Here is a 54,591-nt window from a genome sequence, read left to right as displayed (position 1 = left end):
TTTACTCATGTCGCTCTCTCGGTGCTGTGTACTAGTTATTCGCAGCTTACACCGAGTGAGCTTTTTTACTACCCAACCCACTTTTCAAACACCCTCTTAGAGCAAAATGAGGATGAAGCGCACACTTGAGTTGATAATCACCTGTAAAAAACTGACAATTCGGACAGGGAATTTGATGCATTCGCTTGACGTACCTAATACCATCGCGTGCGGTTATGCAAATAGTTACTAAAAACAGCACGACACTTGAGTAGGCGATTAAGGAAAAAATAGGTACTGAAACAAGTTCTAAAACGTGCATGATAAATCGATCGTACATTTCCTTAATCAACCATAAAGATTTTTTGTTTGCACAAAGCTTGTAATAATCTGATTGCTAGATTACTGTTGTAACCTGCTAGATGCAGCCATCAAATCGCACATGTATTTTGCGAGCAAATCGAGTCTGTTTGTTAATCAAATACTGATGAATAGTAGAGACGTTGTATATAACATCTCTACTTCTGTTAAGCTAACGAATAGAATTAGCGAATCAGATGAAGTACGTTGCGCAGTACGCTATAGCCAGCTAGATCCCATAGTAAATAAGCAAGGAATCCAATCATTGCTAAACGTCCGTTCCAGAGTTCAGCTTGTGGATTCCAACCAAAAAGGAAGCTATTGCGGTCTACACCGTTATAAGCTTTAGCAACTTGTGGTAAATCAGTAGCAGGACGTGATTCCATTGTCAACCTCTCTAAATAATTTTCAACGTTGCAGTTACAGTTTGATAGTAACTAGCGATCGCTAACCCCTTGCCCTACCTAGAGGCTTAAACTAAGTGCAATCCAAAAGTAGAATCTTCTTGTCAGAGAGATGTATAGTCAAACACAATAAATTTTTGAGAAATGAAATTTTTGAGAAATGAAATTTCTAGGAATAGATTTGGGTTGGAGTTCTGGTGCAAGCGGGTTGTGCTGTTTAGAATTGATAAACGGGCAATTACAACTGTTGGATTTAGATCGCAAAGAGCCTATTGCTGATATTCATGATTGGATAGAAACTTGGGTACAACCGCAAGAACCTGCAATTATCGCCGTAGACGCACCGACTCTGATCCCCAATGCTATGGGGATGCGCCTACCCGACAAACTCACCCACAAATATTTTGGTAAATATCATGCTGGTTGCTATCCAGCTAATCTCAGCCTACCTTTTGCCCAACGAACTGTAGATTTTGGTTTGGCTTTGGAAGCTAGGGGATTTAACCACGCGCCAGAAATTACTCCTCAAATGCCAGGACGCTACCAAATTGAGGTGTTTCCGCATCCGGCGATCGTGCATTTGTTTCAGTTAGATCGGATTCTCAAATATAAAAAAGGAAAGCTGGCGGAACGTTACTTAGAACTGCTCAAACTCCACCAGCACATCGTCGAGATTTTGTCAACTATAGAACCTGCTCTGATTCTGAGCCAGGAGAGTCACCAATCCTCGGAGATCCCCCCAACCCCCCTTAAAAAGGGGGGCAAAATTCCCTTCATCACGAGTCACAAGAGAATACAATCGGTTTTAAACGATCGCCACGCACCACTTACTCTTGCTGCCCTCAAAGCCGTGGAAGACCAGCTAGATAGTCTGATCTGTGCTTATGTAGCAGCGCATTGGTGGTACTGGGGTTTAGAGCGGAACTGGGTATTAGGCGATCGCACCAGCGGGTACATTGTTGTCCCTGCTCCCTTGCCCGTCCAAGCTGCTAACCTTGACGGCGCTGGAGTCCTCCGCCCAGAGAATTAGTCGCGTCTCGTAAGGATTGGACAGATATTTGTGTTTTGGCAATACCCGTAATGACAATCCTTGTAAGCCAGAAGTGGTGTAGTTAATTTCAACCGTATAGATACTCATTCCCTGTGGATCTGTACCTTGAAACTGCATCGTAATTGGTACGCCGTTGACAATTTCCCCACTAGCATCAACGTTACCTTTATACAGTTCTACCTGCACGCTATCAGGGGACAATGTGGCAAGATCGATTCTAGCTTTGACAGCAATATTTTGATTGACTTGAATTTCTGCTGGTTCGGCAATATCGATCTCGACAACTTTAATGTAGTTCCAGTGTTCGGTTAAATCGGCTTTCCAACGAGCCAATTCTTTCGCTGGGACAAATTTATCGGCAGTTAAGGTAGAGTAGCGATCGCTAGCTGGGAAATAACCCCGTAAGGCGTACTCGCCCACCATCCGGGAAGTATTGAAAAACGGACAGTTAATCCGAATTGCATCCTTCATTTTGGCAATCCAGTGGCGGGGCAGATTGTCAGTATCGCGATCGTAGAATAGTCGGGCAACTTCCTGCTCGATTAAATCGTACAAGGCATTTGCTTCAACTTCATCTTGGAAATTGGGATCGTCGTAAATTTCTCCATGTCCAATTGCCCAACCAGTGCGGACGTAATCGGCTTCATCCCACCATCCATCTAAAACACTCAAGTTGAGTAGTCCATTCATCGCCGCTTTCATCCCACTCGTACCACTCGCCTCGCGGGGACGGCGGGGATTGTTGAGCCAAACGTCGCAGCCAGCAACTAACAACCGCGAAATATGCATATCGTAGTTGGGAACGAAGACGACTTGCTTCTCTAGGCCGTGTTCGCGAATAAAGCGGTTGATTTCGCGAATCAGTTCTTTGCCGGGAATATCTTTAGGGTGTGCCTTACCTGCAAAGACAAATTGTACTTTCCGATCTTTGTTGCTGAGAATTTTTTCGATCCGCTTAAAGTCGTGCATCCATAAAGTTGCCCGCTTGTAGGTAGCAAAGCGCCGTGCAAAGCCGATGGTTAAAGCATAGGGGTCTAGAACTTCTTGAGCTTCGGCAATTTCAGCAGGAGAAGCGCCGCGATCGCGCAAATGCTTGACTAAATGCTCCCGCACGTACACGATCATGTCTAAACGACAGCGTTCGTGGTTGCGCCACAACTCTTCATCGGGAATTGCATCCATCCGTTCCCATAACTGATTTTCGCTGGGGGCTGAAGACCAATTCGGACCCAAGTAGCGATCGTATAATTCCTGAGTGGACTTAGCAACGCAACTACGGGCGTGAACCCCGTTAGTAATGGCTGTAATTGGCACTTCTTCTTCTGGGACACCGTGCCACAATCCTTGAAACATCTCGCGCGAGACGACACCGTGTAACTGAGCTACGCCGTTAGCAAAAGTTGCCATTTTCAGCGCTAACACTGCCATACTAAAAGGCGCACTCAAATCTCCAGTATTTTCGCGTCCCAAGCCCAAAAACTCATCGCGTCCCAACCCGAACGCATCGGCATAATGTCCCAGGTAATACAACATTTTGTCTGCGGGAAACAAATCGATTCCTGCGGGAACCGGGGTATGGGTGGTAAATAGGTTACTCGCCGCTACGACCTGTCTGGCTTCAGTAAAACTCAAACCTTCACCCTGCATCAACATGCGGATGCGTTCTAGCGCCAAGAATGCCGAGTGTCCTTCATTCATGTGGTATGCCGTGACGTTATATCCTAACGCCTTTAGCATCCGCACGCCACCAATTCCCAACATAATTTCTTGGTGGATGCGCATATCGAGGTCGCCGCCGTAGAGTTGGTCGGTGATGTTATGGTCGTATGCGCCATTCGGTTCGATATTGGTATCGAGCATGTACAGCGGCACCATCCCCACCTGGACGCGCCAGACTCTTGCATAGACGGTTCTTCCAGGGTAGTCTACTGCAACGCGGATCTCAGAGCCGTCAGGATTGCGCTCTAAGTGCAGTGGCATATTATAAAAGTCATTTATTGGGTAGCGTTCTTGTTGCCAACCATCAGCGTTGAGATATTGGGCAAAATAGCCTTGCTGATAGAGTAAGCCCACACCCACCAAAGGTAAACCCAAGTCACTCGCAGATTTGAGATGATCTCCTGCTAGTACCCCTAAGCCACCGGAGTAGATGGGCAAACAATCTACTAAACCAAATTCTGCCGAAAAATAAGCGTAACACTCTTTGGCATAGCGCGTAGATTCGTGGAGCGCGTGCTGCGTCGCAAGGCTACCGTCTCCCGTCTTCTGTCCCCGTTGTTTATCATACCAGGTGCGTTCTTGCAAGTAGTCATCTAGCTGACGGGCTGCTCTGTCCATTTGCGCCAAGAAGCCTTCATCTTCCTCCACTTCTTGCAACCGCGCTTGACTGATGTTACCCAACATTAACACGGGGTTATGGTGGCTCGATTCCCACAAATCGGGGTCTAAGCGCCGAAATAAATCTTTGCTTTCAACGTTCCAATCCCAATGCAAGTTGTAAGCCAGCCGCCGGAGAGGTTCGAGGCGCGGCGATAGGCGAGGAGAGACATTAAACGTGCGAATTGGTTGCATATAGCAGGGTGTAATTCTTTCTTGCTTCAGTTATCAGTTATCAGTTATCAGTTATCAGATATCAGTCTAGCCAACTACCAACTACCAATTACTCATTACCCATTACCAATTTAGCTATAGGGGGTAGCAGTTTCTACTTTAGCCTCTTCGGTACGAGTAAAAAACTTTTGGCTGATGGTGCTAGTGAGGATGTGGGAGAGTAAGCCTAAAGGACCTGCAAACAAACACAAGGCTAAAGAGTGGATTGTCCAAACTCCGGTGCGCTGTCCTTCCCAGTAAATCCAACGTCCGACAAATAAATCCATGACGAGATAATGAGTCCATCCCGTCGCCATGACTTTTGGATCGGCAAAGATTTGAGCCAGATCTGCTAGTTTTAATTGAGGATTGGATAAAGCTTGGGCGTTTTCAGCGGTGAGACTGTTAACGAAGAAAAAGCCATATAACGCTGCTAGGGCGACAAATGGTAAGTAAGATTCCATGATTTTTCTGGTTACGACCCAATTCGGCAGCAGAATTATTAATACCCAAAAGGGTACAACGAAGATATTTGCACCATTGAATAGTTGTTCGATTGTCATGACTGTGCTGCAAAGTAGGGGTAAAACAATAGCACTACTACAGCACTACTACAGGGGGCGATCGCTATCTGTCAAGTTACTATCGATCGCGCGATCGCTACACCAATACCAGAAAAGTTCGTAGGGTGCGTTATCCAACGCACCCTACGAGGATGTACTTAAATCTAGTACAAACGACGACGAAACGCGATCGCCTGTTGGGGATTGGGAATTTTTTCGGCTAAAGTTTCTACTAGCATATGAGCCGATATACTAGGATTTTGAGTTAAAGTTTCTCGAATTAGAAAACTCGCAATTGGTCCCACAAAATTAGTTAGTTCTTGATGGCAAAGTTTCACGAATTCAGGATGCAGTGAGGAACGTTGCTCGATTGGAGGAGGAGTGACTTGTGGTGGTTGTGATGGAATACCTGTAGTCTGCGGATAAAAAGAAGCCTGTTGTTGGCTGGGAAATACAGGTGTTTGTGGCGATTGCGGTAGAAATCCCGTCCCTGGTGGATTAATTACAGTAGGCTGCGATCGCGCTCCACCCATTACTGAAAGTACCTCCATTGCCGATTGATAGCGCTCTCGCGGTCTGTCGGCAAGCATTTTATTCAGAATTTGAGTCAAGCCGTGACTGACGGGTTTATAATCTTGCCAGAGCCACTCTAAAGAATAGCGATCGAGTAATTCATGGGGTGCTTTACCTGTTAATAAAACAATTGCAGTCACGCCCAAAGCATAGAGGTCGCTACTAGGAGAACAGTGTCCCATGCGAATCTGTTCGTGTGGTGCGTAACCAACTTTACCCACCATAGATTTATAGTTAATATAGGCTTGCTCGGAGTTATTAGCAGCCATATTACCAGCTGCTTCTACTCCCTGCTTACCTACGCCGAAATCAATTAATACGGGTAAATTCTTCTCCCCATCAAAGATGATATTATCGGGAGAAATATCGCGGTGAATAATTCCGTGTTGATGAATATAATCTAATACAGGTAATAAATGCTGAAGCCATTGCACTATTTCTGCTTCAGAAAAGGCTTGTCCAGTTTTTAGTAAACGGTCTCGTAAAATATGAGAATAATTTTTCCCATCAACATATTCTTGGACTAAAAATAATCGTCCGTTATCTTCAAAACACGCTAAAAATTTAGGAATTTGATAATGAGAAATTTGATATAATATTCTTGCTTCTCGCTCAAACAAATCGCGAGATTTTTGCAAACAATGTGTCGCAATTGAATCTGGTAAAAATTCTTTTAAAACACAAAACTTATTAAAGCAATGTTGGTCGTAGGCTAGGTATGTCCGTCCAAACCCTCCTTGTCCTAAAACTCGATGTAGCAAATAACGATTAGCGATTAACATTCCCGTTGCCGTATTTGCGGTTGGAGTTTTAACTTCAGGCAAGGCAATTTCTTCAATCGGCACTTCTGAATAGAGCTTGAGTGGCACTAACTCAGTTTGACCGTTGGTTGTGACTTTGGTATAAACGATTTTTAAAAAATTGGCGTTATTATTGTTACCGTCAGCCATAGCGATCCTTTCCTCGGACAAAAGGGAGGGAGAGGTGGGTATAAAGTTATCATCCTATCTACTCTTATTATTAGTTAGGAGCGAAGTAGAATGGTTATGCAAGACCAAATCTAAAATAGGGTAAGCATTGCTTACCCTATAACTTAATTATTCACAAATAAATCAGAGGTTTTTGAAAAAGCTTAACGAACGGTAATAATGAGCGTTTGTCTTAATTTACCGTTGCCACTGACTTGCTGTGATATTTGTGTCCCTGGTCCAGAAAGTTTAATCGCCACTTTAGAGGAAACTGGTCGATACTCGCCAACAATTTCAACTTTGTTGTCTCCCTTTGTTAAATAAGGCACTAAATTGAAGCTTGTTTGACTTGCGTGTAATTTTTTCACTTCTACCCCATCTACCATGACTTTTCCGGTTAGACGAGTATCTCCGGCGATCGCAACTGATAAAATGTGAGGCGATCGCAGTGCGGTTGCATTCAAACTGATTCCAGTTGTTTGTTGCTGCGATGACTGCGTAGATGACTGAGTAGATGATTGACTAGAAGATTGACTATAAGTACTAGCAACAGTATGAGAATACGAATAGCTGCTTGAATAATTCATAGGTTTAATTGTTTGGCTATTTGATGGTAAAGATAAATTATTTTGATAATAATTTAATGGCGAACTTAGTCCTAAAACAGCAATTACGAATCCGATTAACATTTTTAAGCGAGGAGTGAAAAATGGGGTGTGGGGTGTAGGGTGTAGGTGTGGGGTGCGGGGTGTGGAAGAGATTGTAATTACATTCTTCTGACTCTTGTACGGGCGAGTTCACCCGAAATCTTCGTCGAAGTCAGAGAGATTTGGTGAACCCGCCCCTACGACTCCTTCTGATAACTGATAACTGAAACACCCCTTTGTATAAATTAAGTGTACAAAAGGGTGAGAGGATTTGTGGAATTAACTTCAAAAAAATTGAAATATCTTATAAAGAAGAACCAGGAATCAACTATTCAGATATTAAGATGATTTGCATTCTAGCAGTCTTGTTTGATGCATAGAATTTAAGTACTAGGTGGGCAACGCCCACCCTACTGATAACTGATAACTGATAACTGACAACTGATTTAACGGCGTTCCAAAGCTCCTTCTGGAGTAGGTACATTCACGCGAACATCGACAGGAGTATAAATATTTGGAGTATCTATCCCCATTTCGCGCAATTTGTTGTCGCCTTCACGACCACCTAGTTTATGTTCGCTGCGGCGATTTTGTCTGACGCGATCGCCTTGACCGACTTGAGTAGACGTGTGAGTGCTATTGTTGTTGTAGCAATTTTCGTCAAACTCGGCGCTAGCTTCGTTGTTTTGCTCGGCTGGCTCTCTAGATACGCCAACTTGCACGTTCACGTCAGTTGCAGTACATACAGCTTGGGCGGGTTTAATTGTTGTCGTACCTAAAGCCAATACAGTAGAAAGGGAAAATAAACCAAGGGACAAAAATTTAAATTTCATAAATCTCACTTTTTCTCCTAGTGTGGAATGTCGATTTGTAGTGTTATTCGCACGTTGTTGATGAAGAACTGTAGGTGCGAGAAACGCCACCAGAAGAAACAGTGGTCTGCGATCGCTGGTGGCTATAATTACCTTTGTTACAATCAGTTCGAGTTTTTAGAACTTGAGAATTATCAATTGCACGAGGTTGCTCGATCGCGCAAGCAGCCATAGACAAAGTGGTAACGCCGAGTAAGCCGAGTAACCAAAATTTGAACCGCACTTTTAGCTCCTATTTACCGAAGAAAGGCAAACATTTAAGGAATTGCTCGGCTATCTGCAAGAGGTCGTGGAAGAAGTTTGAGTGCGGCTGACTCCACTACCAGAAGAAGTTGTCGTGGAAGAACTTTGGTGACTGTAAGTACTCCCGCCTCTACAGCTGGTTTGCGTCCGCCGGACTTGGGGGCTGACACTCCACGGGCTGCGTCTGGTACGAGTATTGTAGATCCGCCGCCAGCGATTGCTACTTCTCACGGCTGGGCGATTGCGTTGAATTGTAACTTGAGAGTTGCCATTGGTAACGCGGATTTTGTCACCCCGAACGACCGTTGACCCTCCGTTGCTCGACCGAATTTCTACGTTGCCTGCTTTTGCCATTTCCATTGGTAACACTAGGAAAATAGAGGCAACCAAGACTGAAATCGACTTTTTGTTCATCATGAGCAGATACCTGCACTAATAATTGCGGTTGAGAGATGACGGCTAGCCGTCATCTCTCAACCATTAACTACCACTTAACGACGATGGAATACATCGCGATCGCGGCGAATCCGAGCATCTTGAGTGTTTTGGTTGACAGAAGTGTTACCGCTACCAAATTGATCGGTCAATTGATCGGAGGTTTGATTGATAACATCTCTCGAACGCTCTGCACCACCACGCCGTCCAAATCTTCTTTCAGATTTATCAATTTCAGCGTTTTGAGTGCTTTGGTTAACCGAAGTGTTGTTATTTCCTTCTTGTATGGTGGTTTGGACTGAATCTTGGTTAATCTCGTCTGCTTTAGCAGGCAGAGCCAGCAATCCAAAGCCAGCAGCAGCAATAATTCCAACTAGACCAGCTTTAACAGTAGATTTGATGGTTGTCATAATTTTTCCTTCTTTTTGCACTTAGTTGTTGGTTGTTGGTTGACAGTTGACGGTTAACGGTTAACTGTCAACTCCTTACGGATTTTTATCTTCGTCGAATGAATTGGTCGATCTTGTGCTGGATGCGGTTATCGGTTCCGTTCGTCACAGCATCGCTTTGAGCGTTTTGTCTGGTGGTACTGTTCGTGCTGTCACCACGTCGATCTTGGTCGCTGTATTGGTCGATTTGTTGATCTATGCGGTTGTTTTCACCGCTTGCAGAGCCACTGACACGGGAATTTTGAGTTGATGTATGATTTCCCGAACCGTCACTTTGAATGATATTTGTTTGCCGAGTGGTTTGGTTGACGCTGCCACCATCGCTCGCTGTTGCACTGTTAGAAGAACTGCTACGACTGGTGACATCGGCACGCGCGGGAAGGGAATTCAATCCAATGCTGGTAGCAGCAACTAGACCGAGCAAACAAGTTGAGAAAATTCTCTTCACTTCTGTATGTGAAGTGGTGTATAGCATGTGCGTGACTTCCTTCGACTAAGATCGGTTTGTGAGATGAGTTCTGTAGTTGAGGGTCGTCAAATCCGATCGCGTTACAGGTGTGTGTGAGGAGCATTGCCCAACCTATTGCAGGATGGGGATAGGGTTAGCGATCGCGAACCTCGAAGCGGTCGCGGCGAATCCGAGCATCCTGAGTGTTTTGGTTGACAGAAGTATTCCCATCACCATATTGATCGGTGAGTTGGTCGTTGCCTTGGTTGATGGAGTTGCGATCGGGACGACCTTCTCTACGATCTGGACGACCAAATCTGGTTTCAGTTTCCTCAATTTCACCCGTTTGAGTATTTTGGTTGACAGAAGTATTTCTGTAGCCTTCCTGTCCGGTGGTTTGCGTGTTACCTTGGTTAATCTCGTCAGCTTTGACGGGCAGAGCAATTAGACCAAAGCCAGCAGCAGCTATTAATCCAACTAAACCTGTTTTGAGTCCGGCGTTAAGATTGGTTCTGAGATTTTTGTTTGTCATTTTTGTTACTTCACTTGCACTTGGTTGTTGTCCTCAGAAGGACGATAGCCTTCATGTCGGAGGTTTTTAGAGATTTGTTCCACAGATGAGCAAGTGTTTTTGGTTACTTGCTGCATCACTATTACAGTTAATCAGAAAAGTTGTGCCTCATTTCGGAAAGAAAGCAAAATTTTTTTGACACCAGAGAGAAAAAGAAGAGGCGATCGCAATGTACGCTTACATTTGACGCGATCGCGCCAAAGCATTGAAAATTGGCTGTAGCTATTAGCGATCGGAAATGAGTCACCTAAAAGCTCGAATGAAAATCCCCCCAGATACTAGCGGGGGTAAATCATAATGTCGCGATCGACCGCAGGATTTTTCTTGCCGTTCCGATGAATCGATTGGTTATTTCCTCGATTCAGCTTGTCTTGACGAGAAGTCTCGGAGGAATCTTGCAAATAGTCATAGTCACCGGAGCGATCGAGTTTCGTTTTAATCCCCTTTTTGTCAATTTCGGCTGTTTGAGAGGATTGTTGTACCGAAGTGTTGCTATTACCATCTTGTCCGGTAATTTGCGTGTTAATTTGAATAATCTTATCGGCTTGGGCAGGCAGACAAAGCCATCCGAAACTAGCAGCTAAAATTAAACCGCTGCAACCAGTTTTGAGGATGCGATCGATTTTCATAGTCATTCCTTCCTTTGCACTTAGCTGTCAGTCAGTTGTCAGTTGTCAGTTATCAGTTATCAGTGTTGCGTGGTGCGATCGATGCGGGTGTGGGGTGTAGGGTGTAGGGAAATTTTGAATTTTGAATTTTGAATTGCTCCCTCAGCTCCCGATCGCTCCCTCAGCTCTCTTCTCTCCCTCAGCTCCCTCAGCTCTCCCTTGTCTCCGTACTCCCTTCCAAAAAGACATTGACTGAGTTGTATAAGTTCCTAATAGTTAAGGAGATAATTTTGATGAAGTGGTGGCAACGTTCGTTCGCGCCAGGATTTATCGCTGGTAATCTGGTCGCCATGTTCGGCAGTCTGGCGATCGCGCAGTCAGATTTGTTAACTCAAGCAGAAATTTATAAATTAGTCAATCGAGTCCAATTATGGCTGAAAAACCAACCGCCGCGATCGGCTCAAGTTGCAGACATGGTTCAGCCTCTCGATGCTGTCAAAACTGCTCCCCTCGCTAGAGCAGATTTAGTTTTTAATGAAGGTTCGCTGGTGCGGTTAGGGGGAAATGCTATTTTTCGCTTTGTACCTGGTAGCCGTAGTTTTCAGTTGCGTAACGGTACTGGCTTGTTTATTTTTCCACCTGGAGATGAGAGCGGTACTGTCGTGACACCAGAAGCTGTAGTCACAGCGCCGGGAACAGCCGTATGGGTGCAGCATAATTCAGATAAACATACGACATCGATTGGAGTTTTAACCGAAAACCCCCAAGTCCCCGTGACTGTTGCCACTTCTGGGGGTGAAGGGGTAGTGGTTTTAGATGCGGGACAGCGCACGGCTGTGAAACAAGGAGAATTGACAGCCGTAAAAGATATGAGCTTGAGGCGATTTTACAAAGCCTGCAATCTAGCGGCTGACTTAGGCACGGCGGAAGAAACACCGAGCGATAGCCTCCCGCCACAAGCACAAAATACGATTTTAACAGTCCGAAATCAGGCGATCGCAGCTTTAGAAGATCAATTCCGCGAAGAAGCAGAACCCCCACCCGGTTTCGAGCAGATCGTACCGTGTACCGTTCAAGAAGAACCGAAAGATATTACAACAAATCCTCAGAATGTATTTCAGGGTTTTCCATCTGTGCCGAGTCGGAGATGATGGGTTAGATCGCTTTTATATCCCTTTCATCGCCCGATCCCAACTAGCAGAGGAAGCGTAAATCTGTCCGCAATCTGTCCGCGATCGCGTTGTATACAAGGTATCTAATTTCTCAGACTTCAGCACGGGTTAATAGCTCGTCCTGCGCCAACACCAGATGCATCCACAATAGTCCTGGGACAGTGTTAGCAATTATCTTTCGCATCCATAACCCAATCTGTGCCATTGCTTATTTCGTCATTAGTCATTGGTTATTGGTCATTGGTCAGCTAGTTCCCGACTCCCGACTCCCGCCGTTTAACAATAAACTGTAACATCTTCACCACACTCGTCTGCTAGGAAGCACAGGCACTTGAAGCGGAGGTAAACGATCTGTTCGTAGAAAGGATTTAACTTACATAGTGGTGGAATGTGAACCAGCGTGCGCCCAAAGCAGGTAATTGTCCGTTCAAAAGGACACCGTGCGGGAATTAACTGACAAAACAGATGAGCGAATTTGGGATTGTGAATTTCTAGGCTTTCTAACCATTGGCAGATATTACTTTTGAGTACGATTGGTGCGAACATAGGGATCTCTCCTTTTGTAATACTGAAATTAGGTTGAACTGGTGGGTTTTATTTATATAGGTGGTTAAGTACCTTCATTTATTTGATAGGTTTACCTCTGCTGTGTTATGCAACTAACGTGAGCGATTGATTCATGCGTCCCCGTCAAGGCATTATCGAAATCTTTTCGACCTTTCTGCAATTTGACGCAGACCGCTTCCGAGCTTGGGTCAGCGATCCGCACTTGCGGCGGAGTATGCAAGCTAGGCTGGCACAATCTCCGCAAATGGAGGCGGCGGAAAACTATTGGGTTCTTTACTGGTATAAATTGTGGCAAACTCAGCCTGAGAGTTTGGCTAAGGCACACCTTACTGCTTACTTGCAGGAAGTGTGCTACTGGACGGCGCATAAAACTAGCGCTAGCTTTACTTCGTCCCAATACACCTTGTCCGATTGCTTTCAAATGGCGATCGCCCGTTTTGATAAGGTACTAAAAGGCTTTAATCCCCAATTGGGTTACGGATTTAAAAGCTATGCCAGTGCCATTTTTAGTAGTGTCCTGAAAGATTTGCTGCGCCAACAGCAGGAAGTTGATATTTCGACAAATTGGTCGCTGCTGCGTCGTTTGAGTCAAAAAAGACTGGTAGAGTCTTTACAAAATACCGGACTAGGTGTAGAAGTGATTAACCGTTACGTCCTTGCCTGGAACTGCTTCAAAACACTTTACGTCCCGACTCACCCCACGGGAACCCGCCAGTTGCCTAAACCAGAATCTGAGACTTGGGAGGCGATCGCTAAACTTTACAATCAAGAGCGCATTACCCAACTCCACCCATCAGGAGCAGAATGTAACGCTCAGACGTTAGAAAAATGGCTGGTTGCCTGTGCCAAAGCCGCACGGTCTTACCTTTATCCCTCACTCGTATCGATCGATGCTCCAAAACCAGGGCAAGAATCAGGAGCATTTCTCGACGATCTAGGTAGTTTCGAGCAAGATAATTATCTCAATGAAATGATTGCTGTTGAAGAACAGAAAACACAGCAATCGCGACAAACTCAAATGCAAGCAGCTTTAGCAGAAGCGATCGCCAAATTGGACTCGCAAGCGCAGACAATTATGCAAATGTACTACGGACAAGGACTCACCCAACAGGAAATTGCTAAGGCGATCGACACCAAACAATATACAGTTTCTCGCCGCCTCACTAGAGCTAGGGAAAGCATGTTATTGGCTTTGGCAAAATGGAGTCAAGAGACATTGCATATTACTCTGACATCAGAGGTACTCAATAATATCAACACAGTTTTAGAGGAATGGTTGCAGGTACATTACCGCCGTCCCTCCTCGCTCATGGAGTCTACCTCATGACCTTCGATCCTAACTCGCTAACTTTGACCGATCCGACACAGGTGTGGCTGGAAGTGTCCGATTTGGTGCGATCGCAGGCATGGCAGCGCAGCCAAGCTTGTTCTCATCCCAGCAGTCGTTGGAACGCCTATCTCAATCAAGTTTGCCTCCAGACTATATTACCCTGGTTGCGGGAAGAACACGCTGGAAAAGCTCTAGCTGTACCGAGTTTCACCGCTCTACCTAGCATCTGGGAATTCGTCAATGGAACGGGCGTAGCTTGGGACAGAATGCGGATAGTCTTAGTCCCTACCGAGACAATTGACTTAAGCGAACTGCGCGTGCCTCAAGAATGGGTAGACATTCCCGACTGGGTTGCCGATTATTACTTTGGCGTACAAGTAGACCCCGATTGTGCATCTATTAGAATTTGGGGTTACGCTACTCACGAACAACTCAAACAAAACGGCAGCTACGACTCCCAAGACCGCAGCTATTGCCTGGATGAAGCCCATGTGATTCAAAACATGAGCGTGTTGTGGGTAGGCAGACAACTCGGTATTACTGAAACGACGCGCCGGACAGTGGCAACGTTACCCGCCATTCCCTTAGCACAGGCAGAAAATTTAATTCCCCGCCTGGGCAACTCAGAAGTTGTGAATCCGCGCTTAGCAGTACCGTTTCAATTGTGGGGCGCGTTGATCTCGCATGGCGGTTGGCGACAAAAACTTTACCATCACCGTTTGGGACATCCCGAACAGTGGTCAGTTTTAGAATGGCTGCAAACCGGAGTATCGGACGCAGCAAGACAGATGGGGTGGGGACAAAGCACCTGGCAACCAGCGGTCGTCGCGGCAGCAAGAGGGACGACACAATTCTTTCCAGAAGTTTTGCTGACTCGCCACATGATTATTGCCCAGCAGCAGTATGAATTACGAGTCATGCCTCGCACAGGGGGAGTCTGGCGATTTGAGTTACGTCATGCTATGGGCGATTCCATTCCCGCCGGATTTACACTACGCTTGCTGACCGAAGACTTACAAGCATTTGAGGGCAACGAAGATACAGCTAGTAAACCTGTAGAATGTTTATTTGTCGAAGTCTCCCTTGCTCCAGGCGAAGGCTTAGTTTGGGAAATCGAACCCACACCAATCAATTACGATCGCGAGATTTTGCGGTTTTGAGAAATCAGTTATCAGTTGTCAGTGACTAGTGGCTGGTGACTAGTGGCTGGTGGCTAGCTACTTGCAAATGACTAATGACCGATACTTACTGAGCTAATTCTAGTATTCTCTGGGCGATCGCATCGGTAACGGGCATTACTGATAATCGATTGCCTTGTCTGACTACGCCTAGTTCTTCTGGGCTAAATTTTTGTTTCAACGTAGGTAGGGAAATAAATTGAGGAAAAACCTTGACAAATTCCACTTTAACTGTGTGCCAGCGCGGAGAATGAGCATCTGATTTTGGATCGTAGTAGGGACTACTAGAGTCAAACTGTGTCGGATCGATAACTTCAGGTGTGACAACTCGCATCAAACCCACAATTCCCGGGGGCGTAGTATTAGAGTGGTAGAAAAAAGCTAAATCTCCTACTTGCATTTGACGCAAATAGTTGCGAGCTTGATAGTTGCGTACCCCATCCCAAATCGTAGTGCGATCGCGATCGAGGTCTGAAATGCCGTAAGTCTCTGGTTCTGACTTCATTAGCCAATAATTCATTTTAAGTCGTAAGTCGTAAGTCGTAAGTCGTAAGTAAGAATTGAGTGGTAACTGGTAACTGGTCACTGGTCACTGCTCCCTGCTCCCTGCTCCCTGCTCCCTAATAACTGATAGCCGCTCGTTTCCAAAAATCATGAATTTACGTAAAATAATATGAAGTATTGATAAAAATAGTAGCATCGGAGATTAACTTGCTCATGGCTGAAGCATCAGATCGGCAACGGCAGATTATGGAACATTTATCTCGCAGTACGGGAGATTTTATTAAACCATCCCTTAATTCAGAAGACCGCAAGAAGCGAATTATGGAGCATATTCGCTTGACGAAAGGTTGAGGCGATCGCAAAGTGCAAGGTTATTTCGGCTCGATATCCTTGACACTCAGAACTTGAAAATGCCATATTCCCGGTTGACACTCTCGCGATCGCTGGAGTGAAGTCAATGTATATTCACATTTTCCGAGCCGAATGCTACACCGATTAACATTATTGATTACTGGATCGATCTTGGTAGGCTTGAGTAACGATGCCGCGATCGCTCAAGAAACACCTCAAGTAGCATTTAGCAATATTAACCCTGGTACTGTCGAGCCAATGTTGGGGAATATGAAAATCTTGCAGTCAACTGCACCAGCAACTTTGAGCGTTAACGTACCATCAGAGCTAGCGGCTCAGGTTAGTATTTTATCTCCGAGCTTGGTAGAAGGAGCGTCAGACGATCCAGAGGGTACGACGCAGGTAGGTTATTTGAACTTTGGGGGAAATAGCCTGAGTAGCGACGGTCAAAACAATACTGCTAACTTACCCACAGGTAACACGGATTTAGAAGTGCGGATGCGGGTAGAGCGTCCTGTTGCCTTTACGCCGGGGAATTATAACTATCGCCTGACTCTCAGCGTCACTGTCACGCCACCTTAGTGACTCACCTGAGTTACTGCGGTACGGTTAAGCTAACGCTAAAGGGAGTATGGTTTTTCTTGTCCTCACCCCATTTCAACTCGCCAGAGAGTTGATATTCTCCTGGTGCTAACTTAGTTTGCTGTGAATGAGGAGAAATTAATAGATAGCGTTCTCCTTGGGCGATCGCGGTAGTATCGTTAATTTTACCTGTAGAAATCTCTTGCTTGCCTTGTTTCAACGTCCAATTTCCCGCAACAACGGCGGAAGCTTTGCCTGTATTTTGCACGAGTAATTGCACTTGATTCAATCTTGGATTAAATTTGGCGCTACTAGCAACGAGATTTGGTGACACATCTCCTTTACGGACGTAGACCGTGACACCGATGCGCGGCACAACAGAAGTGATGAACGTGACTTTATTTGCCTGGTTAGCTTGCGTAACTTTGGTTGCTTGAAGATTTTCTGTAAAAATCATGGTGCGATATTCACCATCCGGTAAGTTAGGCGGAAAACGTACGATGAAACGAATTTTCCGCTTACCAGAGCTAGGAACGACTAACTCTGTAGGAGAGAATTGCAGATAGGGACTCAGATCGTTGGGGCTAGATTTCAAAGCCTGAAACCCTTGTTCTTTATCATAGGTAAAGGGAGCGGTGTAAACGCGGGCGCGAAAAGCTTCTGGTGCTTGATTGTAAACAGTCATCGTCCCTTGTGCTTGACCCCGTTTGGCTTCTGTTTCCACAACCATAGGAGTAATCGCAATATCTGCACGGGCAACACTGCCCCACAATAAAAAGCTAGATAGTAAACAACTACCTAGATGCAACGAACAGCGATTGATGGCAGCAACATTCATCAATGGTTTTACCAAAATAACTATTACCGTTGTTAGTTACGCACGCGCAACTTTATTTAGCAACAAAACTTGGTTTTTTCAAACCAAGTTCGTTGCTTCTCAATTGCTTTTAAATAAGCAAATCAGTCATAACACATTAGTTGGGGGTTGCAGTCAAAGTCACTGTATATTCATAAGTTCCGCTAGGAACATCAGAAGTAAAGCTTCTCGTACCAGCAACCATACCAACTTGGAGTGGAACATCAACACCCATAGGAATTGCTATGGGAGTCGTAGGCTTGTTCCACGCACCACTATCAAAAGTACTACCACCCGAATAAGCGGTAGTATAGTTTATCCCATCGTAAACAAGAGATTGTAACTTCTGTGGATTAAAACTAGCAGGTACGCTAACTGCTACTGGAACAGAAGTACTTAGTTGAGCGGGAGAATTACAGTTAATCATTGTTTGACCAGCAGGGAGATTAGCTGCCATGCCAGGAATACCTCCACTAGCTTCAACCCAGCCATATTTGGGCATCACCTGACCGAGAGTACCACCGACAGTTCCAGAAAATACACAGCTTCCCGCAACAGTACCGTTAAATGGAATGTCTTGGGTTGTTGGTGCTGCATTTGCCACGGGCATCAAAGATGCAGTACTTAAAACAGCAAGACTACCAGCTAAAGCTAAACGCCAATTCATAGGCTACTCCTTTTGTCAGTTCTTTTTGAATTTTTCAACTAGGACACAGCAAAGTACTGCTTAGAAATAAACTTGCCTTAGTTTATGCATTCTAAGTACAGATAGCTTTTCCTAATAAAAAACTACTTGACAGCTCTAAAAAATCACTTTAGTTAAATTAATCAACAAGAGATTTTTTAACTCATGTCATTCAATTTCAGGTTCAACTATTGCTGTGACCGATTACTAAGAATAAGCAAGTATCTCTCAAAACTCTCTGAGAGAAACTACGTAAATTTAGCCGCAAAAAACGACAAAAACAGCGATTTACTTTAATAATTTATTTATTTTCGGCTTTTCGGGCGATATTCGTACGCTAATTCAGAAATATCGTGGATTCTACGGATGTGACGTTAGTAATTGTCGAGCTATATTAATCCGCTGTTCGCTCAAAATAACTTTATTTGCATTACCAAAATCGGCTGGTAATGTATTGCTGCTTTTGTGGAGCAAATATCTGTATAGGAATTTTTGTAGAATCAAAATTTTACAAAATTTGTGAGTTACTAGCCGACCGCTTGTTTATAAGTTAATTCAATTTAACTAACCTGGACGGATTGATTTTCAATATATGAAAACAAAATATCTGCTGACTTTATCGCTTCTCGCATCTGTGCTAGGAACTTTTGAGACAGCGATCGCTCAAGTAACATCAAATGAAAGCTCTATAAAAAAAAATTGGCCAGATTTATTAAATTCTGAACTCATGCATTCTGCTGCGCCAGCAAGTGCTAAAACTCCAGACAACTCATTAACGCCTAAGACTGAGTTTAGCGTCTTTCCTGTAGGCATAAATATCGGCGATCGCAATGTCAAATCTGGTGCACTAGTCCGAGGAGGAGAAGACGGCAGACAAGCACTTAATTTTGCCGCTTGGCAATTATCTTACGATGATGTCATTCAAGTCTTAAAATTTAACGTTACCACTTTAGCGGACGGACAAATAGAAGTCCGTTCGGCGGGAATTGTGACTCGTCTCAATCCCAAAAAACTACGTACCGATCCTGAATTAGGCTTAGTATTTTCAATTCAAGATTTACAAACATTATTTGGAGTAAAAGCGAAATTCGACCTGAATGAATATGCAATTATTTTAGAAGTACCTTGGTTGACTCAGCCTGCAACAAATACATTTGAAGAAACCGAAACTCCCGTTGTCTTAAATGGCTTACAACGCCTCTACCCTGGCAGATTAAATATTGCTGGGATGGAACAAAGGGTCAATGCTACGGGAACGGGAGACACCACACCCACTTACACGGGAGATACGCTTGCTGTTGGTAGTGCTTTTGGTGGTTCTTGGTTCGTCCGTACGACTCAATCCCAATTGCAAGATTTCTCAACTTGGAAACTTACCGAAGCCCAGTTTCTGCGCCAAACCGATTTTACCGACTATTTTGTAGGTTCTCAACCGACGTTTTGGCATCAGGGGACAAAAAATTATTGGGGCTTAACCTTAGTTCAAAGACAAGGCTTTTCTCCGCCTCAGAGTCTATCTGCTGGGAGTTCCGATCCGCGTCAACGCTTGCAAGCTGCTGTCGCGGGACGCACGATCGCCGGTAAAGCCGAACCAGGAACCTTGGTTAGATTAGTCCGAGGATTTGGCAGCCGGGCGATCGCGGAAGTTTTAGTCGATTCCTCTGGGATCTATCGCTTTGAAAATATTAAATCCGATCGGGCTTATGATAGCAACTACCGGGTTTTTCTCTATCCCCAAGGAAGGCTAACTGCACCACCAGAAATTCGGGAAGCGAGTTTTTCTACCGTACCAGGACAAATTCCCGCAGGTGCTTCGGCTTTCGTTGTGTCTGGCGGTTGGCAAAGCGATACGGACACGCAAATCCCTTCCATGCAGGAGTTTCGCGGCGGAGTTGCTGGACGCTGGGGTTTATCACCAACGCTGACTGTAACGTGAGTTCGACGGGGTTAAAAGACAGCAGGAGGAAGAGCAGGTAAGCCTTTGGGTTCTAAATCGAGAGAAGGTTTTCGGGGCAAATAAGTATAAGCTGTTAATCCAGCTAACAAGTTGACCAGGAAATTCCAGATGCTTCTATGTCGGGAATGCTCGATTTGAGAAATGTTCTTCAGTTGGTCATAAACTGTTTCAATTAAGGCTCGCTTACGTAAGAGAATTTTGTCGATCAACTTGACCAACTGTTGCTTCATCTTCTTCTTACGCCGTGTAATTAACTCCAAGCCTTGCTGATAGAGTTGCTCAAACAATTCCTGAGATATATAACCACGATCGCCAAATAGCTTACCAATTAGGTCTTGGGTTAAGTCCGGCACAGGCTTGCGGTCATCTACATTGCCAGGGGTCAGCTTAAAAGCTAGCAACTCGCCTCGGTCATTGATAATTAGGTGCAGCTTAAACCCATAGTGCCACCCGACCGAATTTTTGCTCCAACCCACCATGCCTTCAAACACACGATGGCTTCTAGAACGTTTTGGATGACACACCTCAATCGGAGTTGAATCAATGAATGAAATGCCAGTGACTTCTCCCTTACGGGTCTGTACAAAGCAGCATAACAGCATCAACGACCAAGGCATCAATTCGACAAAACGAGTATAGCTGACTAGATGAGGAAAAGCTTGACGCCAGCCTGGTAGGACTTGTAGCGTGTAGAATTCTTTAAAAGTACGATATCCCGAGCCATGAAAAGCAATTACTATCGTCATCACCTCACTCAGACTTAAACGAGAGCGACACAAGCGTTCTCCACAACTTGCCGTCAATAGCATCTGTTGCTGCCAATGTCGTTCAAAGGTTTGATAGAAGTCGTCTACCTCACAAAAAATTTGCGTCACATCTAGGCGAGATACAATGGTGCTATTCATAACTGAGGCCGAGCGCTGTGTATTTTGAGCATAGGTCTCTTTTTTCTTTTTGGCTCATCTCCCACCGTCGAACTCACGTCCAACGCTGACTGTAGGCTTAGGTGGGGTCTACGACGACTCTTTACAAGCCCTAGCAGAGGTCTTCTGGCGACCCGATAACTTGCCTTTACAGGTAGCAGTCTCGGCGCTGGCGGGTTCTGAGTTGGAGGCGATCGCGGATATTCAATTTACTCCCTCGCCTAATTTTAGTGCGTTGCTATCGAGTGATAGATATTCCAGTCGTTTGAATCTCAATTGGCAGTTATCGCGTAGTTTCAGCTTATATGCCTCAGCTAACAGTCGCGATGCCACATCTGGAGGAGTGCAGTTTAGTTTTAGCAGAAAAAATTTCTTCACCTTTACCCGTGTAGGTTTAGATACCAAAAATCGCCTGCGTTGGTACTTACTCCAGGGTTTGGGCAGATTGGAACTGAACTTGCAAGGTAACGAAGTGGGTACGAATTCGGCACTGACGTACAACTTATCTCAAGATCGATTTGGTAATACCGGACACTCGTTGCTATTAAATTATGAAACGCGCAGTCAAGGTCGGAGCGATCGCTTACTGACTCTTGGCTGGCAATATCGTTCTCCACAACGGACAAGCGATGGTAGCTATTTATGGGAAGCCCAACTCGGTTACGGAATAAATTCTGGAGGTAACGGTCTATTTGCCTCGCTAGGAACGGCAGTGCTACCAGGCGTGATGTTGCGCGGACGCTACCAAGGAGTATCTCTCACCTCTGATGAATCGAGTTTCAGCATCGAGTTAGTTTCTAGCTTAGGCTTGCAGGCGGGTATTAGCCCAGGTGACAGGCATACGAGCGAGTTCCGTACCCAAGGTGGTTTATTAATTCAACCGTTTTTCGACCGCAATAATAACCACAAACGCGATCCAAGTGAAGAGATTTACACCGAAAATTGCGATCTGTTGCTATTGCTGAACAATCAACCACTAAACGCTTGGCGACCGAAAATTCAACACAACCGCATTCTCCTGCGCCTACCACCCAATACCTACCGTTTAGATTTCGATCCGGCGGGATTCCCTCCCGATTGGCAAGCACAACTAGACGCTTTGGCTGTGGTTGTCAGTGCTGGCAGCTACACCCCTGTTTTGATACCTCTAATTCCCGCCTATACCCGCACTGGGGTTGTCACTGATACGCAGGATAAACCGATTGCTGGTGCAACAGTCGAAGCGATAGGGAAATCCGGTCAGCGCAAATTTTCCGTGACCAACAGTGCCGGAGTTTACTATTTAGAAGGATTATCCCAGGGAGAGTATACGTTGACAGTCAATGGTAACTCCCATCTGCGCTTAAAATTAAATGCATCTACCAAACCGTTTCAAGAACTAAACTTGAAAACCAAGGTTTAATATCCAGCCGCTTTATCTACAATGTTGCGCAAAGGTTTCCCAGCTTGATAAAGTGCTAAATTTTCTAGAAATAACCCTATTACCCGTTGTTGCATCTGTTGAGATATGCCGCTACAATGCGGTGTAATAAAGACGTTGGGTAGCGATCGCAACTGACTATCTGCTGGGAGTGGTTCTATAGGAAAAGCATCTAAAGCCGCGCCTGCAATCCAGCCGTTTTGAAGAGCATGAATCAAAGCATTCTCATCGATAATTCCACCACGGGCAATATTAATTAAATAAGCACTTGCCTGCATGGATTTTAGGACATTGGCATCAATTAAATGTTTAGTTTGAGCCGTTAAAGGCGTAGCAAGGACGAGATAATCTACCTCTGGTAAAAGTTTACGCCATTCCTCAGCTCCAACGACTAAATCGAAACCAGGTAGCGATCGCGGATGCAAGCAACTCCCCCAGACACGCATTCCAAAGGCTTGAGCGCGAGTAGCAATTGCCTGTCCGATACCACCAGCACCGATAATTAATACAGTTGCGCCCATCAATTCTTGCAAGCCTAAAGTTTCCACTTCTGGATATGACAGCCAACGATTTTGCTGTTGGGCAAGTCTAAATTTAGATAAGCATTTAGCGCGATCGAGCATATATGCTAAGACAAATTCAGCAATGGGAATGGCATGAACTCCAGCGCTATTTGTCATTATCAAATCGCGAGATAATAAGGTTGGTATTAGTAAATGGTCGATTCCCGCACTTTCAGTATGCAACCAGCGTAGATTAGGTAATTGTGATAATACAGGCTCGAAAAAAGCATTATAAGACCATTCATGAAAATACACCTCAGCATCATTTGGATCTCCGTCTAAATTGCCTTGAAGATCGAGACGGACAATGCGATCGCCTTTAGCTAAATGAGGCTCGATCTGTGTTGCTAAATTACTTGGTAAAACCAGTTTCATAAATTACCCTTTCACGCCGCTACCTGCTGCTGTGGGTACGATGTAACGTTGCACGAATAGGAATAAAATTAAAATTGGCGCAATTGAAATTATCGAACCAGCCGCAATTAATCGCCAATCTAAAGAGAAGGTTCCTGCTAACATTGCCACCCCTAAAGGTAAAGTGTAAAGTTCGGGGCGATCGATTACAATCAGGGGCCAAAGAAAATCACTCCAAGCACCGATAAAAACAAAAATTGCCAGCGTGACGAGAGCGGGACGAATCGCTGGTAACATGACATGCCACCATATACCTAATTCCGAACAACCATCAATGCGGGCTGCTTCTTCTAATTCTTTCGGAACCCCTTGAAAAGCTTGCCGTAATAGAAATATTCCAAAAGCAGAAGCGATCGCCGGAAAAATAATTCCTAAATAAGTATTTTTCATCCCTAACTGTACCGTCAAAATATACAGCGGAATCATCACGATTTGAAACGGAATCATAATTGTGGTGACAATTGCTGTAAAGATAACTTCTCGACCGCGAAATTCTAAACGGGCAAGGGGATAAGCTGCTAAAGCACAGAATAATAAATTCAACCCCACTGTTAGCAGTGCCACCAATGTGCTGTTAAATAAATACCTACCGAAAGGATTTGTCTGCCAAACGCGAGTAAAGTTATTCAATGTCGGCTGACTGGGTAAAAATTGGGGTGGAAACTGAAAAATGTTTTCTGTGGGAGATTTCAACGACGTACTTAGCAACCACAACAGGGGAAATAGCATTAAAATTGCGATCGCGCCTAGCAAACCGTACGTCCAGATCGTTCGCCAAGTTCGATTTCGTACTTGTTTATCCTGATTCATACATTCCTCGCCGCGATCGAATTACCTATTTACCATAAATTACGAATTACGAATTACGAACCGTTCGTTCCAAGGGAGCAAGGAATCAAAGTTTCTTCTATACACCCCTGCTCCCAGCTCGTCCCTGCTCCCTGCTCCCTATTTCGGTCAAAATTTGCAGGCATTTGCTAGCAACTGGATGCAAAGGTTCGAGTTGTTGGGCTTGTTCCCAAGCAACGATCGCCTGCTGAACATCTCCCTGAAGCGCTCGCAGTTGCCCTGCAAAGGCGTGAAAGTCAGCATGATGAGAGTGTAGGGCGATCGCGCGGTCGTTGTGCGCCTGTGCCGCTAGATAATCTCCTGTGGTAAAAAGCTGTAGGGCTTGCCGATAATGCCAGACAGCGCGATCGTGAATTTGAATCAGGGAAGACAGATCGGTTTTGCAACGTTGACAGAAGGAGGTTTCATTAGGGCGATAAGTAGCGCGACAAACGGGGCATTTCATTGCTAATTTCAATTCGTGTTTTATGGTGCCTCTACATTGGCGTAGTAGAGAAAGTCTTCCAGTTCTGCTTGGAGTTCTGCTAACTCGGCATCATCCTCGCTAGCTGCGGCTTCGATCTGGTCTAATAAATCCTGCAATTGTGCGGCGCGATCGTCGTCTAGCTGTTCTAAAGCTACCTGCGCCCGTTCTATCAATGCTGTTAGTTCTGGATTGAAGACTACAGCAGATGAATCGGTAGCCTTTACTTCAATAATTTCATCATCCTCAAACAACTCTTCCAAATCTAACCGTGCTTGGTGGAGTTCGTGGCTAGAGAGGCGATGCACCCCAGTATTGTTCACGACTAGCGTTCCTTGCTGTCCCTGCCCCTTCTCGGTTGCCGTTACCGTGAGGATACCGCTCAAGTCAAAGTCAAAGTGAACTTCTACCTGGACGCTACCAGCCGATTTAAGCGGCAAGTTTTCCACTTTGAAGGAACCGAGGGGGACATTTTCTTCAGCAGCAGGATTCTCGCCCTGAAACACCTCAATTTCAACTGCTTCCTGATTGTCTCTCATGGTCGAGTAAACTTCGGAACGGGAAACAGGAATGACGCTGTTGCGGGGAATAATCACGCTGAAGAATCCCGGCATAATTCCCATTGGGGTATCGATCGCCGCCGAAATTCCCAACGAATGAGGCGTAACATCGACCAGAATCGCATCGACGGCTTCGCCTACTAGCACTCCCGCTTGGAGCGATGCCCCTAATGCCACGCAAAGATCTGGCTCAATGCCATCAGTAGGAGACTGTCCCAAGTGTGCTTCGATCGCGTGTTGGATCAGGGGTATGCGCGTGGAACCGCCCACTAAAATGATCCGATCGAGGTCTTTAGGTTCTAACTCGGCATCTTCTAAAGCGCGATCGATCGCTTCTAGGGTTTCTTCTACGAGCGGACGGATCGACTGCTCGAAGTCAGTCCGAGCGATCTCGGCTTCTAGGTGCAATGCTGTCTTGCCCTTGCTACCCAAAAAGGCTTCTCGCACAGTGGTAAAGCCATGAGAGCTAAGTTGAATCTTGGCGCTTTCTGCGGCTTGGAGCAAACGGGCATCGGTGGCGGGATCGTCTGGTACGTCTACCCCGTGCTGCTGGCGAAATAGTTGCTTCAGATGGAGTTGCAGGCGGCGATCGAAGTCATCTCCACCCAGGCGGTTGTTGCCGTGACTTGCCAGTACCTCCGTGACTTCTCCAGAAATTTCTACCACCGAGACATCAAAAGTCCCGCCGCCTAGATCGTAAACTAGGACTCGTTCCGTCTCCTCAGAACGCAAGTCGTAAGCTAGGGCTGCGGCTGTTGGCTCGTTGATAATTTGCAACACCTCAAATCCGGCAATTTCCCCAGCAGTTTTGGTGGCTTGCCGCTGGGCATCGGTAAAGTAGGCAGGAACGGTGATGACTGCTTGAGTCACGGGTTCGCCCAGAGCCTTCTCTGCTCTTTGTTTTAGCGCCCGCAGGATCGTGGCAGAAATTTCCTGGGGCGAATATTCGCGATCGCCCAACTTTGTCTGATGGTCTGTCCCCATCCAGCGTTTAATCGATTTCACCGTCCGCTCTGGAGCTGCGGCATACTGACGTAGGGCTTCCCGTCCGACGAGTAGCTTGCCCGTTTCGCTAAACCCGACACAAGAGGGCAAGATCGGGTCGCCATCTTCTCCCGCTAACACCCGCGCTTGTCCGTTTTCGACGATCGCCACTTCAGAGTTAGTCGTACCTAAGTCGATGCCTACTGCTCTACCCATAATTAATAAATGATTAATTAATCTGACGTTGTGAGTTTTGAGCTATTGATGCCGATCTTAAGAATTTTACAGGAGATACGCACTTAAAATTGAATATCTCGATCCCCCCTAGCCCCCCTTAAAAAGGGGGGAAATCTCGCCCCATCTTTAAGAAATTATCTAGCATCTTTGCCAACCACAATCCAGTCCTTAAAAAGGAAGAAACTCTCGCCCCCAATTCATCGGGGGTTGAGGGATCTTCAAGGGCTATGCTCCTCAGCGAGACGTGTGGTTGCCAGCCGAGACGATCGCCTGTGTCTCCCGCAATATCCGATCGCGCCATAAATAACCCCGCACGACTTCTTGAATCACCGTATTTTCTGGCTCGTCGCTTTCCTGCCGACCGATCGCGTACATTCGTTGCGGATCGAAGGGTTGTCCTTGCGCCACAATCGGCACTACCTGCTGTTGTTTCAGGATGTCTAGCAGCGTCCGGCGAATTAATTCTACTCCTTGGCGATCGCTTTCAACCGTTTCCATTAAAGCAGTCGGGGCAGAATTTGCCGGATCGGACGATAACTTCTGACCGAAGCGACTCAGCCAACGTCCTAGCTTTCCTCGCCAGCTCTGAGGCGGAGACGATAGGGGCATCTCAGATGACTCTGAAGATTCCTGCCAGTGGGCGCAAGCGCGATCGAGGGCATCCAGCACCCCCAAAATTGCTTTTAAAAAGTTTTCTTGCTCCTTCTCAAACCGTTTTTCCTGCGCGGCGAATTCGTTGGCATATTGTACCGATACTTGTTGCTGGCTAGTTTCCCAACGCTGTTGCAGCTCATCGTTCTGCGATCGCGCTACCTCTAGTTCCCGCTGCAATCGCTCTTGAGCCGTCTGAAGTAGCTTCCCCTGTTGTTTCATCTCCTGCCGCAGTGCAATCCATTCACTCACCATCTGGTAGGGGTCGAACGCTGGTGCAGATTTAGGTGGTTCGCCAAAATACTCCGGTGGCGACGGCGGTGACTGGAGATAGTCTAAAAGTTTGTCGAAAAGTGCTTGGCGGTCATTGGTCATTGGTCATTGGTCATTTGGTAATGGGTAGTTGGTAGTTGGTAATGGGTAGTTGGTAGTTGGTAATGGGTAGTTGGTAGTTGGTGGTTGGTCATTGGTCACTCCTCACTCCTCGCTCCTCACTCCTCACTCCTCGCTCCTCACTAAAAAGTTTCTCGAATCAACTCGTCCAAACTCACCTCTAGTTTTGCCATTGCTTGCTCTCGTAACTGCTGCATTAATTCTGGGTCGAGGGTTGCTTCTAGGGGTCGCACTTTCAAGAAATCGTCATCTGCTTTTGCTGCCTCTGGGTTGCGAATCGCTTCATAGGCAGCCCGAATCGCTTTAAATTCTTCAGGATGGGTATGAGCGGGAAATTCTCGTAATTTTTGATGATATGCCGCTTTGATTTGGGCAGCTGTGGCATTAGGAGAGATGTCGAGGCGATCGTAGGCAGAAGTCATAGTCATAATCATTTACCGACCGAAGCCGCGTTTGGGTGGTTTGGGTTTCCCGAAACCAAAGGGAGGAACGAAATCAAAATCATCATCCTCATCATCCTCAAAATCGGGCATAGTATTCAGTAATTGGCGTTTTAATTCGGGCAGCATTCGCTCTAGCTCTGCTTTCGGAATTTTCTGCCCGAACATTTTCCGAATCATTGCTTCTACAACATCCGACATGTCATCTTCATCAAAGTCATCGAAGTCATCTGGATCGGGTAGGACTGCCTGCGTCTGTCGCAAGGCAACGAATGCCTGTTCTTCACGAAAAGCTTGCAGGGCTTTGGCATCTTGAAGCCGACGGGCAATTTCAAAACCCTGTTGCTTTAGCTCCTCGTACTCAGGCATGGTGATGGGATATGTGGTAGCTCTTGCCAACAATAGGAGAGGATTTTGCGGTTCTCGCTTCAGGGCTGCTTCGAGCGCCGGAATTAGGTTTCTCGACCAACCAAAACGGCATACGTGAAGCTGGATTTGTGCTAGAGCGTTGCCTGGTTGGGGCGTAGTGTCGAGATAAGAGCGGATGGGAGCTTCCAATTTTTTAGGATTGGTTTCTTTAACTGCGAGAACGATTAAATGGGCTTCTCTAGCTTCGGGATATGCGCTGCCAAGCTCGGCAAGTCTGGCAACATATGGATTAATTAGTGCCGCGATCCCCTTTTCTCGCTTGGCAAACAGTTGAACCGATAGAGCGATCGCCTGTAAGGTTTGAATCTGCTGCTCGTCAGATATTTCCTCTAGTAGTGCATCCCACTGCTGCTTTGCTTGTTCCTGGTTCAGGGAAACTCGTCCGCCTGAGTTGGGTGGACTTTGCACGGCTGCGACAAAAATCTGGCAGGCACGCAAGGGAGGATCGGATTTCTTTTCTGTTTGGACGAGACGCTGAAAAAAACTATAGTTTTGAGTGTATAAAGCATCGAGCCAGGGCGCAAACTCCACCTCTGCTTCTGGGTTGAGATCGCCAAAGTGCTTGCCAAAACGACGACGGGCTTCTAGTTGCGCCTGCGGGTTGTCGAGTTTCTCCCAGCAGCGCAGCAGCATGGCATAAACCTCCTCATACCGACAGCCTTGCTCCAATGCTTGCGAGAGGAGTTTGACTGCTTCCTCGTATTTGTCCTCCGTAAATGCCACCAGCCCTTTACGCCCAATGACTTCTGGAGCCGTGGGATAAATGCGTTCTGCCTGTTGGAGGGAACCCAGTGCCGCGCGAGAGCGCCCCATCGCCATCCAGGTATCTGCCAACCGACAGTGCAAGTTTGCTAGGGTTAAATTTAGGCGATCGCCAGTCCAATTTTGCGGGTTTTGCTTTCCATCCTTTTCCACCCATTTCAACAATTGGGTAATTAGGCGTTGCTGCTCGCGATACGATTCGTTTGCATCCATCGCTGCAATCAGATTCACTGCCAGTTGAGGATTAAAGCCTTGTTCTACCAACACTGGTTTCCAGAAAATTTCCGTACAATCCGTTTCCCCTTGCATCAATGCTTGTTGCCCTGCTAGCGTCAACAGGGTGGGGCGGAGAGCTTTCAGTTGGGGCAGTTGAATCGGGCGATGCCCGAGATTGAGGAGTGCATGAGCAGCCTCATGGTAGTCGCCGCGATCGCTCATTTGTAAAATTGCTAGTGCCGTCACTGCTTCCTGAGATTCCGAATCTCCCGATTGCACGGACGGATCTAGGGGCGGTTCCCCCGTCTTCGCTTGCTGGAGAGTTGCTAATCTTTGCAAAATCGGCTGCTGCAAAAATTTTGGTTTGCCTAAAGGAAATCCCCACATAGAGGAAACCTGCAATCCTAGAATAGAACTCGCTGCCTGCCAATTTTCCACAGCCTGCTGAGTGTAGGCAACCCAAGCATCGGGAACGTCTCCAGGTGTCAGCGGACGCTTAATTTTGGTAAATGCGGTCAGGGCAGCATGAGGCTGCTGTGCTTTCAGGGCTAAAACTCCCTTCGCCCAGTGGAGTTGAGCGGCGCTAAATCGTTTTGCTTGTTTGTCAATCAGTTGCTCGACTGTGGCGGTATCTCCCTTGAGCAACAGCAGTTTCAGATAACAAATTGCATAATCTTTGGGTAAACTCTCTTGCTCGAAGGCATTCTGAATCAACTCAAGCGCAGCGTCCAGACGGTTTTGCAATAATAAACAACGGCTAACCCAGTAATGCGCCTCTCCACTTAACCCTAGTTCTAACGCCCGTCGCGAGAATGTTTCGGCTTGCTTGAAATCACTTTTTTGAAATTCTTGCTGCCCTCGTAGCAACCAGATTTCGGCTTCTGAAGGTGTAAATTCAATTTCTGGATTTGTCCGTCGGATTTTTTTTATTTCTTCCAATGCCTGACGATATTTTTGCTGCTTGAGCAACCCTTGAAGTTGCATTTGAAAGGGATTTTGAATGGGCGATCGCTCTTTGCTGGCTGCACCTTGTACTTCTTTCTGATTAAGCCGACGCTTGTTCACGATCGTACTCCTGATGGATTTGGCAAAGATCTCTCTATAGCAAAACTTATACTAAAGCGAGGCAGGAGGAGCCGGAAGAATAGTCTTTAACTCGATTTCTAGCCTAACATCATGCAGTTCTTGGCGATCGCGCAACTAGATGAATTCACATTTTTTAATTGGTTTCAGTCAGATGGGCAATGCCTGTCATACTATTTTTGTACGGGCGGGTTTAGCAGAGAAATTAACAACCACAACTCGAAATTTTTGGTCAAAACCCGCCCCTATATATTTTTGACTTCCCTAACCGCCGGATATTGTTGCAACACCTGCTTTAAATATTGCCCCGTGTAAGAACGAGGATTTTTTGCCACTAATTCTGGAGTTCCAGCAGCAATAATTTCTCCTCCCTTGTCTCCTCCTTCTGGACCTAAATCTATTACCCAGTCGCTACAACGAATTACATCTAAGTTGTGTTCGATGACAATAATAGAATTCCCTTTGTCTACCAATCTTTGCAGGACATCGAGTAATTTATGCACGTCGTAAAATGATAAACCTGTTGTTGGTTCGTCAATTAAATACAGAGTTTTCCCAGTGGCGCGACGCGATAATTCTGAGGCAAGTTTGACTCGCTGTGCCTCTCCCCCCGATAATGTAGTTGCAGGTTGTCCCAGGTGCATATATCCTAAGCCAACATCAAGTAAAGTTTGCAATTTGTTATATGCTTTGGGAATGTTTTGAAAGAAATCTACGCCCTCTTCTACAGTCATATTTAAAACATCGGCGATCGATTTATCTTTATACTTGACTTGGAGAGTTTCGCGATTATATCGCGCCCCTTTACAAATTTCGCATTGCACGTAAACGTCGGGGAGAAAATTCATTTCAATCACGTTTACGCCTTGTCCGCCACAAGCTTCGCAGCGCCCTCCTTTGACGTTAAAGGAGAATTGCCCTGGTTTATAACCCCTAGCTTTTGCCTCAATAGTTTGAGAAAATACTTCTCGAATCGCATCGAATACACCCGTATACGTAGCTGGGTTAGAACGGGGAGTACGTCCGATGGGAGATTGATCGATCACGATCGCTTTATCAACTGCATTTAAGCCCTTCATTTCCTCTAAGTCTTTAGGAAAGGGGACTTTGCGCGTCAGATGGTGTTGTAAAGCTGGGTAGAGTAATTCGTTAATTAAGGTAGATTTGCCCGAACCGGATACCCCTGTAATCGAAACGAGTTTTCCTAAAGGGATTTCTACGTCGATATTTTTCAGGTTGTTGCGGTAGGCATTTTTAATCACTAACTCTCGTCCGTTTCCTTCCCGACGTTGGGCGGGAGTTTGAATGACTCGTCTTCCCGATAAATATGCCCCAGTTAAAGATTCTGGTGCAGCGAGTAAAGCTGGTAAATTCCCTTGGGCGACGATATTTCCGCCGTGGACTCCCGCCCCTACGCCAATATCTACTAAATGATCGGCGGCGCGGATCGTTTCTTCGTCGTGTTCGACGACAATTAATGTATTGCCCAAGTCTCGCAGTCTGGTTAAAGTTTGCAGCAAGCGCCCGTTATCCCGTTGGTGCAAGCCAATGCTGGGTTCGTCAAGGACGTAGAGTACTCCTGTCAAACCGGAACCGATTTGGGTAGCGAGGCGAATGCGTTGGGCTTCTCCGCCTGAAAGCGTCATGGCGGGACGATCCAGGGTAAGGTAATCTAAACCGACATCGAGGAGAAATTGCAATCTGGCTTTGATTTCGCGCAACACCAAATCGGCAATTTGCATTTGGCGATCGCTCAGTGTAATACTACCAATTCTCTGATGGCATTCTCGAATTGAGACGCTGGTAAGATCGAGAATATGATACTGTCCCAAACGCACGGCTAAGGCTTCCGGTTTCAACCGCTTGCCATGACATACAGGACAAGGTTGTTGCACGACATACTGTTCCAGTTTTTGTTTGATTAATTCAGAACTTGCTTCGTCAAACTGGCGCTGGAGGATGGGGATAACCCCAGCGTAACGCCGATAATCTTTACGTTCTTCAATCCAAACGGGTTGGTCACTACCGTATAAAATTGTTTGCTGCTGTTCTGAAGTTAGCTGGTTCCAACGAGTTTGAATTTCAAATCCAAAAGCTTTCCCTAAGCTGTAGAGTAAAGAAAGGTAATATGAGTTATCCTTTTCCGACCAAGGGGCGATCGCCGCATAGACCGATTGACTCGGATCGGGTACGACTAATTCAGGTGAGAAAGTTTGCATACTCCCCAAGCCGTGACAGTGAGGACAAGCCCCATACGGAGAGTTGAAAGAAAATAGACGCGGCGATAACTCTTCCATCACCCCGCCGTGTTCGGGACAGGCGAAGTTTTCGGAAAATAGTAATTCTTTTTCTCTTCCCCTATCCTTCTCTTCGACTTGGTAGGCACTCGCCCCTTCTGCCACTTTTGCCTGTAAAGTGGGATGAATTAATATATTACCCCCTCGCTCCTCGCTCCTCGCTCCTCGCCCCTCTTCCACGTCCAATAAATCGATAACAGCAATCCCTTCCGAACGCCGCAGGCAGGTGGTGAGGGAGTCAGTCAATCTCTCTTCCATCCCTGGCTTTTTAATCAAGCGGTCAATGACAACTTCAATATTGTGCGCTTGATTTTTATCCAATTCAATCGAATCGCTTAATTCTCTTACTTCGCCATTAATGCGGACGCGGACGAATCCTTCCGAAGCTAGACTAGAAAGTAATTTTTTGTGCGTGCCTTTTTTACCCCGCACGACAGGTGCTAAAATTTGAAACTTAGTACGGTCTGGTAATTCCATCACGCGATCGCACATTTCATCGATCGTTTGCGGCGCAATCGAGCGATCGCAGATCGGGCAGTGAGGTTTACCTGCTCGTCCGTATAATAGACGCAGGTAGTCGTAAATTTCCGTTACCGTCCCTACCGTAGAACGCGGGTTGTGAGAAGTTGATTTTTGGTCGATGGAAATCGCCGGACTCAAGCCTTCAATTGCTTCTACATCTGGCTTATCAACTTGTCCTAAAAATTGTCTCGCATAGGCGCTGAGAGATTCCACGTAGCGCCGTTGTCCTTCTGCAAAGATGGTATCGAAGGCGAGGGAAGACTTACCGGAACCGGAAACCCCTGTAAAAACGATCAGGCGATCGCGGGGTAGTTCTAAGCTAATATTTTTGAGATTATGCTGTCTCGCGCCGCGAATGCGGATGGTGTTTTGGCTGTTTGGGTTGGAAGTATCTGCATGATGCCCGTTTGCGGATTCAGTGACTTCAATCTTTGCATCGGGACGGTAATTCATGAGGGCAAGGCGAAAGAGTCCGTTGACGATTTTAACGATTTTCCGGCTGTTTTTGCTATTCAGTTATCATCTGACTCCGCTGACTAGCCTCTCGTCCACAAATAAGGTAGCCTTGCTAAAGAGTTTTTCGCGGGGAATCGGGGTAAGGTTATGAGTGCGGTCGTGAAGCCTTTTTCGGTAATGGGTTTACCAGTCCATCTCATCGATGATTATACGGCTTGGTTGCGATCGCGCATCCAACAACAGCTCGGTACTCATGTCGTGACGCTTAACGCGGAAATGAGTATGCAAGCCGAACAGAACCCTGCTTTAAGCAACGCTATCCAGCAAGCAGAGTTGGTGATTCCCGATGGTGCGGGGGTAGTACTCTACCTAAAATTACTATTTCACCAGCAGGTACAGCGATGTCCTGGGATTGAATTAGCAGAGTCTCTATTGCAGAATACCCAGGCGCGGGTATTTTTCTATGGTGGTGCGCCTGGGGTAGCAGCCAAAGCCGCCGAGATGTGGCGACAGAAAGTCCCAGATATAAATATTGTTGGCACGCAGCACGGATACATTTCCCCAGAAGAGGCGGAACAATTTCAGCAAAGCCTCAGTCAACTCCAACCTCAAGTGATTTTGGTGGGTTTGGGAGTGCCGCGTCAAGAATTGTGGATTGCGCAAAATCGTTATTTGTGTCCTAATGCAACTTGGATTGGCGTTGGTGGTAGCTTTGATATTTGGGCAGGCACGAAATCAAGAGCGCCTGCATGGTTGGCAAATAATAATTTGGAATGGCTGTATCGTCTCTATCAGGAACCCTGGCGCTGGCGGCGGATGCTAGCTTTACCTCAGTTTGCAGGTAAGGCAATTGTTTATCGCTTAACTCATTGATATCGACCTCAAGCAATTCTATGCACGGTGTATCTCAAGTGCGAAAACATTATTTTAGTAAAAAGGCTATTTTTTCTCTCTTTTCTCCTCAAAAACTGCCATATACAATTATTGGCTTTGGTATTTTGGTACGGCTAGTTCAATATGTATTTAATCGTGCTTTGTGGAATGATGAAGCTGCACTAGCGTTAAATATCATCAATCGCTCGTATTTAGAATTGCTACAACCTTTAGATTACAACCAAGGCGCACCAATTGGCTTTTTGATGGTAGAAAAACTAGCGGTGCAGATTTTTGGCAACAATGAATATGCTTTGAGGTTATTTCCTCTTGTCAGTGCGATCGCCAGTTTATTTATTTTTTACGAATTAGCTAAGAAATGTTTGCAGTCTCGTCTAGCTGCAATTGTTGCTCTCACTCTTTTTGCTACAGTACATATTTGGCTTCAGTTTGCTACAGAAACGAAACAATACTCTAGCGATGTGGCGATCGCAGTCATACTATCTTTTATTTTAATTGGCATAGAGCGACAGCAAATCAAACTAAGACAAATCTTAAAATTTGGCTTTATCGGCGCTGTTGCAGTTTGGTTTTCTCACCCATCTGTTTTTGTCTTAGCTGGGATAGGGACGAGCTATTTATTCATAAGTTTATTTCAACAGAAATTTTCATTGAGCTTAAAACTGTTAGCGATCTATTCTCTTTGGATAGTTAGTTTTGGTCTTTCATACTTTATTTCATTACGCAATATAGCTAGCAATCAATCTTTATTTAAATCTTGGGCGGGACGCGGTACATTTCCTACATCTGTTTGGGATTTCGGCTGGTTGTTTAATGCTTTTATAGAATTTTTTCACATTCCATTAGGACTTCCCGATATTTTTCTAGGAATTGGGATTCTGGCGTTCCTATTTGGCTGTATCTCCTTTTGGTTTCAAAACAGAGCAATTTTCCTGACATTGTTGGCTCCCATCTCAGTAACTTTCTTCGCAGCTTATTTACAGAAATATCCATTTAACGGTAGGCTGGTAATCTTTTTAATTCCTTTTTTTATTCTTTTCATTGCAGAAGGAACAATTGCAATTCGCCAGATCAGCCGTCATCAAGTTTTGAGAAAAGTCAGTACTCTGATTTTGATATTACTTCTCGTTCCTCCGATAGGAACTGCTGCTTATCTCATCTTCGATCCTTATACTAAACAAGAAATTAAACCCGTTCTGGCTTATATAAGAAGTCATCAGCAACCAGGAGATACTATTTATATATACGAACGCGCTGAATATCAATTTAAATATTATGCGCATTGGTATGGATATCAGGAAGGAGATTATATTTTAGGGATAGACGATCTCGATCGTCAAGATGGGCAAGGTATTTCAGCAGCAGAATGGCGGCGATATACCAGCGATTTTGATAAGTTACGCGGTAAGCAAAGGGTGTGGATCTTATTATCCCACTTACGGCGCTGGGAAGACGAGCAAGAAAGAGTTTTAGCTTATCTTGATGGGATCGGTAAACGGGTTGATACTTTTGGGAAGGAAGGTTCTTTTGTATATTTATACGATCTTAGTTAGCCAGCGAGTAGAGATGTCGCGTTGCGATCGCACAAACGATAATCTAGTAAGATAATTCTCATGAAGCATGACTTACCATTGACTAGATGGCAATTGTTAATTATCGGCATTCTAGTTATCGGTATATTTTTTCGATTTCTCTATCTCGATCGCAAAGTTTATTGGTACGATGAAGTCTTCACTTCATTTCGTGTTTTTGGCTACACGGAAGCAGAAGTCATTCAACAAGTTTCTCGTCATCCGGTTGTGAGTATAGAAGATTTACAACGGTATCAGCATGACGCTGGTAGAAACTTATTAGACACGATAAAATCTTTGGCTACGGAAGATTTTCAGCATCCCCCGCTGTATTATGCGATCGCTCATTTTTGGGTAAAATGGTTGGGCGATTCAATTACTGCAATTAGAGGTTTATCGGCTCTGATTAGCGTGCTTGTTTTTCCTAGTATCTATTGGCTGTGTAGAGAATTATTTCCATCGCCTTCAGTTGCTTGGGTTTCTATGGCGTTAGTCGCAGTCTCGCCATTTCATGTTTTAATGGCTCAGGAAGCACGTCAGTATAGTTTGTGGACAGTGGTAATTTTACTATCAAGTGCGTCTGTGTTACGCGCTATTCGTCTCAAAAGTCAACTGAGTTGGAGACTATACGCAATTAGTCTCATTGTAGGATTATATACATTTTTATTTACTGGTTTAGCCGCGATCGCCCAGGGACTATATTTATTTAGCTTAAAGACAAAGTTGCAATTTAGCAAAACATCCCCTGCTTATTTTATCGCCTTTATCACCGCGATCGCAGCTTTTATCCCTTGGCTGATTATTGTTGTCAGCAATTTTTCTGCGATTAATAGTAATGTCAATAAGGATGAAGCAATACCCCTCATCAATCTAGTGAAAACCTGGGTTTTCAACTTAAGTTATATTTTTTTTGATGTTTGGGGACAGTCGAGTTTAGAATCTAGATTCGATCTAACACATCTTATCGTTTTACCATTCTTAGTTCTGACAGGGTACTCTCTTTATTTTCTAGATCGGACAACAACTAAGCAAGTTTCATTATTTATCCTGTTGTCGATCGCCGTACCAACTATACCCCTAATTTTACCAGATTTGATTTTAGGAGGACAGCGATCGCTGACGATGCGCTATCTCATTCCGACTTATTTAGGGATTCAAATTGCTGTTGCTTATTTGCTGGCTACTAAACTCTCGTCAAGTGGTGTCAAACAACAAAAACTTTGGCAGTTGCTAGCACTCGTACTATTAACTTCTGGTATTCTATCCTGTTTAGTCAGCGCTCGCACGGAAACTTGGTGGACGAAAGGTAATAGTGCTGAAAACCCTCAAGTTGCTCAAATAATAAATGGAGCAAATCGTCCATTTTTAATGAGCGATACTAAAATTGGCAGAATTATCTCTTTAAGCTATTTGCTAGAACCACACGTTCAATTTCAGCTCAAACCCAAATGCCATACTTGCCAACTCGATTCTACATCAAATCTATCCTTTGATTCCGAGTTTTCTGCTAGTTACAGCGACATATTTTTATACAAGCCTTCAGATGAAATGCTCGACAATTTTAATCAAATACAGAATTATACACCAGAACTTGTTTACGAACCCGCTCGTCTCTGGAGGTTGAGCCAAAATAAATTGACTTCCCTAAATTAGATATAACAATTACTGTGGCGATCGCAACTTTTATTTATCCAAATTTATGCAAACTACTATAAAACAATTTAAGAAACTTCAACCAAGCAAATTTACTGCATTCACTCTAGATAGAATCTCATTCGTCATTATCGGCTTTGGTATCCTAGTCAGGCTAGTTCAATATCTATTTAATCGTTCTTTATGGAATGACGAAGCCGCACTTGCTTTAAATATTGTCAATCGCTCTTATGCTAAGTTATTACAGCCTTTAGATTACAACCAAGGCGCGCCTCTTGGCTTTTTGATGGTGGAAAAACTAGCAGTGCAGTTATTCGGTAACAACGAGTATGCCTTAAGACTCTTTCCTTTAATTTCTAGTATTGCTTCACTATTTTTATTTTACCATCTAGCAAAAAAATGTTTGCAAAAACCAGCCGTTCCGGTTGCTTTAACTCTCTTTGCTGGTTTAGAGTATTTACTTTACTTTGCTTCCGAAGTGAAACAGTATTCGACTGACGTAGCCGTCGCCATACTTGGCGCTATAATTGGAGTCTCTTTGCATCAGAAAAAGATCGAGCCTTCTCAAGTCATAATATATGCAATAGGAGGTGCGATCGCAGTTTGGTTTTCACATCCAGCAATTTTTGTGTTAGCAGGTGTGGGAATATATCATATACTAGCTGGTTGGCAGCAAAAAAAACGTAATAAACTAATTATAGTATTGGCAGTAACTTCAATTTGGTTTTTGAGTTTTGCTAGTTTGTATTTTCTATCTTTGAGAAATCTAGGTGAAAGCGAATATTTATTGCGATCGTGGACAAATAAGTATGCTTTTCCTACCTCAATCTTTGATATTAACTGGTCGTACTTAAGATATATCAAATTGTTCAAAGATCCTTTAGGTTTTCCCGAACCTTGGGTTATTGTTCCTCGTTTAGTTTGTCTAGCTGGATTTATCTCCCTCTGGTATCGGAGAAGAGAAATCTTATTCATTCTAATTTCTCCTTTCATAGTGACGTTGCTTGCAGGATATCTGCAAAAATATCCTTTCCACAGTCGCTTAGTTGTCTTTTTAACTCCCTTTTTTATTTTAGGAATTGCCGAGGGAAGCTATTTCATTTGGCAGAAAACTTGTAAAAATAAATTTACTGCTGTTATCGGTATTTTAATTATTAGCTTACTACTTGCCATTCCTATAACCAATGCTAGCCATCGCCTAGTACAGCCACAAACGAAACAAGAAATTAAGCAAGTTATGAGTTATCTAAAATCTCATCAACAGTCAGGGGATATTCTATACATTTATCAAAGAGCTGAATATCAATTTAAATATTATGCGGCAAAATATGGCTACCGTGAGGATGATTACATTATGGGAATAGACGATCTCGATGAATATGACGGGAAGGGAATGTCAGAACAAGAATGGCAAAGATATCAAAACGATTTCGATAAATTGCGCGGTAATAAAAGGGTGTGGGTCATATTATCTCACATTACTCACGTTCCCAAAGAGCAGCAAAGAATTTTAGCTTATTTAGATAGTATGGGTCAAAAAATTGATATGTTTACAGTTCCAGGCTCGTTTGCGTACTTATATGATTTTTCTTAGAAGATGATAATGATTAGATATAGCAATTCTCAATTGAATGAGGTACATGTATTTACAGTAGGGGCGCACAGCTGTACGCCCCTACTGATGTATTGTATCTAGATGGGAATCACTATAAACAGATAACGATCGGTTAAGAATACTCATGAAAATTGAACTGATTAACTTGAAGAGAAGATTTTTGTCAATAGTTCAGTTTTTACTCATTGCTTTTGTCTTTGGAATTTCCTACACTCAAAGACCTTTATACTATGACAATCAAACGACAAAATTTTTTCATGGACTAGCACAAGCTAGCTATGGTTTTTTAGCAAATGATTGGTTCGCCAGCACCATCGATCCTCTACCAGCTTTTACTTTTTTAGTCAAGATAACTCATTTATATTTAAATGAATATGCTTTTTATCTTTATTATATAATTATTTTTGGCGTATATATTTACAGTCTGACAGGAATTATTTCATTTATTTTTCCAATTCATATAAATCCTAAAATAGCTATAGATTCTAAAACTAATAGCGATCGCCTGAAATATTTAGTTTTTTTTGCTATACTGATCGTCCTTCATTCTATCAATATTCAAATTAAAGCTCTCGATTTAGATACGGCTTTAAATATTCATTATGGAGTTGCAGAACAATACGTTCTCGGACCTTACTTTCAACCCAGCAACTTCGGTGTTTTTATCATTTTCTCAATTTATCGATTTCTTCATCGCAATTACTTCATCGCTGTAGCTTGTCTAGCTTTAGCAGCTACCTTTCATCCTACATATCTTATGAGTGCAGCGATTATTTGCTTGACTTACCTAATTGTTATCTATAAAAACGAAGGTAGTCTAATTAAAGTCCTGTTAGTTGGAGGCGTAGCAACTCTATTCTTACTGCCAGTCTTTAGTTATATGTATTTTCAGTTCAGACCAACCACCGCTGAACTGTGGGCAAAATCGCAATATATTATCGTCCAATTAAGAATACCTCACCATTCTATCCCTCAGATATTTTTAAGTAAACCTTCAGCCTATTTGCAATTTTTCTTAGTTGCTTTAGCGCTCTATTTAATTAGAAAAACTAAAGTTTTCGTCACTCTATTTATTCCTTTTTTAATTATTGTCACTTTAACTATTATTCAAATAGTTTATCCAAATAATACAATAGCCTTTGTTGCTCCTTGGCGACTTTCTGCGGTTTTAGTACCGATCGCCACTAGTATTACAGTTGCTTGGTTCGTATCTTACTTATTCGATCGCTACTTTCAAATTCAACACAAACGCTCGGTGATGGTGGCGAGTTTAGCTACGATATCTATGGTTTTTGTGCTTGGCTTGTACAACCAAGGACAAATGTTTGTAGAACAAGACCGAAGTATCCCAATGTTGAATTATGTCAAAAAAACAACGCAACAAGAAGACCTCTATCTAGTTCCAAATAAAAATAAAGAGTTACGCAAGTTTAGAGTTTATACAGGCGCTCCCATTTTGGTTAACTTTAAATCACATCCATACAAAGATGTTGAAGTTTTAGAGTGGTATGAAAGAAATTTAGCCGCGCAAGCCTTTTATGAATCGCCAAGCGATCGCCAGTGCGACATTTTAAAACAACTCGTAGCCGATTATCAAATTAACAAAGTCGTCACCGAAAGCCAAAATTTCAATGCTAATTGCAGCTTTTTAGCTCAACTATACAAAGACGATCGCTATGGAGTGTATCAGTTATTAGGGAGTCGGGAGTCGGGAGTCGGTAGGGGCGGGTTTTGACAGGAGATCCCTGCAACAACCCAGAATTGTGCGGTAAACCCGCCCGTACGGGAGTAGGGGAAAGAGACGTTACGTGTAACGTCTACAAGATACCACCATACTGAGCCACAGGGCGATCGCTCAACCATGCCCACATTTGATCGCCGAAAGAAAAATGCCACCATTCCCCAGGATGGCGAGTAAATTCAGCCTTGAGCATGATATCTCGTAGGAGTTGGCGGTGGATGTGATACTGTTGCTCTACGGGATCGGAGCTACTTGCAAAATAATTGGGTTGCGATCGCGCTGACATCTCATCAATCGGAGAACCCATATTTACTATCATTCCAGCCGCATCTACTAAGGTAATATCGACTGCTGCACCCGTACTGTGAGGTGGGGGAGTCTTAGGATCGGTGCTAGGAATTGCCCAAATTTGATATACTTGCTGCCATAAAGCCTGTTGTCGGTCGGGAGATAGCTGCTCTACAGTCAGTCCCTCTGCTTGCAAAACTTGGCTAAAAGCATAATCTACCATAAACTTTTGCACGGCAATCGGACGATAGGCATCGAAAATCTGAATGCGCCACTGGGGATGAGTCTGTTGAAGATAGATTTGGGCTTGCAGGAGGCGATTCAGTACACCTTGTCGTAAATAATAAGGCGATCGCTCTTGATAAGGCGCACCTAGTAACTGGTAAGGATGGGGTGACTCTACAGCAAACTTTTCTAAAGGAATTTCTACTAACGATTCCCCAGATTCTGCGATCGGCACTCGTTGATATGGTTTCATTTATTCAGTTATCAGTTATCAGTTATCAGTTATCAGTTATCAGTTAATTCCGACTTACGACTTACGACTTACGACTTACGACTTACAACGACTTCATCAAGTTTCTTCTCGCCAAATTTTAATCGTTCTATCCTTGCTACCGCTAGCGAAAGTTTGTCCTCTGGGGCTGAAGGTAACGGCAGTGACTCCGGCTGAGTGATCTGATAAGCTGCGCAGTAATTCTCCGTTGGCGGGATTCCACAATTTAATTGTTTTGTCTCCACTGGCGCTGGCGAGGGTGTCGCCATCCTCGCTAAAAGACAGCGACGTGACTTCTTTCTTGTGGGCTTTGATAGTTTCTTGCAACTTACCGCTTTCAACTCGCCATAAAATCATTTGTCCGTTATTGCTACCACTGGCAAGGGTTTCGCCATCGGGACTAAAGGCGATCGCGTATACTGGACGTTTGTGTCCGGTAAAAGTACGAATCAGTTCGCCACTTTCGACATCCCAAAGTTGGACGCTGTTGAAAAAAGTGCTGCTAGCAAGGGTTTTGCCATCGGGACTAAAAGCGATCGCCGTAACTCCACTGCCTTCCTTGATGACGCGCAAGGCTTTTCCAGTTTTGAGGTTCCATAGCCTGATGGTATTATCTCCACTACCGCTTGCCAAGAGTTTTCCATTTGGGCTAAACGCTACCGAACTCACCCAATCTTTATGTCCGACAAAGGTACGAATTAATCTTCGATGCCGCAAATTCCATACCTTAACCGTTCTATCTCCACTCCCACTAGCAAGAATTGTTTTTTGTCCGGTTTTGTCGGGCATAAACGCGAGAGAACTCACCCAATCTCTGTGCGCTATATAAGTTTGCAACAATCTTTTCCCTGCCAAATACCAAACTTTGATCGTCCGATCTCCACCACTACTAGCAATCATCTGACTGTTCGGGCTGAACGCTACTGAATAAACTGCCCGTCGATGCCCGCCGCTAATCGTATCGACTTGAAATTTTCCCTGCCACAGACGAGTTAGGAGTGATGGTAGTTGGTAGTTGGTAGTTGGTAGTTGGTGGTTGACGGTAGACGCTGGCGCTACACTGCGTGAAGACGGTTGACGGTAAACGCTGGCGCTACACTGCGTGAAGACGGTTGATTTTTGCTCCCTCAGCTCTCTTCTCCCCCCTGCTCCCTGCTCCCTCGCTGATAACTGATAACTGACAACTGATAACTGACAAGCGATCGCAATAGCAATTGAAACTAAAGACTGAGGTGGCATAGATGAAGCTGGAGTGATACTGGCTGTATTATTGCTAACCTAGAAATAGTTTTTGAACTAATGGCTCTCTTTTTTGAGTAAAAACCTCTAGAGGCTAGACAAAGTGAACGGACTGAACTACCTTTTTACTAGGAATAGAGTTACTAGGGATAAATTTACCAAAGATCGACGCGAGCGTCCGCACCTGCCAAATTTAAATTGGAGACAGGCGAATTTTGTATTTCAGACAATCTTTAATTTAATTCCTGACATTCTACAGCCAGTTTATTGTTAACAGTTTTTTTGAGAATTGTGCTGTCAAAAAGCAAAGCACAAACTAGTGCAAGCAAGGGGGAGGCAGAAAAATAGAACCTTTATAGCATAGAATGATGGCGTTTTCTCCACTGCATAGTCTTGTTGACTACACTGCGAGCGAAAAGAAGCTATTACCAATTTTTAGGACGTTGTAGGAACTTGATTTTTGGAGTTTAGATTTTGAATTTTAGCTTTGTTTTCAGGAACTCATGTACTTGAAATAGCATCTTTGTGAGGAAGCACGAAATTGATTAAACTTTTAGTACTTAAATTTGTGCGACTGCTCGTTCTCAGCAGTGTTTGATGACTTACACTGCCTGAGATAACTCAAAATTAATTTAAAGAATACGTAATTATTACCGTAGGAGTAAGTGGATAGATTGTAAATATTGTAACATGTTCTTAATTTTCTGGGAATTCAGGCGATGAGAGGCAAGCTGCTAGGCGGGCGTTACCAAGTTGTAGAAGTTCTAGCTAACGGTGGTTTTGGTCAAACCTACGTAGCCCAAGATATGCATCGACCAGGAAATCCTCGATGTGTCGTTAAGCACCTCCAGCCTGCTAGCGTCAACTCTAAATTTTTGCACAATGCAAGGCGGTTGTTTCAAACAGAAGCAGAAATTTTAGAGCAACTCGGCAATCACGACCAGATTCCTCGGTTACTAGCTTATTTTGAAGAACACCAAGAGTTTTACCTCGTTCAAGAGTTCGTTCAAGGACATACTCTGACCAAAGAATTACTTCCAGGCGATCGCTGGGAAGAAAGTAAAGTCTACCAACTGCTGCAAGAAGTATTAGAAATATTGGTTTTCGTCCACGCTCACGCAGCAATTCATCGCGATATTAAACCTGACAATCTCATCCGGCGAATTGCAGATGGCAAGTTAGTCTTAGTAGATTTTGGTTCAGTCAAACAGGTTTGGACGCAGGTGTTTACCCGAACGGGGCAACAGGAAAATAGCCCACCAGCTACGATCGCGATCGGGACTCCTGGTTACATGCCCACAGAACAAGGTCAAGGTAGACCTCAACCCAATAGCGATATTTATGCCCTCGGCACGATCGCCATTCAAGCTCTGACAGGAATGAATCCTTCCCAGTTAGCAGAACAGTCAGACACTGGCGAAATTGAGTGGCGACAACATGCCAAAGTCAGCGAGGGACTGGGGGCAGTCATTGCCAAAATGGTGCGCTACAACAGCAAAAATCGCTATCAGACGGCAGTAGCCGCCCTAGTTGCCCTGCGGCAACTCGCCAATTTTCCCACGTTATTGCAACCAGTTATCGGAATTCAACCGCTACCTGTCTCTCACTTCAACCAGTCGAACTTGGAGAAACGTCTTACTCTAGTTGGCACTCCTAAAGGTATAGAGCGTGAAGTGAAAACCGATCTCCTTGAGAATCATTCCGAGACTCATACTGTGACGATGGCAGGACTCGACACGACCCCAACTGCCGAGGTTGCCACCCAAGCACTACCAGTTCTAGAACGGATACCCGACCCCCCCGCTGTAGCATTAGTAAACCCCGATCGATCGACTCCTGCTAAAGCCTCCCCATCGCGACAGCGCTATCCCCTCCGCGTGGGAGCAGCACTCACGGCTGTCTTAGCAAGCGTAGCAGCGATGTACGTAACGAATTGGCATCCAGTCGCAGATCCAGAGCAGACTCTGGAGCAGATGAACGCGCTCAAAACTGCGAGAAAATACCAAGAGTGCATCGATCTAGCATCGACTCACAGTAGTACCAACGCCAAAGTTCAAGCCGGACTTCAACAGTGTCGCCTCGCCCAGGCACAGCAGCTAGCTGCCACCGATCTATCGGCGGCGATCGCGCTAGGCAGTCAAATTCCCAGCACCGATCCGCTTTATCCTGTAGCTAAGCCCGCGATCGCGCAGTGGACGAACCGTTTATTAGAAAAAGCGAAAACCGATTACGAAGCAGGAAACTTACCACAGGCGATCGCCTTAGTGAAAGCAATTCCCATCACTAACCCCGTCTATCAAACAGCCCAAACTGCAATTACCCAATGGCAACGCGACTGGCAAAACAACCGCGCCGCTTGGGAGGCAGCAAAAAGCGCCGCCGCTGTGGGCAAGTGGCAAGATGTCCTCCAAGCCACCAGAAAAGTTACTATTCATCCCTACTGGCAACAGCAGATCGCTCCTCTTGCCCAACAAGCAGCCATCAAAATTGCTTTAGCGTCCAATACCGCTATCCCACCGCAACAGTCTAGAACGACACCAAAACCGCCCCAATCGCGAACGCAGCCTGTAACATCCAAACCAAAAACTGTTACCAATCGCCCCCGCAGCCGCCCCAACCGCTCTAGAACCGCGATCGCAACTTCCACCTCCCGTCCTCAATCGACGATAAAACGAACGACTGTGAGACGAACGACTGTCAGGCGATTGCAACCCATTTCTAGACGAGTCAAACCCGCGATCGCCAGACGCACCAACCGCCCCATCCGCAGACGCGCCCGTTTTCCAGTCGGAAACACCAGAAGTTTATACAACTGGCAGACAAAAACTGTGCCTTAATCAAGTCGTAAGTCGTAAGTCGTAAGTCGTAAGTCGTAAGTGACCGATCGCTGGTCACTGGTCACTGGTCACTGGTCGCTGCTCCCTGCTCCCTCCTTTCTGGTACAGGATCGTAGCCGCCTGGATGCCAAGGATGACAGCGTAAAATGCGTCGCACTGCCAAAATTCCACCCCGCCAAGCGCCAAAACGTTCGATCGCTTCTAGGGCGTAAGAAGAACAGGTAGGATGAAACCGACACGATGGCAGCAATAGAGGAGAAATTAACATTCGATAGCCCCGAATTAACCAAATTAATCCGATCTTCAACACCGATAATTTCCTCCAATGATATTGGTCATTTGTCATTCGTCATTTGTAATAAGTGGTGCGTGATGCTTGTTGATGCGGGTGTAGGGTGTAGGGTGTAGGGTGTGGGGTGTGGAGATTGTCAATTTCTTTCTCCGCGACTCTCCCTCAGCTCCCTCAGCTCCCTCAGCTCCCTGCTCCCTGCTCCCTGCTCCCTCTTCATTGTGTATCCCAAATCTACTACATTTGATATGTAGTAGCTTTTGTGACTGTTTTGATTGAGTCGTTGATGGCTGATTTTCCGGCACTAGCTCGAATTCCTACTCTCTGGCTACAGATAGCAGTGGTAGGAGTTTGGCTGGGAATTGTTCTGGCGATCGCAGGTGCAGTTAGCCGTTTCGCAAATAGCGATCCCGAAATTGTGCGGAAAATCGTTCACATTGGCACTGGCAATGTCATTTTATTCGCTTGGTTATTAAATATCCCCGCCTGGGTAGGGATTGGCGCATCAGTATTAGCAGGTATTACGACTTTATTATCCTATCGCCTGCCACTTCTACCAGGAATTAACAGTATCGGACGCAAGAGCTTAGGGACGTTTTTCTACGCTGTAAGCATCGGCGTTCTAGTCGCTTGGTTTTGGGCAGTCCAGAAACCTTACTTCGCTGCTTTAGGCATACTCATCATGACTTGGGGTGATGGACTCGCAGCTTTAATCGGACAACGTTACGGAAAGCATGTCTACACGGTTGGGGGTGTGAAAAAAAGCTGGGAAGGCTCTTTGACTATGGCTGTGGTCAGCTACATTGTGAGTAGCTCCATTCTCGTAGCCGTACACGGGAATTCTTGGTTAACTTGGCTCGTGGCTTTTGTAGTTGCTCTGGTAGCTACAGGTCTAGAAGCTTTTTCTTGGTACGGCATTGATAACCTATCCGTACCTATAGCTAGCGCCGGATTAGGATTTCTGCTGAGTCAGTTGTTGTAAAAACAGTTATCAGTTATCAGTTATCAGTTATCAGTTATCAGTTATCAGTGGCTGGTGGCTAGTGGCTAGAATTGCTCCCTCAGCTCCCAAGCGCAACCTTGCGCTTCCTCAGCTCTCTTCTATCCCCTGCAAAAATGGGCGAGTAATCCAATTGATGCCCACCTTAATTTGATGCTCTAGGGTTGGTAGTCGATATAAATATGCAAGACGACGGGCGATCGCGGCGAGAGGACCCTCTAGCTTAATTCCCAAACCCGTAAGTGTGGCACTGTCAATTCCTAGAGTCATCATTTCCCCTAAATTCTGATAGCGGAAGGGAAGTAAAGGACGGTGGGTGAGGGAAGCCCAAAGATTCCAAGCGGCATAGTCTGCCTGTTGTACGGCAGCTTGAGCAGTACCAGGAACTTGTTGCTCTGCGGCATCGCGACAGTCAGCTAAGTCACCCAAAGCAAATATTTCGGGACGATCTATGACTTGTAGAGTTGATGTCGCCGTGAGCTGTCCGCGTTGGTTTTGTTTGAGGGGAAGCGATCGCACGATTGGCGCAACTCGCGTACCTACCGTCCAAACGACAAGATCTACGGGAATAATATCGACTTGATTTTTATATTCCAGGGCGATCGCATTCGGTTCGATTGACTCGACTTTAGTTTCGAGATCGAGCCAAATCCCTCTTTTTTCCAATGCTTTTGTGGCTGCTTCGCGGTTAAACTCTGGGGATGTTCTAAGAATTTGGTCGCTCAGTTCTACTAATCGGAAGCGTCCTCTTTCACCAAGACGATCTGCCAGCTTACACGCCAATTCTACGCCGCTATAGCCAGCCCCTACAATTGCCACGCGAATTTTATCTGCGGTAGATGCTTCAAGTAGCCGCAGCTGTTCTTCCATGCGGTAGGCATCGGCAAGGGTACGGAAGGGGAAAGCGTAGGAGGATGCCCCAGGAACCATATCTAGCGGCGTTTCACCACCCAAAGCTAATACTAGGCGATCGTAGGGAATTTCGATTCCATCTTGCAGCCGGACTCGCTGTTCGTAAATATCAATTTCTGCTGCTTCACCCTGACAGAAGCGAATTCCAGTTGAGGCGAGGAGTTCGATAAACGGCGGGGCAATTTCCCAAGTTTGCAATTCACCCGTGAGCAATTCGTACAACAGGGGCGAAAATAAGAAGCGATCGCTGCGATCGATTAGGACAATTTCTGGTTTTTCCGATTCCCAAGGTAATTGGCTCAGGCGCAGTGCCGTGTATAAACCGCCAAAGCCGCCACCGAGAATACAAATACGTGCGGGTTGTTGGGACATAATTCTGAGGGGCGATCGGATTGCGAGTAGGGCTACTCTTTTCACTCTAACAAAGCAATTACAAATTCCTGCTCTTGCTGCAGAAGTTAATTTGAGTTACCGCAACTTTGGCGTTGGCGAATTGCTGCCGTAATCTCCTAGAGTAAAAAATACAATCGTACGCTACTGTAGATGAGTCGCCAGCCTTCTCCGCCAGCCATCGGAGCGATCGTTAAATCTATCCGCAAACACCGCAACCTGACTCTAGAACAACTCGCTCAACGCTCTCATGTCTCTAAGTCGATGCTGTCGCAGATCGAACGAGAGTTAACAAATCCGACGATCGCTACTTTATGGAGCCTTGCCCATGCCTTGGATGTCAGTATTACCGAGTTAGTCAGTCAAGCGCATGTCGAAACCGCGATCGCGCCTGCGAAAATTGAGGTGATGCGATCGCACCATACCCCCACAATCGCTAGCCAAGATGGTAAGTGTAAGCTGCGAATTTTAAGCCCGATCTCATCTGCTGGTGCTACTGAGTGGTACGAATTGCTGATGGAACCCAATGCTTGTTTGGAGAGCGAACCGCACGCATCCGGTAGTTACGAGCATTTGACTGTGTTAAGCGGCAATTTGCTAGTTAAATGCGGTATCTACGAGCAATCTCTAAACTCAGGCGATACGGCAAGATATCCTGTCGATATCCATCACCAAATTCAAAATCTTGGTGAAGAGGAAGCGCGGGCATTACTCGTATATGTGTTGTGATTCCAAAAAGTCCTAAAATTCAATATATTGAATTTTAGGCAAGCGTGCGTGTAGTATAAAATGTAGTATTAAAGAGATAGAAGTCCGGTCGATGCCGAAATCCGGTCGATGTCTAAGTTAAATGCCTAAGTTGCCCAAATTTGAATCTTGGCTAAAACACCAGCAATCTGACTTGCTAAGGACGTTAGTACGCGGTGCAGGTGCGGCGTTAAGCGTCCAAATTACCAGTGCTGGCACGATCTATGTCTCCCAAATCTTACTTGCCCGTTGGCTGGGAGTCACAGAGTATGGCATTTACGATTATGCGATCGCCCTCAGTCTTTCTCTGGCTTTTCTTGCCGGATTGGGCTTGCCAATTGCCGTTTTACGATTTATTCCCAAATACCAGTTCGAGCAAGATTGGCGACATTTGCGGGGAATTATCTGGGGAAGTTGGCAACAAACGCTAATCGCTAGTTTGATTACATCTGTATTCAGCACGGTTGTATTGCAGTGGTTGGCATCAAATCAAGGATTGGAGCATTCAAAACCGCTGATTTTTGGTGTTTGGAGCGTGCCTTTGATGGCATTAGTTAATCTTCAGCAACAAATTGCTAGAGCCTTTCAAAGAATTACCCTAGCTTATGCTCCATACTTAATCGCCTATCCATTGATATTAATTGGCATTACATTTATTTGGCAGTTGAATCGGAGCTTGAATAGTACAGAAGCGATCGCGCTTTCAATTCTGTCACTGCTGCTTGTTTTGTTAGTTCAAGCACTTCTGTTTTATCGAGAATTGACTGCAGAAATTTCTCAAGCCGTTCCTGCTTATGCGATCGGTCAATGGTGGAGAGTTGCCTTACCATTAATGTTTATGGATGGCTCGTCTGTGGTTTTGAGTCAAACAGATACGCTCATGCTAGGGACAATGCTAGGAGCTAAAGCCGTGGGAATTTACAGTGCTGCACTCAAAACATCGCTTTGGGTTCATTTCATTCTCACTGCTGTCAATGCGATTTTTGCTCCCATTATCGCTTCGCTACACGCTCAAGGCGATCGCCAAGGATTGCAGCAGCTAGTATCGACAATAGCGCGGTGGATGTTTTATCCGGCGTTGGTAATTGCGATCGGTTTAATTATTTTTGCCGAACCCGTACTACAATTATTTGGCTCGGAATTCACCACAGCTAGAGGAGCGCTAATCGTTCTGATTCTAGGTCAACTTGTGAATGTGGGAGCGGGATCGGTAGGATATTTGCTAATCATGACGGGCAACCAAATTCCGGCTGCAAGGGTGATGGGAATTAGTGCTTTCACGAATGTAGTTTTAAATGTCCTTGGCATCTACTGGTTAGGAATTTTCGGTGCGGCACTAGCAACGGCATTTTCCATGATGTTATGGAACGTTTGGCTTCATGCGATCGTGGTCAAACGGCTGGACGTTCGCCCCTCGATTCTGGCTACATTCCGATAGGGCGATCGCTTCTTCAAAAGCCGAAAAGGTTAGGTGGAGAAGTTAGTTATGTGTACGGCGGAGCGTTATCATCGAAAAGGTTAAGTCACCTGTAAATTTCCTTCGTATGAATAATTTGCAAGAAATCGAACAGGCTGTCAGCCAACTATCAGCAGAGGAGCTTGCCGATTTCCGAGCGTGGTTTGCAGAATTCGATGCAGCAGCATGGGATCGACAGTTTGAGGAAGATGTCGCAGCAGGTCGGCTCGATCGTCTGGCTCAACAGGCACTGCAACACTTACGTGAAGGACGTTGTACTGACTTGTGAGATATCGTGCGACTCCTGATTTTTGGTATCACTATCGACAGCTACCAAACGAGATTCAGGAACTAGCTGATCGGTGCTATGAGTTGCTGAAACAAAATTCTCGATATCCGTCGCTTCACTTCAAAAAGGTAGGTTCGTTCTGGTCGGTACGGATCGGAACACACTATCGTGCCTTGGCAGTAGAAGAAAATGATGACATTGCCTGATTCTGGATTGGAACCCATGCAGAATATGACCGATTGTTGCAGGGTGGTTAATGCCAGCTAACACTTAATAAGAATTAAGCTCGATTGAGAGTTGAGTTCAACATATTAAAGTTTCGATATATTGAACTCAAATTGGATTTGAGGTATGTTGAGATGATGAGAATCTACTCGGTCTCCAACAACTCATGGCAGATATATTCAGCGTTGCAGATAAAGTTGTTTGCATCACGGGTTCTAGTAGAGGCTTGGGCAAAGCTATTGCGCGAGGTTTTGCCGATCGCGGTGCAAAAGTAGTTATCTCGTCTTGGAATTCAGAAGAGTTAGAAACTACCAGAGACGAGTTTCGATCGCAGGGGCTAGAAGTCGATGCTGTTGAAGTTGATGTCAGTAAACGCGATCGTTGCCAGCAACTCGTAAATCGAACAATAGAGCATTATGGGGCGATCGATGTCTTAATTTGCAATGCTGGCATTGATATTATCAAACCTGCCGAGCAATACGAAGCGGAAGAATGGGACAAAATTCTCGATATTAACTTGCGAGGATACTACTTCTGCGCCCAATTTGCCGCTCAACACATGCTCGCTCGCGGCGCTGGTAGTATCATTATGACTTCTTCTATTGCTGGTGCTGTCGGAATACCCGGGTTAGTCCCTTATGCCGCTTCTAAAGGGGGGATTAATCAAATGGTGCGAACAATGGCTGTGGAATGGGCGCAAAAAGGAGTAAGAGTTAACGCCGTCGCGCCTGGATACATTGACAACAGGATGGCAGGCGTTGAGCATAACGAAAACGATCCGTATCAGCAGCGGGTAACGAGGTTTACGCCGATGGGAAGGCGAGGAAAAGTAGAAGAATTTCTTGGGGCATATATTTTCCTTGCCAGCGATGCGGCTTCATACATTACAGGCGAGGTGCTGTATGTAGACGGGGGCTATCATGCAGCGTGAATAAAAAATTATTTGCTCTATTCGTAACTCTCATCCTCTGGGGTTCTGGCTTTGCGGGTGTGCGGGCAGGTTTACGCAGCTACAGTCCCGAACATTTAGTAGCCTTGCGCTTTGCGATCGCCTCCCTTGTCCTGCTAGGTTATGCATATCTGACGCGGATGCGTTTGCCGCAAGTCAAAGACTTACCCGCGATCGCCCTGGGTGGATTTTTAGGTATTAGCGCTTACCATTTATGTTTAGCATTTGGACAACAAACTGTCACCGCAGGTGCAGCCAGTCTTCTAAATGCTTCTAGCCCAATTTTTACTGCTTTGTTGGCAATAACTTTTTTGGGTGAAAAATTGACAGCACGGGGATGGTTGGGAATTGTCATTAGTTTCATTGGTGCTGCTTTAATTTCACTGGGAGAGATACGAGGATTTCACTTCAACTTCGGCGCGGTGCTGATTTTGTTAGCTGCCATTTCTCAGGGAATTTATTTCATTTTACAAAAACCGCTGTTTCAAAAGTACGGTGCGTTTGAGCTAGCTACTTATACAATTTGGAGTGGCACGATCGCGTTACTAGGGTTTTTACCAGATACAGCATCAGTGCGGCTAGCTTCCTTAGAATCAACTCTAGCGATCGCCTATTTAGGTATTTTTCCCGCTGCGATCGCTTATATGACTTGGACTTATACCCTATCGCAAATTTCCGCCGCCAAAGCCGCTAGCTATCTTTATCTCGTGCCATTTCTCGCAATTGCGATCGCTTGGATCTGGCTGCAAGAATTACCCAGTTTGTTATCTATAGTTGGTGGAATAATTACACTTACGGGTGTCTTCTTAGTCAATCTCCAAGAAACATAAATTAGCTGGCACAATCGTTAGATAGTTTTATCAGGTGGGCAATGTCCACCATACATTTAGAAAAATTAACAAAACGAAGCAAAAACTTAGTTAACATACCTTTCGATTTGGGTATTTTATCAAGAGAGAGCAGGGAGCAGGGAAGAAGAGAGCTGAGGGAGAAAAATTAGTTTTGATTTTTGACTTTTAACTTTTAACTTTTGAGTTATGCAAATTAAAATTTTTAATTCTCGTCAGCTAAATGAAACGCAAGAAGTTAATCTCTTCCTAACAACAAACAATTTACAAAAAGAGTGTTCGATTGGTCGCTCTCCTTCTGCAAGTTTAGTTTTAGATAGTGCTGATGTTAGTCGGTTACATGGAAAAATCATTCAGGAAGGTGGCAATTATTACTTTATTGATATTGGAAGTAGAAACGGCTCGATCGTCAATGGAAAATTAGCTGAAATTAATCAAAAATATCTTCTTAAACCTGGAGATATATTACGGATTGGAGCATTCGTACTGATTTTGGAAGAAGTAGATGTAATTCGGCAAGACTTAGCCGAGACAGTTTTTAGTCACACTCATGCTGTAGCAATTTCCGATCGCCAAAACCTACAAGAGCAATTTTCTATTGACGAGATTCAACTTGATGAGAGTGGTAGTGATGCAGGAGAAGCAACTGTAATTCAACTACCATCTATTGTCCCTGAAGCCACAGAAATTCCTCTGAGCGATCGCCCGACTCAGATCGAATTAGATAAAATCGATCCAATTCTAGAATTAGATCCGTGGCAGGATCTTGAATCAGAAGCAAAAATTGAGCGTGTCTCAACTCCAAAGTCATTAGTACCAAAGTCAGCAATGCCACAGTCAGCAGTGGTAAAAAAAGATACTACCACCAATGCAGCGTCAACTTTTGGATCTGGAAAATACATTGCGCTAATGGCACACGATCGCCAAAGAGCGGAATTAGCACAGTTTGTTGCTCAGCATCAAGAATTCTTGTCTCAACACTTGACTATTACGACTCCTGCCACGAGTGCAACTTTACAGCAAGCTGGTATAGCAGTATCAGCAGAAACGCCAGCTTTACCGCTCGGAGGATACCAAGCGATCGCTAATTTGGTCAACTCTGGCAATGTTTTGGCTACGATCGTGTTACAAGACATCCTAGAACTTCCACGCTCGGAACAGGAAACTCAGGAAGCCTTAATGCGATCGTGCCATCTCAACCAAGTTTTACTAGCTACTAACCTTGCTACCGCAGAAGCGATCGTGCATTATCTCAGAAGCATTCATCGGCTCACTAATAGATAGCAGTCAGTAGTTGGTAAGAAGTCAAAAGTCAAAAGTCAAAAGTCAAAAGTCAAACGTAGTTTTTCTCCCCCAGCTCCCTTAGCTCTCTTCTTCCCTACTCCCTGCTCCCTACTCCCTACTCCCTCATAAGGGTTGCAACTGCGAACCAATCAGCGTACCAGCAGCATCTTTGTTAATCGGTTTGGCGAAAAAGTAGCCTTGTCCGTATTGGCATTCCAAAGCGTTGAGTTGTGCTAGCTGAGCCGCAGTTTCTACGCCAGTAAC

General features: G+C 45.0%; 53 protein-coding genes (1 of these 53 cut by a window edge). 22 read left to right on the top strand and 31 right to left on the bottom strand.

Annotated elements, in window-relative coordinates:
* Positions 1–524: 524 nt before the first annotated feature.
* Positions 525–725, bottom strand: a complete 201-nt coding sequence (locus tag QH73_RS14995; protein WP_039713163.1) for a chlorophyll a/b-binding protein — start codon at positions 723–725, stop codon at positions 525–527.
* A gap of 178 nt (positions 726–903) precedes the next feature.
* Here QH73_RS14995 and QH73_RS14990 point away from each other — a divergent pair, with 178 nt between their 5' ends.
* Entirely contained in the window at positions 904–1,773 is an 870-nt protein-coding gene (locus QH73_RS14990) for a DUF429 domain-containing protein (RefSeq protein WP_039713164.1), read from the top strand.
* Here the strand turns inward: QH73_RS14990 and glgP are convergent.
* The 11 genes from glgP to QH73_RS14935 all read right to left on the bottom strand — a co-directional run bounded on the left by glgP (position 1,675) and on the right by QH73_RS14935 (position 10,787).
* Entirely contained in the window at positions 1,675–4,365 is a 2,691-nt protein-coding gene (gene glgP / locus QH73_RS14985; protein ID WP_039713165.1) for an alpha-glucan family phosphorylase, read from the bottom strand. The genes QH73_RS14990 and glgP overlap by 99 nt on opposite strands.
* 110 nt (positions 4,366–4,475) lie before the next feature.
* Entirely contained in the window at positions 4,476–4,946 is a 471-nt protein-coding gene (locus QH73_RS14980) for an ABA4-like family protein (RefSeq protein ID WP_039713166.1), read from the bottom strand.
* A 164-nt stretch (positions 4,947–5,110) separates the two neighbouring features.
* A complete protein-coding gene (locus QH73_RS14975) occupies positions 5,111–6,469 on the bottom strand; it encodes a protein kinase domain-containing protein (protein ID WP_236147014.1) in 1,359 nt (452 codons plus the stop codon).
* 182 nt (positions 6,470–6,651) lie between these two features.
* Positions 6,652–7,074: a hypothetical protein gene (locus tag QH73_RS14970; RefSeq protein WP_132867071.1), complete on the bottom strand. Its 423-nt coding sequence runs from the start codon at positions 7,072–7,074 to the stop codon at positions 6,652–6,654.
* Positions 7,075–7,580: 506 nt separating this feature from the next.
* On the bottom strand, positions 7,581–7,967 hold the full coding sequence (locus tag QH73_RS14965; protein ID WP_052289719.1) for a hypothetical protein: 387 nt from the start codon (positions 7,965–7,967) through the stop codon (positions 7,581–7,583).
* Positions 7,968–8,010: 43 nt separating this feature from the next.
* Positions 8,011–8,229: a hypothetical protein gene (locus tag QH73_RS14960; RefSeq protein ID WP_132867069.1), complete on the bottom strand. Its 219-nt coding sequence runs from the start codon at positions 8,227–8,229 to the stop codon at positions 8,011–8,013.
* 50 nt (positions 8,230–8,279) lie between these two features.
* On the bottom strand, positions 8,280–8,666 hold the full coding sequence (locus QH73_RS14955) for a hypothetical protein (protein ID WP_132867067.1): 387 nt from the start codon (positions 8,664–8,666) through the stop codon (positions 8,280–8,282).
* A gap of 74 nt (positions 8,667–8,740) precedes the next feature.
* Entirely contained in the window at positions 8,741–9,094 is a 354-nt protein-coding gene (locus QH73_RS14950; RefSeq protein WP_132867065.1) for a hypothetical protein, read from the bottom strand.
* An 85-nt stretch (positions 9,095–9,179) separates the two neighbouring features.
* Entirely contained in the window at positions 9,180–9,608 is a 429-nt protein-coding gene (locus QH73_RS14945; RefSeq protein ID WP_132867064.1) for a hypothetical protein, read from the bottom strand.
* Between the two features lie 127 nt (positions 9,609–9,735).
* Positions 9,736–10,113 carry a hypothetical protein gene (locus QH73_RS14940; protein WP_039713169.1) on the bottom strand — a complete coding sequence of 126 codons (378 nt, stop codon included), beginning with the start codon at positions 10,111–10,113 and terminating at the stop codon, positions 9,736–9,738.
* A 317-nt stretch (positions 10,114–10,430) separates the two neighbouring features.
* A complete protein-coding gene (locus QH73_RS14935; RefSeq protein ID WP_132867062.1) occupies positions 10,431–10,787 on the bottom strand; it encodes a hypothetical protein in 357 nt (118 codons plus the stop codon).
* A 266-nt stretch (positions 10,788–11,053) separates the two neighbouring features.
* Between QH73_RS14935 and QH73_RS14930 the strand changes: the two genes are divergently transcribed.
* A complete protein-coding gene (locus tag QH73_RS14930) occupies positions 11,054–11,911 on the top strand; it encodes a FecR domain-containing protein (protein ID WP_052289720.1) in 858 nt (285 codons plus the stop codon).
* Between the two features lie 297 nt (positions 11,912–12,208).
* Here the strand turns inward: QH73_RS14930 and QH73_RS14925 are convergent, their stop codons facing one another.
* Complete coding sequence (locus QH73_RS14925; protein WP_132867060.1) at positions 12,209–12,478, bottom strand: Mo-dependent nitrogenase C-terminal domain-containing protein; 270 nt, start codon at positions 12,476–12,478, stop codon at positions 12,209–12,211.
* 133 nt (positions 12,479–12,611) lie between these two features.
* On the opposite strand from QH73_RS14925, the gene QH73_RS14920 reads away from it, so the two are divergent.
* Complete coding sequence (locus tag QH73_RS14920) at positions 12,612–13,826, top strand: sigma-70 family RNA polymerase sigma factor (protein WP_039713171.1); 1,215 nt, start codon at positions 12,612–12,614, stop codon at positions 13,824–13,826.
* Positions 13,772–14,989 (top strand): DUF1822 family protein, encoded by a 1,218-nt coding sequence (locus QH73_RS14915; RefSeq protein WP_374189035.1) that lies wholly within the window; start codon positions 13,772–13,774, stop codon positions 14,987–14,989. The genes QH73_RS14920 and QH73_RS14915 overlap by 55 nt, the downstream gene beginning before the upstream one ends.
* 85 nt (positions 14,990–15,074) lie before the next feature.
* Here the strand turns inward: QH73_RS14915 and QH73_RS14910 are convergent, their stop codons facing one another.
* Positions 15,075–15,593 carry an EVE domain-containing protein gene (locus QH73_RS14910; protein ID WP_309476485.1) on the bottom strand — a complete coding sequence of 173 codons (519 nt, stop codon included), beginning with the start codon at positions 15,591–15,593 and terminating at the stop codon, positions 15,075–15,077.
* Between the two features lie 131 nt (positions 15,594–15,724).
* On the opposite strand from QH73_RS14910, the gene QH73_RS14905 reads away from it, so the two are divergent.
* Together QH73_RS14905 and QH73_RS14900 are read left to right on the top strand one after the other, a co-directional pair.
* Positions 15,725–15,862, top strand: coding sequence for a hypothetical protein (locus tag QH73_RS14905; protein ID WP_015156971.1), 138 nt, complete (start codon positions 15,725–15,727; stop codon positions 15,860–15,862).
* Positions 15,863–15,994: 132 nt separating this feature from the next.
* Positions 15,995–16,444: a hypothetical protein gene (locus QH73_RS14900; protein WP_039713174.1), complete on the top strand. Its 450-nt coding sequence runs from the start codon at positions 15,995–15,997 to the stop codon at positions 16,442–16,444.
* A gap of 13 nt (positions 16,445–16,457) precedes the next feature.
* On the opposite strand, the gene QH73_RS14895 is transcribed toward QH73_RS14900, so the two are convergent.
* Positions 16,458–17,282, bottom strand: a complete 825-nt coding sequence (locus tag QH73_RS14895) for a fimbrial biogenesis chaperone (RefSeq protein ID WP_039713175.1) — start codon at positions 17,280–17,282, stop codon at positions 16,458–16,460.
* Positions 17,283–17,418: 136 nt separating this feature from the next.
* The gene (locus QH73_RS14890) at positions 17,419–17,967 is read right to left on the bottom strand and encodes a hypothetical protein (protein ID WP_039713176.1); all 549 of its coding nucleotides are present in this window, start codon (positions 17,965–17,967) and stop codon (positions 17,419–17,421) included.
* Between the two features lie 610 nt (positions 17,968–18,577).
* Between QH73_RS14890 and QH73_RS14885 the strand changes: the two genes are divergently transcribed.
* Entirely contained in the window at positions 18,578–19,921 is a 1,344-nt protein-coding gene (locus tag QH73_RS14885) for a hypothetical protein (protein WP_201278147.1), read from the top strand.
* An 11-nt stretch (positions 19,922–19,932) separates the two neighbouring features.
* Here QH73_RS14885 and QH73_RS14880 read toward each other — a convergent pair whose 3' ends face one another.
* Entirely contained in the window at positions 19,933–20,847 is a 915-nt protein-coding gene (locus QH73_RS14880) for an IS982 family transposase (RefSeq protein ID WP_039711688.1), read from the bottom strand.
* Between the two features lie 49 nt (positions 20,848–20,896).
* Here QH73_RS14880 and QH73_RS14875 point away from each other — a divergent pair, with 49 nt between their 5' ends.
* On the top strand, positions 20,897–22,267 hold the full coding sequence (locus tag QH73_RS14875) for a carboxypeptidase-like regulatory domain-containing protein (protein ID WP_201278146.1): 1,371 nt from the start codon (positions 20,897–20,899) through the stop codon (positions 22,265–22,267).
* On the opposite strand, the gene QH73_RS14870 is transcribed toward QH73_RS14875, so the two are convergent.
* From QH73_RS14870 to uvrA, 8 genes are all read right to left on the bottom strand, one after another.
* Positions 22,264–23,223, bottom strand: a complete 960-nt coding sequence (locus tag QH73_RS14870; RefSeq protein WP_039713177.1) for a D-2-hydroxyacid dehydrogenase — start codon at positions 23,221–23,223, stop codon at positions 22,264–22,266. The two genes, QH73_RS14875 and QH73_RS14870, sit on opposite strands and share 4 nt — an antisense overlap.
* A 3-nt stretch (positions 23,224–23,226) precedes the next feature.
* On the bottom strand, positions 23,227–24,072 hold the full coding sequence (locus QH73_RS14865) for a carbohydrate ABC transporter permease (protein WP_039713178.1): 846 nt from the start codon (positions 24,070–24,072) through the stop codon (positions 23,227–23,229).
* Between the two features lie 97 nt (positions 24,073–24,169).
* On the bottom strand, positions 24,170–24,556 hold the full coding sequence (locus QH73_RS14860; RefSeq protein ID WP_052289721.1) for a tetratricopeptide repeat protein: 387 nt from the start codon (positions 24,554–24,556) through the stop codon (positions 24,170–24,172).
* Positions 24,557–24,576: 20 nt separating this feature from the next.
* The gene (locus QH73_RS14855) at positions 24,577–26,334 is read right to left on the bottom strand and encodes an Hsp70 family protein (protein ID WP_132867058.1); all 1,758 of its coding nucleotides are present in this window, start codon (positions 26,332–26,334) and stop codon (positions 24,577–24,579) included.
* A 255-nt stretch (positions 26,335–26,589) separates the two neighbouring features.
* The gene (locus QH73_RS14850) at positions 26,590–27,381 is read right to left on the bottom strand and encodes a nucleotide exchange factor GrpE (RefSeq protein ID WP_039713180.1); all 792 of its coding nucleotides are present in this window, start codon (positions 27,379–27,381) and stop codon (positions 26,590–26,592) included.
* A 140-nt stretch (positions 27,382–27,521) separates the two neighbouring features.
* Complete coding sequence (locus QH73_RS14845; protein WP_236147013.1) at positions 27,522–27,827, bottom strand: J domain-containing protein; 306 nt, start codon at positions 27,825–27,827, stop codon at positions 27,522–27,524.
* A gap of 6 nt (positions 27,828–27,833) precedes the next feature.
* Positions 27,834–30,311, bottom strand: a complete 2,478-nt coding sequence (locus QH73_RS14840; RefSeq protein ID WP_309476484.1) for a tetratricopeptide repeat protein — start codon at positions 30,309–30,311, stop codon at positions 27,834–27,836.
* A gap of 263 nt (positions 30,312–30,574) precedes the next feature.
* Entirely contained in the window at positions 30,575–33,601 is a 3,027-nt protein-coding gene (uvrA, locus tag QH73_RS14835; RefSeq protein WP_039713182.1) for an excinuclease ABC subunit UvrA, read from the bottom strand.
* Between the two features lie 150 nt (positions 33,602–33,751).
* Between uvrA and QH73_RS14830 the strand changes: the two genes are divergently transcribed.
* The 5 genes from QH73_RS14830 to QH73_RS14810 all read left to right on the top strand — a co-directional run bounded on the left by QH73_RS14830 (position 33,752) and on the right by QH73_RS14810 (position 41,072).
* Positions 33,752–34,477 (top strand): WecB/TagA/CpsF family glycosyltransferase, encoded by a 726-nt coding sequence (locus QH73_RS14830; protein WP_039713183.1) that lies wholly within the window; start codon positions 33,752–33,754, stop codon positions 34,475–34,477.
* Between the two features lie 20 nt (positions 34,478–34,497).
* A complete protein-coding gene (locus QH73_RS14825) occupies positions 34,498–36,051 on the top strand; it encodes a glycosyltransferase family 39 protein (protein ID WP_039713184.1) in 1,554 nt (517 codons plus the stop codon).
* 60 nt (positions 36,052–36,111) lie between these two features.
* Entirely contained in the window at positions 36,112–37,722 is a 1,611-nt protein-coding gene (locus QH73_RS14820) for a glycosyltransferase family 39 protein (RefSeq protein ID WP_039713185.1), read from the top strand.
* A 46-nt stretch (positions 37,723–37,768) separates the two neighbouring features.
* The gene (locus tag QH73_RS14815; protein ID WP_039713186.1) at positions 37,769–39,316 is read left to right on the top strand and encodes a glycosyltransferase family 39 protein; all 1,548 of its coding nucleotides are present in this window, start codon (positions 37,769–37,771) and stop codon (positions 39,314–39,316) included.
* A gap of 181 nt (positions 39,317–39,497) precedes the next feature.
* A complete protein-coding gene (locus QH73_RS14810; protein ID WP_132867056.1) occupies positions 39,498–41,072 on the top strand; it encodes a DUF6798 domain-containing protein in 1,575 nt (524 codons plus the stop codon).
* Between the two features lie 82 nt (positions 41,073–41,154).
* Here the strand turns inward: QH73_RS14810 and QH73_RS14805 are convergent, their stop codons facing one another.
* Complete coding sequence (locus QH73_RS14805; RefSeq protein ID WP_039713188.1) at positions 41,155–41,844, bottom strand: M15 family metallopeptidase; 690 nt, start codon at positions 41,842–41,844, stop codon at positions 41,155–41,157.
* Positions 41,845–41,940: 96 nt separating this feature from the next.
* Complete coding sequence (locus QH73_RS14800) at positions 41,941–43,101, bottom strand: WD40 repeat domain-containing protein (protein ID WP_039713189.1); 1,161 nt, start codon at positions 43,099–43,101, stop codon at positions 41,941–41,943.
* A gap of 719 nt (positions 43,102–43,820) precedes the next feature.
* Between QH73_RS14800 and QH73_RS14795 the strand changes: the two genes are divergently transcribed.
* Entirely contained in the window at positions 43,821–45,938 is a 2,118-nt protein-coding gene (locus QH73_RS14795; protein ID WP_052289723.1) for a serine/threonine-protein kinase, read from the top strand.
* A 61-nt stretch (positions 45,939–45,999) separates the two neighbouring features.
* Here QH73_RS14795 and yidD read toward each other — a convergent pair whose 3' ends face one another.
* Both yidD and QH73_RS14785 read right to left on the bottom strand, forming a co-directional pair.
* The gene (gene yidD, locus QH73_RS14790) at positions 46,000–46,245 is read right to left on the bottom strand and encodes a membrane protein insertion efficiency factor YidD (RefSeq protein WP_236147035.1); all 246 of its coding nucleotides are present in this window, start codon (positions 46,243–46,245) and stop codon (positions 46,000–46,002) included.
* A gap of 35 nt (positions 46,246–46,280) precedes the next feature.
* On the bottom strand, positions 46,281–46,532 hold the full coding sequence (locus tag QH73_RS14785; protein ID WP_132867052.1) for a hypothetical protein: 252 nt from the start codon (positions 46,530–46,532) through the stop codon (positions 46,281–46,283).
* Here QH73_RS14785 and QH73_RS14780 point away from each other — a divergent pair.
* Complete coding sequence (locus tag QH73_RS14780; protein WP_052289724.1) at positions 46,514–47,209, top strand: diacylglycerol/polyprenol kinase family protein; 696 nt, start codon at positions 46,514–46,516, stop codon at positions 47,207–47,209. The two genes, QH73_RS14785 and QH73_RS14780, sit on opposite strands and share 19 nt — an antisense overlap.
* 108 nt (positions 47,210–47,317) lie before the next feature.
* On the opposite strand, the gene QH73_RS14775 is transcribed toward QH73_RS14780, so the two are convergent.
* Positions 47,318–48,511: an NAD(P)/FAD-dependent oxidoreductase gene (locus QH73_RS14775; RefSeq protein ID WP_039713190.1), complete on the bottom strand. Its 1,194-nt coding sequence runs from the start codon at positions 48,509–48,511 to the stop codon at positions 47,318–47,320.
* Positions 48,512–48,682: 171 nt separating this feature from the next.
* Between QH73_RS14775 and QH73_RS14770 the strand changes: the two genes are divergently transcribed.
* The 7 genes from QH73_RS14770 to QH73_RS14740 all read left to right on the top strand — a co-directional run bounded on the left by QH73_RS14770 (position 48,683) and on the right by QH73_RS14740 (position 54,327).
* Positions 48,683–49,258 carry a helix-turn-helix domain-containing protein gene (locus QH73_RS14770; protein WP_039713191.1) on the top strand — a complete coding sequence of 192 codons (576 nt, stop codon included), beginning with the start codon at positions 48,683–48,685 and terminating at the stop codon, positions 49,256–49,258.
* 121 nt (positions 49,259–49,379) lie between these two features.
* Positions 49,380–50,714, top strand: coding sequence for a flippase (locus tag QH73_RS14765; protein WP_039713192.1), 1,335 nt, complete (start codon positions 49,380–49,382; stop codon positions 50,712–50,714).
* Positions 50,715–50,820: 106 nt separating this feature from the next.
* Positions 50,821–51,021 (top strand): hypothetical protein, encoded by a 201-nt coding sequence (locus tag QH73_RS14760; protein ID WP_039713193.1) that lies wholly within the window; start codon positions 50,821–50,823, stop codon positions 51,019–51,021.
* The gene (locus tag QH73_RS14755) at positions 51,018–51,227 is read left to right on the top strand and encodes a hypothetical protein (protein ID WP_132867050.1); all 210 of its coding nucleotides are present in this window, start codon (positions 51,018–51,020) and stop codon (positions 51,225–51,227) included. Before QH73_RS14760 ends, QH73_RS14755 begins: the two co-directional genes overlap by 4 nt.
* A 185-nt stretch (positions 51,228–51,412) precedes the next feature.
* Positions 51,413–52,177: an SDR family NAD(P)-dependent oxidoreductase gene (locus QH73_RS14750; RefSeq protein WP_039713194.1), complete on the top strand. Its 765-nt coding sequence runs from the start codon at positions 51,413–51,415 to the stop codon at positions 52,175–52,177.
* Positions 52,174–53,025 carry a DMT family transporter gene (locus tag QH73_RS29180; RefSeq protein WP_039713195.1) on the top strand — a complete coding sequence of 284 codons (852 nt, stop codon included), beginning with the start codon at positions 52,174–52,176 and terminating at the stop codon, positions 53,023–53,025. Before QH73_RS14750 ends, QH73_RS29180 begins: the two co-directional genes overlap by 4 nt.
* Positions 53,026–53,232: 207 nt before the next feature.
* Positions 53,233–54,327: an FHA domain-containing protein gene (locus tag QH73_RS14740; protein WP_052289725.1), complete on the top strand. Its 1,095-nt coding sequence runs from the start codon at positions 53,233–53,235 to the stop codon at positions 54,325–54,327.
* Between the two features lie 123 nt (positions 54,328–54,450).
* Here the strand turns inward: QH73_RS14740 and QH73_RS14735 are convergent, their stop codons facing one another.
* Positions 54,451–54,591, bottom strand: partial view of a polysaccharide biosynthesis protein gene (locus tag QH73_RS14735; protein WP_039713196.1) — the end only. The gene runs 2,706 nt beyond the window's last position; the window shows 141 of its 2,847 coding nt (coding positions 2,707–2,847); its start codon lies off the right edge, out of view — the gene reads right to left on this strand; it ends in the stop codon at positions 54,451–54,453.

It is taken from the genome of Scytonema millei VB511283, from assembly GCF_000817735.3.
Classification (GTDB): Bacteria; Cyanobacteriota; Cyanobacteriia; order Cyanobacteriales; family Chroococcidiopsidaceae; genus Chroococcidiopsis; species Chroococcidiopsis millei_B.
The sequence above is the reverse complement of the archived record's forward strand: the minus strand, read 5'-3'. Positions and strand labels throughout refer to the sequence as shown.

Excerpts from the sequence above, each read along its gene's own strand:
- QH73_RS14885 (WP_201278147.1), top strand. The coding sequence starts at position 18,578 with ATGAAAACAAAATATCTGCTGACTTTATCGCTTCTCGCATCTGTGCTA.
- QH73_RS14950 (WP_132867065.1), bottom strand. The coding sequence starts at position 9,094 with ATGACAACCATCAAATCTACTGTTAAAGCTGGTCTAGTTGGAATTATT.
- QH73_RS14850 (WP_039713180.1), bottom strand. The coding sequence starts at position 27,381 with ATGACCAATGACCGCCAAGCACTTTTCGACAAACTTTTAGACTATCTC.
- QH73_RS14965 (WP_052289719.1), bottom strand. The coding sequence starts at position 7,967 with ATGAAATTTAAATTTTTGTCCCTTGGTTTATTTTCCCTTTCTACTGTA.
- QH73_RS14865 (WP_039713178.1), bottom strand. The coding sequence starts at position 24,072 with ATGAATCAGGATAAACAAGTACGAAATCGAACTTGGCGAACGATCTGG.
- glgP (WP_039713165.1), bottom strand. The coding sequence starts at position 4,365 with ATGCAACCAATTCGCACGTTTAATGTCTCTCCTCGCCTATCGCCGCGC.
- QH73_RS14870 (WP_039713177.1), bottom strand. The coding sequence starts at position 23,223 with ATGAAACTGGTTTTACCAAGTAATTTAGCAACACAGATCGAGCCTCAT.
- QH73_RS14760 (WP_039713193.1), top strand. The coding sequence starts at position 50,821 with ATGAATAATTTGCAAGAAATCGAACAGGCTGTCAGCCAACTATCAGCA.
- QH73_RS14975 (WP_236147014.1), bottom strand. The coding sequence starts at position 6,469 with ATGGCTGACGGTAACAATAATAACGCCAATTTTTTAAAAATCGTTTAT.
- QH73_RS14970 (WP_132867071.1), bottom strand. The coding sequence starts at position 7,074 with ATGAATTATTCAAGCAGCTATTCGTATTCTCATACTGTTGCTAGTACT.
- QH73_RS14815 (WP_039713186.1), top strand. The coding sequence starts at position 37,769 with ATGCAAACTACTATAAAACAATTTAAGAAACTTCAACCAAGCAAATTT.
- QH73_RS14980 (WP_039713166.1), bottom strand. The coding sequence starts at position 4,946 with ATGACAATCGAACAACTATTCAATGGTGCAAATATCTTCGTTGTACCC.
- QH73_RS14780 (WP_052289724.1), top strand. The coding sequence starts at position 46,514 with ATGGCTGATTTTCCGGCACTAGCTCGAATTCCTACTCTCTGGCTACAG.
- QH73_RS14940 (WP_039713169.1), bottom strand. The coding sequence starts at position 10,113 with ATGACAAACAAAAATCTCAGAACCAATCTTAACGCCGGACTCAAAACA.
- QH73_RS14925 (WP_132867060.1), bottom strand. The coding sequence starts at position 12,478 with ATGTTCGCACCAATCGTACTCAAAAGTAATATCTGCCAATGGTTAGAA.
- QH73_RS14880 (WP_039711688.1), bottom strand. The coding sequence starts at position 20,847 with ATGAATAGCACCATTGTATCTCGCCTAGATGTGACGCAAATTTTTTGT.
- QH73_RS14935 (WP_132867062.1), bottom strand. The coding sequence starts at position 10,787 with ATGACTATGAAAATCGATCGCATCCTCAAAACTGGTTGCAGCGGTTTA.
- QH73_RS14830 (WP_039713183.1), top strand. The coding sequence starts at position 33,752 with ATGAGTGCGGTCGTGAAGCCTTTTTCGGTAATGGGTTTACCAGTCCAT.
- QH73_RS14820 (WP_039713185.1), top strand. The coding sequence starts at position 36,112 with ATGAAGCATGACTTACCATTGACTAGATGGCAATTGTTAATTATCGGC.
- QH73_RS14855 (WP_132867058.1), bottom strand. The coding sequence starts at position 26,334 with ATGGGTAGAGCAGTAGGCATCGACTTAGGTACGACTAACTCTGAAGTG.
- QH73_RS14990 (WP_039713164.1), top strand. The coding sequence starts at position 904 with ATGAAATTTCTAGGAATAGATTTGGGTTGGAGTTCTGGTGCAAGCGGG.
- QH73_RS14765 (WP_039713192.1), top strand. The coding sequence starts at position 49,380 with ATGCCTAAGTTGCCCAAATTTGAATCTTGGCTAAAACACCAGCAATCT.
- QH73_RS14750 (WP_039713194.1), top strand. The coding sequence starts at position 51,413 with ATGGCAGATATATTCAGCGTTGCAGATAAAGTTGTTTGCATCACGGGT.
- QH73_RS14770 (WP_039713191.1), top strand. The coding sequence starts at position 48,683 with ATGAGTCGCCAGCCTTCTCCGCCAGCCATCGGAGCGATCGTTAAATCT.
- QH73_RS14805 (WP_039713188.1), bottom strand. The coding sequence starts at position 41,844 with ATGAAACCATATCAACGAGTGCCGATCGCAGAATCTGGGGAATCGTTA.
- QH73_RS14945 (WP_132867064.1), bottom strand. The coding sequence starts at position 9,608 with ATGCTATACACCACTTCACATACAGAAGTGAAGAGAATTTTCTCAACT.
- QH73_RS14905 (WP_015156971.1), top strand. The coding sequence starts at position 15,725 with ATGGCTGAAGCATCAGATCGGCAACGGCAGATTATGGAACATTTATCT.
- QH73_RS14825 (WP_039713184.1), top strand. The coding sequence starts at position 34,498 with ATGCACGGTGTATCTCAAGTGCGAAAACATTATTTTAGTAAAAAGGCT.
- QH73_RS14995 (WP_039713163.1), bottom strand. The coding sequence starts at position 725 with ATGGAATCACGTCCTGCTACTGATTTACCACAAGTTGCTAAAGCTTAT.
- QH73_RS14740 (WP_052289725.1), top strand. The coding sequence starts at position 53,233 with ATGCAAATTAAAATTTTTAATTCTCGTCAGCTAAATGAAACGCAAGAA.
- QH73_RS14895 (WP_039713175.1), bottom strand. The coding sequence starts at position 17,282 with ATGAATGTTGCTGCCATCAATCGCTGTTCGTTGCATCTAGGTAGTTGT.
- QH73_RS14920 (WP_039713171.1), top strand. The coding sequence starts at position 12,612 with ATGCGTCCCCGTCAAGGCATTATCGAAATCTTTTCGACCTTTCTGCAA.
- QH73_RS14860 (WP_052289721.1), bottom strand. The coding sequence starts at position 24,556 with ATGAAATGCCCCGTTTGTCGCGCTACTTATCGCCCTAATGAAACCTCC.
- QH73_RS14775 (WP_039713190.1), bottom strand. The coding sequence starts at position 48,511 with ATGTCCCAACAACCCGCACGTATTTGTATTCTCGGTGGCGGCTTTGGC.
- QH73_RS14890 (WP_039713176.1), bottom strand. The coding sequence starts at position 17,967 with ATGAATTGGCGTTTAGCTTTAGCTGGTAGTCTTGCTGTTTTAAGTACT.
- QH73_RS14900 (WP_039713174.1), top strand. The coding sequence starts at position 15,995 with ATGCTACACCGATTAACATTATTGATTACTGGATCGATCTTGGTAGGC.
- QH73_RS14955 (WP_132867067.1), bottom strand. The coding sequence starts at position 8,666 with ATGATGAACAAAAAGTCGATTTCAGTCTTGGTTGCCTCTATTTTCCTA.
- QH73_RS14800 (WP_039713189.1), bottom strand. The coding sequence starts at position 43,101 with ATGCCACCTCAGTCTTTAGTTTCAATTGCTATTGCGATCGCTTGTCAG.
- QH73_RS14795 (WP_052289723.1), top strand. The coding sequence starts at position 43,821 with ATGAGAGGCAAGCTGCTAGGCGGGCGTTACCAAGTTGTAGAAGTTCTA.
- uvrA (WP_039713182.1), bottom strand. The coding sequence starts at position 33,601 with ATGAATTACCGTCCCGATGCAAAGATTGAAGTCACTGAATCCGCAAAC.
- QH73_RS14845 (WP_236147013.1), bottom strand. The coding sequence starts at position 27,827 with ATGACTATGACTTCTGCCTACGATCGCCTCGACATCTCTCCTAATGCC.
- QH73_RS14915 (WP_374189035.1), top strand. The coding sequence starts at position 13,772 with ATGGTTGCAGGTACATTACCGCCGTCCCTCCTCGCTCATGGAGTCTAC.
- QH73_RS14930 (WP_052289720.1), top strand. The coding sequence starts at position 11,054 with ATGAAGTGGTGGCAACGTTCGTTCGCGCCAGGATTTATCGCTGGTAAT.